Here is a 44521-nt window from a genome sequence, read left to right on the forward strand (position 1 = left end):
CCAAGCTTGTCGAGCCGCGCTTCGCGCTCCTGATCGGCCAACAGACTGATCTTGATCATCTCATGGCTCTCACAACGTCGGCATCAGCGACATCTTGCCAGCATCCAGCAGGTTTTTCGAGGTGCCCCGTAGCGGCCAAACGGGGTGCGGATGGCGTCGCAGAGATAGGTTTCTTCCATGATGGTCAGCTTGGGGAAAGTTGGAAAAGGCTGGTGGCTTCCAGGTCCAGGACTTCAGCACCGGCAGCGTTGAACATGCGCCAGCGCAGGATGCCAAGCAGGGTCTGGCCGCGCGAGCGGCGCGCCTCGATCACTTCGGCGCGCACGGTCAGGCTGTCACCCGGGCGCACCGGATTGGGCCACTTGACGTAGGACAGGCCGGGCGAGGCGAAGGATTCGGAATCGTGCAGCGCGGCGTCGACCAGCAGGCGCATGGCGATGGCGCAAGTGCGCCAGCCGCTGGCGATCAGGCCGCCGAAGCGGTGCCCGGTGGCTGCGGCGGGGTCGGTGTGGAACCACTGCGGATCGTAGGTGGATGCGAAGCCGACGATCTGGGCCTCGCTTACCGCGTAGGGGCGCGGGGGGACCTCGATGATCTGGCCGGCGTAAAAGTCGTCGAATTTCATGGCTGATCGGCCTATCTCAGGCGCGGGTGAAACGCGGCTGGCGTTTTTCGGCGAGCGCGGCCAGTCCTTCGCGCGCATCGGGCCCGGCAAATCCCAGGGTCTCGAGCGCTAGCGAATGCTCGAACGCTGGCCAGGTGGCGCGCAGCCAGTGGTTGAGACTGCGTTTGGTGAAGGCCAGCGCCTCGGGACTGGCGGCGGCCAGGGTCGCAGCGACCTCGCGCGCACGCCGGAGCAGTTCGGCGTCGGGCACGGCGAGGCTGACCAGACCAATGCGCTCGGCCTCCACCCCGTCGATCGCCGTGCACATCAGCAGGTGGTATTTGGCCTTGGCCATGCCGCACAACAGGGGCCAGACGATGGCGGCGTGGTCTCCGGCGGCTGCGCCTATCCTGGTGTGGCCATCGATGATCTTGGCGCGTTCGCCGGCGATCGAAATATCGGCCAGCAGCGCCACCGGCGCCGACCGCTGCGCCATTGATCGCCGAGACGATGGGCAGGTCGCAGTCCAGCGGCCAGTTCAATGCGTTCAGCCATCATGTTTTCTCACGCATTTAGCGCGCAGCGCTGGCGCAGCCAGGGGCTGACACGGTAGCGTTCGCCGCGATAGGCGAAGTCCAGGGCCTCGAGCAGGCCGACGACGCTTTCAGCGTCCCAGCCCCCGAGCCACTCGAAAGGGCCGGCCGGATAGTTGACGCCGAGCTTCATCGCGGCGTCGGCGCCGGCTCGCGTGCAGACGCCCTGCTGCACGGCGTCGGCGGCTTCGTTGATCAGCATGGCGATGGTGCGCGCAACCACCAGCCCCGGAGCGTCGCTCAGGCGAATCGGCGCGAATCCGAGCAGACCGAGCCATTGCGGCGCCGCGTCGACCCAAGCGGCCGAAGCGCTGGCCGAAGGCACCCAGGCCAGCGCAGAGCCTTCGGCGCCGAGCGGCAGATCGAATACCGCGATCTCCGCGCCGAGTTGGCTGGCCGGGCGGCCGTCGGTGAGGCGCAGGCGCGCGCCGCCGACCTCGAGCCCGCACCAGTCGACGCGGTCGTCGCGGGCGAAGTCCCTGCCCGCACTGCGCAAGGCGGCGGCGATGCGCTCTGCAATCCTGCCGCTGCCTGCCACGCGCAACGCCGCCGCTGCCGGAGCTGCAAGGGGTGGTGGCGCCGGCGCCGCGGGCGCCGGCAGGCTGTGGTCGTAGAAGCCGCGTCCGGACTTGCGTCCGAGCCAGCCGGCGTCGACCAGTTCGCGCTGCACCAGCGAAGGCACGTAACGCTTGTCGTAGAAGTTCGCCTCGTACACCGACTGCGTGACCGCGAAGTTGGTGTCGTGTCCGATCAGGTCCATGAGCTCGCAGGGCCCCATGCGAAACCCCGCCGCGCGCAAGCAGGAATCGAGTTGCTCGGGCGTGCCGACCCGCTCCTGCAGCAGGGCCAGGGTCTCGGCGTAATAGGGGCGGGCGATGCGGTTGACGATGAAGCCAGGGGTCGAGCGCGCGTGCACCGGGACCTTGTCCCAGTTGCCTGCGAGGTCGAAGATCGCCTGCGCGACCTCTGGCGCGGTGTGGAGCCCGGACACCACCTCGACCAGCTTCATCAGGGGAACCGGGTTGAAGAAATGCATGCCGACGAGTCGCTGCGGATGGGCCAGTCCTGCGGCCATCGCGGTGATCGACAACGACGAGGTATTGCTCGCCAGCACGCAGTCGGGCGAGACCAGGGCCTCGAGCTCGGCGAGCAGGGTGCGCTTGACTTGCAGGTTTTCGACGATGGCCTCGATCACCAGCGCGCAGTCTTGCCCCTGTTCCAGCGCATCGATGGCCCGGATGCGCTCCAGGGTCTGCGCCGCCGCGTTCGCGGCCAGCCGGCCCTTGCTGACCAGGCCCTTGAGGGTCGCGGCCAGTTTGTCCCTGGCCTGCGCCGCTGCGCCTGCGCGGGCGTCGAACAGCAACACGACATGCCCGGCCTGGGCAGCGACCTGGGCGATTCCGGCGCCCATGATGCCGGCGCCGATGACGAGGACGGGGGCGCCTCCGAGTCCGAGGTTCGCATCGGTCATGGCTGGGTCCAGTTTGGCGGCCGCTTGGCGAGGAAGGCGGCAAAGCCCTCGCGCGCCTCCTCGCTGCCGCGCACGCGGGCGATGGTCTGCGCGGTCAGCTCGCGCACCTCGGGGGTGACAGGGCCGACTTCGAGCGCGGCGAACAGTTGCTTGATTTCGCGCTGAGCCTGCGGGCCGCCGGCCAGCAGCTCGGTCACCGTCGCGTCGACCGCGGCGTCGAGCGCATCCAGTGCGACGACGCGGTGCACGAGGCCGATCGCGAGCGCCTCGGCGGCGTCGATGCGGGTCGTGGTCAGCGCCAGCCGGCGCGCCTGGCGGCGGCCGAGCGCGTTCGTCACATAGGGGCCGATGACCGAAGGCAGGATGCCGAACTTCGCTTCGCTGACTGCGAAGCTTGCGTTGTCTGCGGCGATCGCGACATCGCAGACACAGGCCAGTCCGACTCCTCCGCCAAGGGCCGCGCCCTGCACCCGCGCCACTGTCGGCTTGGGGCAGCTGTCGATGCGCCACAGCATTTCGGCGAAGCGGCGAGCATCGACCAGATTCCACTCCTGCGTGGCGTGGCTTGCGCGCTGCATCCACTGCAGGTCGGCGCCTGCGCTGAAATGCCTGCCGTCGCCTGCGAGCACGATGACCCGCACCACGGGGTCGTCGATGAGCTGGACGAAGGCCTGGTCGAGTTCGCCGATCATGGTTTCATCGAAGGCGTTGAACACGGCCTGGCGGCTCATGGTCAAGCGCGCGACGCCGCTTGCGCCCTGCGCGATCGACAGGGTTTGATAGCTCGTCATCAATAGGTCTCCAGATGCAGCCGGCCTTCGTTTTTCAGCGCCGGGGCGACGCGATCCCAGGACAGGCCAGACTGCTCGGAGATGTCGCGCAGCGCCAGCACCACGCCTTCTTCCATCGCCTTGAGGCCGCACACGTAGATATAAGTATTGGAGTCTGCCAGCAGCGCGGCCAGGTCGGCAGCGCGCTCGCGCATCGCGTCCTGCACATAGCGCTTTGGGCTGCCTGCTATGCGCGAGAACGCCAGATTGATGTCGATGAAGTCGCGGGGCAGGTTTTGCAGCGGACCGAAGTAGGGCAGTTCTTCCTTGGTGCGGGCGCCGAAAAACAGCATCAATTTGCCGCCGTCGAACTTGCCCGACTGGCGCAGGCGGCGCCGCCATTCGGTCATCGCCCGCATCGGCGCGCTGCCGGTGCCGGTGCAGATCATGACGATGTTCGAGCGCGGATGGTTGGGCATGAGGAAGCTGGCGCCGAAGGGTCCGATCACCTGCACCTTGTCGCCGACCTGCAGGTCGCACATATAGTTCGACGCCACTCCGTGCACGGGGTGGCCCTGGTGGTCCTCCAGGACCCGCTTGATGGTCAGCGACAGATTGTTGTAGCCCGGGCGCTCGCCGTTGCGCGGGCTGGCGATCGAGTATTGACGGGCATGGTGGGGCCGGCCTTGCGCGTCCTGGCCGGGCGGGATGATGCCGATCGACTGGCCTTCGAGCACGGGGAAGGGCAGGTTGCCGAAGTCGAGCACGATGTGGTGGGTGTCGTAGACCTTGCCGACTTCAGTCACGCGCACATTGCCGGCCACTGTGGCGCTGAGAAATTTCTCCGGAGATTTCGGGCCGAACAGATTGGTGTAGGCATGCGCCGCCGACCACGGCGGCAGGGTCGCGCCGAAGCTGGTGCTGTTGAACTGCTCCTGCTCCGCAGGCACGGCAGGCGGCTCTGCGAACTCTGTCTCGGTCGCTCCTGCGGCTGCCATTTGCTCGGGCCAGAGTTCAGGGGGCAGGGCATCCCAGGCGAACTGGTCGGCGATGCTCCAGGCCAGGCTAGCCGGTAGCGTGCGCCAGTTGTCGATCGATCCGGTCGGGCAGGGCGGGATGCAGGCCATGCAGGAGTTGCATTTGCTGGCGTCGACCACATAGTTGCGCGTATCGTGCGTGATCGCGCCCACCGGGCAGATGGCCTCGCAGGTGTTGCAGCGAATGCAGATTTCGGGATCGATCAGATGCTGGCGAATGATGCCGGCGGCGGCCATGTCCATGGCGGTCTCCAAGAGGGTGTTCGCATCGCCCCTGCAGGCCGACTTGCCGGAGCGGTGCTTGAGGCGCGCAATCAGGCGAAACGGACGTACTCGAAGTCGACCGGCTGACGGTTGATCCCCATCATGGGCGGCGCGATCCAGTTGGCGAACTTGCCCGGCGCGGTGACGCGGCCCATGAGCGAGGCGACGAACTTGCGATCGGACTCGCTGGGCAGCCATTGATCCACCTTGGCGTTCCACTCGGCGTCGCTGATGACCTGGCCCTCGGGCGAGACCTTGACCCCGGCCAGGCTGCCGATGCTGCGGTGGAAGGCCTTGTGCGGGGTCTTCAGGCGGAACGCGAGTCCGGCCTTCTCGATGACCTTGTTCCAGCGAGCAACGCCGCCGATGCTGTCCTTGATGTAATCGTCGCGCAGCACTTCGTTGAGCGCGTTGAGCATGGGAACGTCCTGCTCGGCCAGCGCCTGGTCGCGCACCTGAAGGATGGTGTAGCTGTCGTTTTTGAGTTGGTGGTCGTCGCTGCGCTTGCCTTCCTCGAAACGGCCCTTCAAACCCGTGGAGTAGAAGATCGCAGCATTGCTCGACTGGTCGGCGCCGAACAGGTCGATGGTGACGCTGAAGTGGAAGTTCAGGTAGCGCTGCAGTGTCGGCAAGTCGATCACGCCGGCGGCGCGCAGCTTGGCCGGGTCGTCGGTGCCAAGTTCGTTCATGATCTGGCAGGTGCGCTGGATCACGCGCGACACCCCCGATTCGCCCACGAACATATGGTGGGCCTCTTCGGTCAGCATGAATTTGGTCGTGCGCGCCAGCGGGTCGAAACTCGATTCGGCCAGGGCGCAGAGCTGGAACTTGCCGTCGCGGTCGGTGAAGTAGGTGAACATGAAGAAGGACAGCCAGTCCGGCGTTTCCTCGTTGAACGCCTGCAGGATCCGCGGGTTGTCCTGCTGGCCGCTGCGGCGCTCGAGCAGGGCTTCGCCTTCCTCTCGGCCGTCGCGTCCGAAATACTTGTGCAGCAGATAGACCATCGCCCACAAATGGCGGCCCTCTTCGACGTTGACCTGGAACAGATTGCGCAGGTCGTACAGGCTGGGTGCGGTCAATCCGAGGTGGCGTTGCTGCTCGACCGAGGCCGGCTCGGTGTCGCCCTGGGTGACGATGATGCGGCGCAGATTGGCACGATGTTCCCCGGGCACGTCCTGCCAGGCGGCCTCGCCCTTGTGGTCGCCAAAATGGATTTTGCGGTCGACCTCGGCGGGGTTGAGGAAGATGCCCCAGCGGTATTCGGGCATCTTGACATGGCCGAACTGGGCCCAGCCTTGGGGGTCGACGCTGATCGCCGTGCGTAGATAGACGTCGAAGTCCTGTGAGCCGTCCGGGCCCATGTCGGCCCACCAGCTCAGGTAGTTCGGTTGCCACTGCTCGAGCGCGCGCTGCAGGGTGCGGTCTTCGCTGAGGTTGACGTTGTTGGGGATTGTTTCGCTGTAGTCGATGTTGGACATGGTGAGCTCCGATAGATGTTTGGGGTCCGGTGGGCGATGGATCTTGCGGCAGCGTGTGCGCCGGAATCGCGCTGCACGGCACGGTTCTGGTTTAGACGCGATTCCAGTCAAAGGCGGCCTTGTCGCCCTTGCCATACAGCTTCAGCGCGCCCTTTTCGCCGACGGCGTTCGGGCGCTGGAAAATCCAGTTCTGCCAAGCGGTGAGGCGGCCGAACACGCGGGTGAACATGTTTTCCGGGCCGTTGAAGCGAAGGTTGGCTTCCATGCCGGTGAGCGCATCGGGCGACATCGCCACGCGTTCCTCGATGGCGATGCGAATTTCGTCGGCCCAGTCGATGTCGTCGGGGTTGCTGGTGACCAGGCCCAGGGCGAACGCCGCGTCGGCGTCGAGGGGCTGGCCAGCCTTGGCTCGCACGGCGTCGAGCGCCAGGGTTTCGGCGTAGAAGCGGCGCTCGAGCCGGCTCTGCCCGGTGATCATCGGGTAGAGGCCGAAGTTGGTGTCGGTGACGAGGATTCTCGGGCTGCGCGTGGCGTCGCCGGGCAACTGCAGTTGATAGATGCGGTCGCAGGCCAGCGCCAGTTCGAGCAAGGTGCCGGCAAAGCACGAGCCCGGATCGATCAGCGCGAACAGACTGCGCGACGACAGGTCGAGGCGGCTGAACGTGCGGCGCAGCAGGCCTATGGTCTCGCGCACCAGCCAATGCCCGCGGTGGGCGAGCAGGGTGGCGTCGAGCGCCTGCACGGCGGCGAGGTCGCCTTCGGTTTTGATCAGCCAGGTGCCGATCTCGGCCTCGTTCGTCCGCATGGACAGGATGGCGTCTTCGAGCTCGCGCGCCATCTGCAGCGGATACCAGGCGGCGCCGGCCGCCTCGATGGCAGCGCTCGTCGTTGGCGCAGGCGCGGCCGGACCCTTCACGGTCCAGGTGGCGCAACGCCTGGCGCGGTCGATCTCGACCTCGACATAGTCATAGCGCAGCGCGTCGGCCTCGGCCTTGCGGGCCAGCGCCGGCAGGGTGACGCCGCTGGCGGCGGCCGGGCGGTCGCTCAGCGCGGCCAGCGCCAAGGCGCGTTCGCGCACCTTGGCGGCAAACACAGCGGGCTTGGCGATGTCGTCGACGAGGCGCCATTCCTTGGCCTTCTGGCCGCGCACGCCTTCGGCGGTGGTGCAGAAGATGTCGGCCAGGTCGTGGCGCACATGGCGCTTGTCGGTCACGCGGGTGAGCCCGCCGGTGCCGGGGAGCACGCCGAGTAGGGGAACTTCGGGCAGGCTGACCGCGCTGGAGCGGTCGTCGACCAGGATGATCTCGTCGCAGGCCAGCGCGAGTTCGTAGCCGCCGCCGGCGCAGGCGCCGTTGACCGCGGCGAGGAATTTCAGGCCGCTGTGCTGCGACGAGTCTTCCATGCCGTTGCGGGTTTCATTGGTGAATTTGCAGAAATTGACCTTCCAGGCATGGCTGGACACGCCCAGCATGAAAATATTGGCGCCCGAGCAAAACACCTTTTCGCGGGCGCTGGTTACGATCACCGTGCGCACTTCTGGATGCTCGAAGCGGATGCGGTTGATGGCGTCGTTGAGTTCGATGTCGACGCCGAGGTCATAGCTGTTGAGCTTGAGCTTGTAGCCGGGGCGCAAGCCGCCGTTTTCGTCGAAATCGGCCGCCAGGGTCGCGATCAGGCCATCGAAGCTGAGCTTCCAATGCTTGTAGCGGGACGGGTCGGTCTGGTAGTCGACGTGGGTCGGTTGGGTCACGGGCTGCTCCTTGAATGTTTGGAAATGAAGTGCGCGGTGAAGCGAAAGAGCATCATAATGCACTTATTTCCAATAAACAAGCATTTTAATGCATACATTGCCGGGGGTTTACCCTTGCATGCCGAGCGCTTGGCGGACGAACTGACGCAATTCGAGGAAGGTCGCTGGCAAGTCCTGGGCGCTGGTGTCGAGGTTGAACTTGGCCTTCGAGTAGAAGGCTGCACGCCCGGCCAGGATGTTCTTGAGGTCCTGCATCGCCTCGCTGCTGGCGGCAATCGGCCGCAGGTCACCTTGGGCGACCACGCGCTTCATGTGGTCTTCGGCGCTGGCCTGGAGCCAGACCGTCGTGCAGTGCGCGAGCAGCAGGTTGAAGGTGGCCGGCTCCGAGACCAGGCCGCCGGGGGTGGCGATGACGGCTTCCGGGTAGATCTGGATGGTCTCCTCGAGGGCGCGGCGCTCGTAGCGGCGATACGCGTTCATGCCGTAGAGCGACTGGATCTCGGCCACGCCGCAACCTGCCAACTTCTCGATTTCGCGACTCAGTTCGACAAATGGAAAGTCAAGGTCTTCAGCCAGCATCTGGCCCAGGGTGGACTTGCCGGCGCCGCGCAGGCCGACCAAGGCGACGCGCGAACTGCACTGGGCATTGTCGCCCCCGGTGCCCAGCATTTCGCCGATCGCTGCGCGCACGCGGCGCAGCGTGGCTTCGTCGCGGTTTTCCAGCAGTTCGCGGATCAGCAGCCATTCGGGCGATGCCGTCGTGATGTCGCCGAGCAGTTCGGCCAGCGTGCATTGCAGTGCCAGCGAGACCTGCAGGAGGATCAGGATGGACGCGTTACCGACCCCGCTTTCGAGGTTGGCGAGGTGGCGCTCAGAGACGTCCGAGGCCAGCGCCACCGCCTTGCGGGTCAGGCCGCGGCGCGAGCGCAGGGCGCGCACACGCTCGCCGAGGGCGGTCAGGAAGGGGTTGCGCTCGGTCCCGTCGGCGACGTCGCGCAGCGAAGTCAGGCTGTTCAGGGGCGTGGATTCCTGGCTCGGGCCGGCATTTGTATGCAATATAGTGCTTGACATGAGTTGCTTGGGAATATAAAGTGCTAGGACGCAAAATACTTCATATCGCAGATCAAGACAAGCAAGGAGCAGTCACCATGTCGTCAGCTGATTTCCATCAACACCTCGCGCTTGTCACCGCGAGCATTGCGGGCCAAGCGGTGGGATCTGAACTCGAGGCCAGGTTGAACCGCGAGCATGGCGCCGGTAGCGCGACCTTCGCACAACTCAAGGAAGACTGTCTGCGAGGGCTGGCCGAGGGCTGGCTGTGCGAGCGCGAAGCCGGAGGCATCCGCTACGGGCGCGTGTTCAAGCCCAGTGCCGAACTGCACAATTTTTCGGTCGACGTGGTCGACATGAAGGACGTGGTTGGCCCCCATCACGCGCATCCGAACGGCGAAATCGACCTCATCATGCCCATCGATACCGACTCCGAGTTCGACGGGCGGGGCGCTGGCTGGCTTGTCTACGCGCCGGGCAGCGCGCACCATCCGACCGTCGCGCGGGGTCGCGCCCTCGTGCTCTACCTGCTGCCCGAAGGCCGCATTGAATTCACACGCTGATTCCGAAGATCACTTCATGAGCGAATTGCTGCCCAATTTCCTGGCTGGTCGCTGGCAGACCGGGAACGGTCCCGGCATCCCCCTGCGAGACCCCGTGCTCGGGGACGAACTTGTGCGGGTCGACTCAGGCGGGCTCGACTTGGCGGCAGGCTTTGCCTTCGCCCGCGAACGGGGCGGCGCCGCGCTGCGCGCCCTGAGCTACCGCGAGCGCGGCGCGTTGCTCATGGCGGTGGTCAAAGTCCTGCAGGCCAAACGCGACGGCTACGGCGAAATCTCCACGCGCAACAGCGGCACGGTCAAGGGCGACACCGCGGTCGACGTCGACGGCGCGATCTATACGGTGGGTGTGTACGCCAAGCTGGGCGCTGAACTCGGCGACCGCCATGCGCTGCTCGACGGCGAGGCCGAGCGCCTGGGCCACGGCGCGAGCTTTCAATCCCAACATGTACTGACTCCGACGCGCGGAGTCGCACTTTTCATCAATGCCTTTAACTTCCCCGCCTGGGGTCTGTGGGAGAAGGCCGCCCCGGCCCTGTTGTCGGGCGTGCCGGTCATCGTCAAACCGGCCACGGCGACCGCCTGGCTGACCCAGCGCATGGTGGCCGACGTGGTCGCCGCCGGGGTCCTGCCGGAAGGAGCCCTGTCCATCGTCTGCGGCTCGTCGAAGGGTCTGCTTGACCAGCTCCAGCCCTTCGACGTCGTCTCCTTCACCGGCTCGGCGCAGACCGCTGTGCTGATCCGCTCGCACGCGGCCGTCACCGAGCGCTCGGTGCGGGTGAATATCGAGGCCGACAGCCTGAATTCGGCACTGCTGCTGCCGGGCCAGGGCGAGGCGGCGCTGGACCTGCTGGCCAAGGAAGTGGCGCGCGAGATGACGGTCAAGTCTGGCCAGAAATGCACGGCGATACGCCGGGTTTTCGTTCCCGAGTCGCAGTACGCGCAGGCTGCCGCCGCAATCTCGGCGCGCCTGCAGAAAACCACGGTGGGTGACCCGCGCAACGAGGCGGTGCGCATGGGGGCGCTGGTCAATCGCGAGCAGAAGGACGCGGTGCTGGCCGGCCTGGCCGAGCTCAGGAAAGAGGCCGAAGTACTGTTCGACAGGTCGGCCCAATTCCTGCTCGACGCCGACCCCGCGCTGTCGTGCTGCGTCGCGCCGACCCTGCTCGGCGTGCGCACGGCGCAGGCCAGCGAACAGGCGCAACGTATCCACGATGTCGAGGTGTTCGGTCCGGTCGCCACCTTGCTGCCTTACCGTGATATGCCACAGGCGCTGGCGCTGGTGCGGCGCGGCCAGGGTTCGCTGGTGGTGTCGCTGTACGGCAGCGACGCCCCAGCGCTCGCTGCTGCCGCCGCCGAGCTGGCCGACAGCCATGGTCGGGTCCACGTCATCAGTCCGGACGTGGCCGCGGGGCAGACGGGGCACGGCAATGTGATGCCGCAATCCCTGCACGGCGGTCCTGGGCGCGCCGGCGGTGGTGAAGAGCTGGGCGGCAGGCGGGGCTTGAATTTCTATCACCGGCGCTGCGCCATACAGGCCTCGGCCGGCGTGCTCGACGCGCTGCAAGCGCACATCACAAAACCATGAGCGCGCAAAGCGCCACAGCTGTTGCATCAACGAGGAGACAAAATTGAACGCAGACACATGCAAGCCACCCTGGGACGCGCATTTCAACTTTGCCCAGTACCTTCTCGAATGCAATGCGGGCCGCGCCGGGAAGGCGGCCTATATCGACGATCTCGGCCGCCTCAGCTATGGCGAGCTGGCCCATGGCGTGCGCCAGATGGCCGCGGGTTTGCGCGGCCTCGGACTCAAGCGCGAGGAGAGGGTGCTGCTCGTGATGCAGGACTGCAACGACTGGCCCGTCGCTTTTCTCGGTGCGATGTATGCGGGCTTGGTGCCGGTCGCGGTCAACACCCTGCTGACCGCCGATGACTATGCCTACATGCTCGAGCATTCGCGGGCGCAGGCGGTGGTGGTGTCGGGTGCGGTGCTGCCGGCACTGACTGCGGCCATGATCAAGTCCGACCACGAAGTGCAAAAGGTCATCGTCTCGCGCCCGACAGCCTCCCTGCATCCGGCCGAAGTCGATTTCGAGGTGTTTGTCGGGTCCCAGGCGCCGGCGCTAAAACCGGCCCCCACCGGCCCCGACGACCCTGGCTTCTGGCTGTACTCGTCGGGCTCGACCGGGCGGCCCAAGGGCACGGTGCACTCCCATGCCAATCCCTACTGGACCATCGAGCTGTATGGCAAGGGCGTGCTCGCCCTGCGCGAAGGCGATGTGTGTTTCTCTGCCGCCAAGCTGTTCTTCGCCTATGGGCTGGGCAATGCGCTGACGTTCCCGCTCGGGGTCGGCGCCACCGTCATCCTGATGGCCGAGCGCCCGACCCCGGAGGCGACCTTCAGGCGCTGGGTGGGCGGCGTCGGCGCGATCCGTCCGACCGTCTTCTTCGGCGCACCGACGGGATACGCGGGCATGCTCGCATATGCCCAATTGCCGGGCCCCAAGGACGTCGCGCTGCGCATGGCGTCGAGCGCGGGCGAGGCGTTGCCGGCTGAGATTGGCGAGCGCTTCAAACGTCAATTCGGCATCGACATCGTCGACGGGATCGGCTCGACCGAGATGTTGCACATCTTCTTGTCGAACCGGCCCGGGGCGATCCGCTATGGCACCACCGGCTGGCCGGTGCCGGGCTATGACATCGCGTTGCGCGGCGACGGCGGCGGCGCGGTGGCCGATGGCGAGCCCGGTGATCTCTACATCCACGGCCCTTCCAGTGCGCTCATGTATTGGGGCAACCGTGCCAAGTCGGCTGAAACCTTCCAGGGCGAGTGGATCAAGAGCGGTGACAAATACATTCACAATGCGGACGGAACCTATACCTACGCCGGGCGCAGCGACGACATGCTCAAGGTCAGCGGCATCTACGTTTCCCCGTTCGAGGTCGAGGCCACCCTGATGCAACACCCGGGGGTGCTCGAAGCGGCGGTCGTGGGCGTCACCGACAGCGAAGGGTTGACTAAGACCAAGGCCTTCGTCGTCCTCAAAGGTGGCGAGCGGGTCACCGAGGCCGCGCTCAAGGCCTTCGTCAAGGACCGCCTGGCCCCTTACAAATACCCGCGCCTGATCGAATTCGTCGACAACCTGCCGAAAACCGCGACCGGCAAGATCCAGCGCTTCAAGCTGCGCCAGCGCGAGTCCGCCGCGCAGTGATCGTTCGATCTCCACCCCGTATGCCCATGCAAGCCAAGCTCAAGGCCCAGCCCAGCGCCGCGCAGTTCGCCGACATCGACTGGAGGGGGCGGTGCATCGAGGTCGAATATCAATGGATCGCGGGCGCGGCGGTGGCCCCGCTGCTGATCTTCCTGCACGAGGGACTGGGCTCGCTGTCAATGTGGAAGGACTTTCCGCAGCGCCTGTGCGAGGCGGCCGGCTGCCGCGGCTTGGTCTATTCGCGCCCGGGCTACGGCGCCTCCACGCCACGACACGACGGTGAGACATGGCTGCCTGATTTCATGCACCGCCAAGCCTACGAAGTGCTTCCCGCACTGCTCGCGGCCCTGGGCGTCGACCCGAAACGGGACCGCCCCTGGCTGTTCGGCCACAGCGACGGCGGCTCGATTGCCCTACTCTATGCCGCGCATTTTCCTGACCAGGTGGCAGGCGCCATCGTCCTCGCACCCCACATCATGGTCGAACAGCTTTCGGTCGACAGCATCGAGCAGGCACGCCTGGCCTACCTGGAAACTGACCTGCGCCGGCGCCTGGCCCGCTACCATGCCGACCCCGATTCGGCGTTTTGGGGCTGGAACCGCATCTGGCTCGATCCGCGGTTCCGCAACTGGTCGATCGAAGACGAGGTGCCCCAGATCCGTTGCCCCCTGCTCGCCATGCAGGGCCTGGACGACGAATACGGCACCCTAGAGCAAATCCACGGCATCGCCCGGCGCCTGCCGCAGGCACGGCTGCTCGAAATCCCCGACTGCGGGCATTCCCCGCACCGCGACCAGGCTGAGGTGGTGCTGGCTGCAGCCACTGCGTTCATCGCCGCGCCGCGCGGCTGAAAGCTGTAGCCGCGCGGCCTCGCGGACATTGCCAGTCGCGCCAAGCCCACTCTCGGGCTGCCAGTCGCTGGGCTCGTCAACAGAGGCATGTCGGCGCCACGGGCTCGGTCATGGCTCGCGCCCAAGCACGGCTTTGGGCAAGCTGGTTCAACGCCGCTTCAACCTTGCGCCGTCGACCCCAAAAGAAGCAATTTAATGCCTATGCTCTGGAGATTCTGGCATTCACTGGCGCTTACCAAGAAATCATGTTTCTTTATGTTTCGCGCCAAGTTGGCCCAGAGTGCGATTTGTTGATCTAGAGCAAATGCATACATTCCAGGCGAGCATAAACTGCATTTCATTGCATTGACATTCCGAGAAAAAGCAAGATAACGCATCTTTACTTGGTGGGTGGACCGCGGTGAAATCATCGGACAAAGAGGATTCCCAATGAGCGACGGATTGTTTGATCAGTTCAAAGGCTGGTACGACAAGCGCCACGACTATGCGCGCGACTGGAAAGCGCGCACAGGTGGTCAAGTGGTGGCGACAATGTGCACTTACACGGCAGAAGAACTGCTGATCGCGGCCGGCATGCTGCCGGTGCGCGTGCTGGGTGCGCACGAGCCGCAAAACGTGACCGAGCCGCATATCTTCGGCATGTTCTGTCCCTTCTGCCGCGATTCGCTGGCACAGGGGCTGCTGGGGCGTTTCGACTACTGCGACGGCGTCACCCTGACCCAGTCCTGTATCCAGTACCGCCAGACTTTCAGTTCCTGGCGCAGCAATGTCCCGAGCGTGCAGTGGGACTACTACGTTCCCATGCCGAACGAAGTGCAGTCGCCGCACGCGCGCCAGATGCACCACGCCGAGTTGCAATCGTTCCGCGTCTTCTTGCAGGCGCTGACCGGCCGGGAGTTGACGGACGCCATGCTCGGGGACGCGCTGACCGTGGTCGATGAGAACCGCCGTCTGCTGCGGGAGCTGTTCGAGTACCGCAAGGCGAAGGACCCGCAGGTCACCGGGGTCGAAGCGATCTACGCCTCGCTCACCGCCCAGTTCGTCGACAAGCGCGAGCACAACGAGCAGTTGAAGAAGGTTCTAGCAGCCCTGCCATCGAGGCAGTTGAACCGCCCGGAAGGCGTCAGGTTCATGACCATCGGCTCAGAGAACGACGACATCGCCTTCATGGCCATGGTCGAGTCGGTGGGCTCGACCATCGTCATCGACGACCAATGTTCGGGAACGCGCTATTTCTGGAACGAGTCCAAGCCCGACGCGGACGTCATCAAGGCGATCGCCGACCGCTATTGCGACCGCCCCGCCTGTCCGACCAAGGACTACCCGAGCCACACGCGTTTCGACCATGTGCTCGGCCTGGCCAGGGAATTCAACGTGCGCGCGGCGATCTTTCTGCAGCAAAAATTCTGCGACCCGCATGAGGGCGACTACCCCGACCTGAAGCGGCACCTCGAAGCGAACGGCATTCCGACGCTGTTCCTCGAGTTCGATATCACGAATCCGATTGGCCCCTTCCGCATTCGGGTCGAGGCATTCCTCGAGACGATGAGCGAAGAAGAGATGTTCTGAACAGACGGGAGACTGGCAATGCACGGGAAATATCCGACAGAACCGCTGAAGCTCTGGGCCAAGGCCAAGGAGTTGCGCGAGAACTACTACATGAATTATGCGAGGGCCAAGGAAAAAGGCGGCCTGCGCTGGTCGGGTTCGGCCTGGGCGCTGGATGCGCTGCCGGCGGGCCTCGGCAAGGACGTCTATTCGCTGACCGGCGAACCCTATGCGGCATCGGTCGCGCATGACCGCAAGTTCGCCAAGGAATGCATGGATGCTGCCGAGGCCTACGGCTTCGCGCGTGACCTGTGCTCGTATATGAGGATCTACTGGGGCGGCATGCATCTGAATAAATACCTGTTCGGTGGCGAGTTTCCCAAGCCCGACTTCATTTTTCAGACACAGATCTGTTGTTCGCACTCGAAGTGGTACCAGCATGTCGCCAAGGAGGAGAAGGTTCCCCAGTTCTATGTCGACGTCGGCGTCGGTCCCTACAAGGACATGAACGAACAGCGCCTCGACTACGTGACCAATCAGCTGCACGACGGTATTGAGTTCCTCGAGAAGTCCACCGGCCGCAAGTTTGACGACGAACTGTTCATCAATGCGGTGAAGAACGAGATGCGTTCGACAAGCCGCTGGGCCGACATCTGTGCGCTCAACAAGGCCAAGCCGGCTCCGCTGGACGAAAAGACCATGTACTCGCTCTACGTGCTGGCAACCCTGTCCAAGTCATCGCAGTGGTGTGCAGACTTCTATGACGAGCTGTACGAGGAAGTGAAGGACCGCGTGGCGCGCGGCATCGCCGCGGTGCCGAACGAGACCGTGCGCATGATGTCCGATACCCAGCCGCCCTGGTCCTTCCTGAAGATCTTCCGTTACCTGGAAACGTTTGGCGCGGTGTCGGTCGGTTCGCTCTACACCTTTGCCCTCGAAGGCATCTGGGAGGACAAGCTCGACGGCAGTTGGGGCGGGCGCATCCTGCCCTGGGACAAGGGGGTCGACATCAAGGATCGCGACACGGCGCTGCGCCTTTATGCGGACTGGAATCTCTCGAAGCCGCAGTGGCAGCATTTCTTCGATCCGAGTCTGAAGACCGCAATGATGCTGCGCATCATCAAGGAATGGCAGGTCGACGGAGTCATGTTGCACCTGAACCGCGGCTGCGAAGGACTCTCGCTCGGGATCATGGAAAACCGCATGGGCATCTCCAAGGCGGGAGTGCCCATCATGACCTTCGAGGGAAATATGGGCGACGAGCGCGAGTTCGACGAGGTGAGAACCCAGGCGCGCGTCGATGCATTCATGGAACAGCTTGGCCTTCGCCGCCAGCCAGCCTGACGAGGAACCGGAGACAGACATGATTACTGCAGGAATCGATATGGGTTCGCGCAGCGTGAAAGTGCTGCTGCTCGAGGAAATCGAGGTCGATGGCGCGCCGCAGCTCAAGTACGCGGTGAAGAAAACGCACATCATGATGCCGGGCGACCTCGACCCGGACCAGGCGGCCGAGAAGGTGTATGACGATGTTCTCGCCGCTGCTGGCCTGACCCGCGACCAGATCTCGGCCGTGTTCGTCACCGGGGCCGGGCGCAAGCAGGTCGCCTTCGCCACGGAAGGCCTCACCGAGATGACGGCTGGCGCCAAGGGCGCGACCTATATGTACCCATCGGCGCGCACCGTGGTCGACGTCGGCGCAGAAGAGGGGCGGGGCATGAAGACCGATGCCGAGGGACGCGCGGTCGACTTTGCCGGAAACGAGAAATGCGCCGCCGGTGCGGGGTCCTTTGCCGAGGCCATGTCGCGCGCCTTGCAGATGAGCCTCAAGGAGTTCGGCGAGGCCAGCCTGCTGTCGGACAAGACGATTCCAATGAACGCACAGTGCACGGTGTTCGCCGAGTCCGAAGTGGTTTCGCTGATTCACTCGGCGACCCCCAAGAACGACATCGCCAAGGCCGTGCTCGACGCAGTGGCCAGCCGCGTCTGCGCCATGGTGCGTCGGGTTGGCATCGAGGGCGAAGTCGTCCTCATCGGCGGCATGGTGCATAACGCCGGCTTTGTTCAGTCGCTGAAGAACGCGATGGGAGTCGAGCAGATTTCCCTGCCAGCCATGCCCGAGTACATCAGCGCTCTGGGCTGCGCCCTGATCGCCGCCGAGCGCCAGCACTGATCCACCAAGACACAGGAGTGAGAAATGAGCTCAACGCAGAGCGAAGTGGTGGCCGAAACGGCCCCCGAGAAAAAGGAATTCTGGCGCTGGCAGGAAAACGTCTGGATCGACGAGACGAAGGACTGGAAGAGCGCCAAAATTCTCACCTGCGGCATCGACGTGGGTTCGGTGTCCTCGCAGGCCGTGCTGGTGACCGACGGGGAACTGTACGGCTACAACAGCATGCGCACCGGCAACAACTCGCCCGACTCGGCCAAGAACGCCCTGCAGGGCGTGATGGACAAATGTGGCATGAAGCTCGAGGACATCCACTATGTGGTCGGGACCGGCTACGGCCGGGTCAACGTGCCGTTCTCGCACAAGGCGATCACCGAGATCGCCTGTCATGCACGCGGCGCCAACTACATGGGCGGCAACGGCGTTCGCACCATCCTCGACATGGGCGGCCAGGACTGCAAGGCGATTCACTGCGATGAAAAAGGCAAGGTCACCAACTTCCTGATGAATGACAAATGCGCGGCCGGCACCGGGCGCGGCATGGAAGTGATCTCCGACCTGATGCAGATTCCGATCGCCGAACTCGGGCCGCGTTCCTTCGAGGTCGACGTCGAGCCCGAGGCCGTGTCGTCGGTGTGCGTCGTGTTCGCCAAGTCCGAGGCCCTCGCCCTGCTCAAGGCCGGCTACACGAAGAACAAGGTGATCGCCGCCTACTGCCAGGCCATGGCCGAGCGCGTCGTTTCGCTGCTGCAGCGCATTGGCGTCGAGGAAGGCTTTTTCATCACGGGGGGGATTGCCAAGAATCCCGGGGTCGTCAAGCGCATCGAAAAACTTCTCGGCATCAAGGCGCTCGACACCAAGATCGACAGCCAGATCGCTGGCGCACTCGGGGCTGCCCTGTTTGGCTACACCTTGATGCAAAAACAGATGGCTGCCAAGGCAGCGTGACCACACTGGGGCAGACGGCCGAATGCCGCCTGCCCGGGGCTCGACCGAGGGGGAAACATGATCGCCAACTACGGCTACAAGGACGGCTCAGGTGAGTACTACATCAGCATCGACACCGACCGCTGCATCGACTGCTCTGCAGGTCGCGCCTGTCTCACCGCATGTCCCAAGCAGATGTTCGAAATGATCACCGACGACTACGACGACGAGGTCGCCAGGGTCAAGCAGCCGAACTGCCGCACCCTGGCCTACGACTGCGCCGAATGCAAGCCCAGCGGCGGTCACGTCAGCCTTCCCTGTATGCAGGCTTGCTCGCCAGGCGCGATCAAGCATTCGTGGTGAGGGAGATGGAGATGCGCAAAAGCGAATTCAGAATTCCTGTCGTGCCGGCCGGGCCGGCGCAGTCCACCTGTGCGCCGTCTGCGGTCGGGGGGGGATGCCAGTCCGCTGCGTCATGCGGATCCGGGGAGTCCTGTTCGGCAGGGTCGTCGGCCCATGCCGACGACCCTGCCTTCAAGCTCACGCAGGATGGCTGGATCCTGCGCACCACGATCGGCGAGCCGAGGCTTTCCGAAGTGGTCGAGAACTACCGGGCGATGGGCTTCGAGGTGCATGTGGAGCGCTTCGCCACCAGCCGCGCAGGGAGCACCGACGCCGAGTCGTCCTGCACGGTCTGTTACGACGCCGCCAGTGCGAGTCAGGCCTGGGGCTCGGTCTATGTCCGCCAGGGGCGCAGCGCAGGTCCGGGCCTCGAGCCGACCTGAGCTGAAACGAAATCAGACACCGTGAATGTCGGAACCCAAGGAGAACAACATGTTGAACGAAAGGCGTGTTTTGCGGGTCCTGAAGATGGAGGATCTCGACGCCATCGTGGCCATCGACGAAATCGCGACCAAGCAGTCCAGGCACGACTACTACGCGCGCAAGATCTCGGCCATCCTGAACCGGCAAACCGGTATCAACTGCTCGATCGTCTGCGAGGTCGAAGGCAAGGTGGTCGGGTTCGTCATGGGCTATCTGTTTTTCGGCGAATTCGGCATCGTCGATTCGACCGCGACCATCGACACCATCGGCGTCCATCCCCAGTTTCAGAAGTTTGGCGTGGCCAGCGAAATGCTCGACCAGTTCATGATGAACATGAAGGCCGCAGGGGTGAAGAAAGTCTATACCCTGGTCAATTGGGACGACTTTGCCCTCGAGAAGTTCTTCGCGCGGCAGAAATTCGTGCCGTCGAAGCGCGTCAACCTCGAGTGCGTGCTGCCCTGAAGCGCACTGCCGGACTGCGCATCATGTGGATCGACATGCACTGTCATACAAAGCATTCGTATGACAACTGGCTCGAACCGCTGGACCTGATCCGGCGCGCCAAGACGCTCGGCCTCGACGGCGTCTGCATCACCGAACATTACTCGTATATGGCGTCGGAACCGGTCGAGGCGATCGCCCGTGACGAAGGTTTTCTGCTGCTGCGCGGCGTGGAGATCTCGACCGACCATGGGCATTTGCTCGCCTACGGTGTGCAGGACGATTGCTGGAATACCTGGGGTCAGGACAACTACCTCCCGTTGCTCGACGTCATCGCCCGCATCAACGGCCTGGGTGGAATCTGCGTGCCGGCCCATCCCTACCGCGCGACGGGGCTGGGCGGCATGCTCGACGCCATGTTCGATCTGCAGGGTCTCGCCGGTGTCGAGACGCATAACGGCGGCAATGTGGACGGCGACAACGACCGCGCCATCCAGACTGCCGTGCGGATGAAGCTGCCAACCCTGGGCGGCAGCGATTGCCACAAGGTCAGCGCGGTGGGGCGCTGCGCCACCGAGTTCGACGACCCGGTGCGCGATATGGCGGGTCTGATCGATGCGGTGAGACGCGGACGTTGCCGCGGCGCTTATTTCGAGGCCTACACAAGAGCCGGGTCGAATTCCATGGGCAGTCGGGGGACGCCGTGATGGATGCCGTAGTCACATCTGAAATCAGGTGGTGGAAGCAGAGTCTCACGGCGGGGGTGGAGGACTTTGGCGAGACCATCGCACTGACCATCGACGGCCAGCGCGTGCAAGCGCCTGTCGGCGCCACGGTGCTGAACGCGGCGACCGCGGCCGGGATCTACATCCCGGCGCTGTGCGCGCACCCCGATCTGCCGCCAGCGGCGCAACGTAGCTGCAGGGGCGAACCCGGGCCGGGCAGCGGCTGCAATCTCTGCCTGGTCGAAATCGAAGGCCAGCCGGGTCAGCGTAATGCTTGTTCCCTGCCGGTGGCGGCTGGCATGGTCGTGGTCAGCCAGGGCAAGGAGATTGCGGCAGCACGCCAGGCGAATCTGGCCAAGATCCTCGGCATCCATCCCCATGTCTGCCTGACCTGTCCGCAAAGGGATGGGTGTTCGCGCTCGCAATGCTCGTATGGAAACCCGCCCGAGACGCGCTGCTGCACGATTTTTGCGAGCTGCGAGCTGCGCCGGGTGGCGGACTACATCGGCATCCCGAACTCGACCCCGCCGTACAAGCCGGCGGCCCTGCCCGTCATCAAGGACGAGCCTTTTTTCGACCGCGACTACAACCTGTGCATCGACTGCCGCCGTTGCCTGGTCGCCTGCAACGTGGTGCGCGGCGTGGGCTGTCTGGAGGTCAAGGAGGTGCAGACGCCCCTGGGTCTGCGCCATTATGTGGGCACGATCGCGCCGACCCTGATCGAGTCCGGCTGCAGCTTCTGCCAGGCCTGCGTGACCGTTTGCCCGACCGGCGCCCTGATCGACCGCACCCTCGACCCGGCGCGACGCGAGGAATCGATGGTGCCGTGCAAGAGCGCCTGTCCGGCCGGCATCGACGTGCCGCGCTACGTGCAACTGGCGGCCGAAGGGAAATTCGGCGAGGCCACCGCCGTGGTGCGCGAAAAGCTGCCCTTCCCGGGTATCCTCGGCCGCGCCTGCTTTGCCATGTGCGAGTCGGCCTGCCGGCGCGGCCAGCTCGACGACCCCCTGTCGATACGCGGACTCAAGCGCATCGCTTCCGACAACGACACCGGAATCTGGCGCCAGTACGCCAAGCAGCTGCCGCCTAGCGGCAAGCGCGCTGCCGTGGTCGGCGCCGGCCCGGCAGGCCTGACGGTGGCGTTCTATCTGGCCAAGCAGGGCCACGGCGTCACGGTGTTCGAGGGCGAGCGCGCTGCAGGCGGCATGGCGCGCTATGGCATTCCCTCCTATCGTGTGCCCACCCAGGTCATCGACGGCGAAGTCGCCGAAGTCGAGCGCCTCGGCGTCGAGTTTCGCCATGGCAGGCAGATCGACGAGCTCGACTGCCTGTTCGCCGAAGGCTTCGACGCGGTCTTTGTCGGCATCGGTTGCCAGGGTGGCGACAAGCTTGGAATTCCGGGCGACGACCTGCCTGGGGTGGTCGACAGTGTCAGCTATCTGCGCGCCGCCACCATGGGCCTGGTCAACCAGCCCGACTCCATCCAGACCGGCGCGCGCGTGGCCGTGATCGGCGGCGGCAACGTCGCTACCGACAGCGCGCGCACCTCGCGCCGCTACGGCGCTGCGGTTGACATGGTCTATCGGCGCAGTCGCGAGGAAATGCCGGCGCGCTCCGAGGAGTTTGAGGGCTGTGTCGACGAAGGTGTGAACATGCGCTACCTGCTGGCCCCCAAACGCATCGAAGCCGGAACTGGCAAGAGCCGCCTGAACATCGCCTATGCCCAGATGACACTGGGCGAGGCCGACGCTTCCGGGCGGCGCCGTCCGATAGCTACTGGGGCCGAGGTCGAGGAGAGCGTTGACCTGGTGGTCGCTGCGATCGGCCAGCATCCCAAGCGATTTGGCGGATTCGGCGTCGTCACCGACGACAAGGGCCGCATCACGGTGCGCGCCGACTCCATGCTGACCAGCCGGCCGCGCGTGTTCGCCGGCGGCGACTGCGTGCTGGGTCCGTCCACCCTGATCGAGTCGGTGGCCCAGGGCCGCGTGGCAGCGCAGGCGATGGACATCCTGCTCGGTGGGGACGGCGACATCTCCGAGCGCTTGTTGCGGGATGGCTGGGAAACTTCGCCGCACATCGGCCGCGACCCAGGCTTCAACCAGCGCCGGAAATTCCATCCCATCATGCTCGAGCCGCAAGCGCGCACGGGCTGGGACGAAGTCGAGGCGGGTTTTGACGAAGCGAGCGCACGCGCCGAAGCTTCGCGCTGCCTCAAATGCAATCTGGCGCCACTCATCGCCGACGCCGTGCTCCCGCCCGAGTCCTGGCTGGAGTTCTCCGAGGCGGTGGTGCAGGCGGTGAGCACCGAGCCCGGGGTCTTTCAACTGCTGGACACGGACAAGAACGTGCTGTGCATCAAGGGCGTGGAGAACCTGCGCGAAGGGTTGCTGAGCCAGCTCGCGCGCGGGGCTAGCGCCGCCTATTTCATCGTCGAAGAGTCCGCCATGTTCACCTCGCGCGAGAGCCAGATGATCCAGGCCTACCTGCAGCAGTACGGAAAGATGCCGGGCGGCGGGGACGATGAAATGGACGACCTGTTCTAGGCGGCGGCATGAAGCCAGGATGCCATCCGACGCCCAAGCCGGGCGAAACGTGCAGGTGCCTGAACTGCGGCGCCGATGTCTGGCAGATCGAGGCAAGCGGCCAGCTGCGCTGCGCGGATTGTGATGCGGGCAGCCAGTTCTGCCTGCCGTTGAAACAGCTCAGGCGCGTTGCACAGGACAAACTCAAAGGGGACACCATGACAGACGCACAATTCCAGTTCATACGCTACGAGGTCGTCCGGGGCCTGGCCACGATCACCATCGACCGGCCGCCCTACAACGTGCTCGACATCCCGACCATGGAGGAGATCTGCGTCGCACTCGAGCGCTGCCAAGCCGCCACGGACGCCAAGCTGCTGGTTGTGACGGGGGCCGGAAACAAGGCGTTCTCCGCCGGAGTCGAAGTGGCGGACCACACCCCTGACAAGGTCGATCGCATGATCGACGTCTTTCACGGCATCTTTCGCCTGTTGCAGGAGATGCCGATGCCGACGCTGGCTGCCGTCAATGGAGCTGCGCTTGGAGGAGGCATGGAACTCGCGCTCGGCTGCGACATGATCGTGGCAGCGGCGGGCTCGAAATTCGGCCAACCGGAAATCAAGCTCGGGGTGTTTCCCCCGGTTGCCGCAGTCCTCCTGCCGCGCCTGATCCCCCCTGCACGTGCCATGGAGATCCTGCTGGGCGGCGACACCATCCTGGCCGACGAGGCTCTGCGCATCGGCCTGCTCAACCGGGTGTTCCCCAAGGAGAGCTTCGAGACCGATCTGGCGGCCTTCGTCGAGCCCTATCTGGCGCTGAGCCGCACGGCTCTGCTCAGCGCGCGCCGTGCGATACGCGTGGCCGCTGACAAACCCTTCGCAGTGGCCCTCGACGCCGCCGAGACCGTCTATCTCGAAGAGCTGATGAGCACCAGCGACGCGCAGGAGGGACTCGCGGCCTTTCTCGAAAAGCGCAAACCCGTCTGGCGCAACCAATAGCCAAAGTCAACACAGGAGCACAGCATGATTCCAGAGTTCATCGATACATGGCAGATGTCCGAGCCGGGAAAGCTCAAGCAGACCCGGGTTCCCATGCCGGCGCTCCTTGCGGGCGACGTGGTGGTGCAGATCAAGGGCTGCGGCGTGTGCCACACCGACCTGTCGTATTTCTACATGGGCGTGCCGACCGTGCAGCCTCCGCCGCTGTCCCTCGGGCATGAGATCAGCGGCGTGGTGGTCGGCGGCGAGGCCTCGCTGATCGGCAGGGAAGTGATCGTGCCTGCAGTCATTCCGTGCGGCACATGCGAGCTGTGCCTGGCCGGGCGTGGCAACCGCTGCCTGGCGCAAAAAATGCCGGGCAACTCGATGGGAATCTATGGAGGGTTTTCCAGCCACATCGTCTGCCAGTCCAAGTTCCTGTGCGTGGTCGGTGAGCGCGGGGACATCCCGGTCGAGCATCTCGCGGTGATCGCCGATGCCGTCACGACTCCGTATCAGGCCGCAGTGCGCGCAGGGCTCGCCCCGGGCGACCGGGTCATCGTCATCGGCGCCGCCGGCGGCGTGGGCAGCTTCATGGTGCAGGTGGCCAAGGGCATGGGCGCGGCGGCCGTGGTCGGCATCGACATCAACGGCGACAAGCTCAAGCTGATGGAGAACTATGGCGCCGACTTCACGATCGACCCGAAGGGCCTGGACGCCAAGGCCCTGAAGGCGGTCTTCAAGGGCTTTTGCAAGGCAAAGGGCCTGCCGTCCAACACCGGCTGGAAGATCTTCGAATGCACGGGCAGCAAGCCAGGACAGGAGACCGCACTGTCGCTGTTGTCCTTCGTCGGTACCCTGGTCATCGTCGGCTACGGCACCGACGAGACCAGTTACATGCTGTCCAAGCTGATGGCATTCGATGCCGAAATCATCGGCACCTGGGGCTGCACGCCCGACAAGTATCGGGCCGTACTCGAGATGTGCCTCGACGGGCGCATTCAGCTCGCACCCTTTGTCGAGACCAGGCCGATGAGCCAGATCGAGCAGGTGTTCGACGAGGCTCACCACGGCCTGCTCAAGCGGCGCGTCATTCTGACCCCCGATTTCTAAAACCACGTTTAGCAACTTCAGGAGATATCTCATGGCACTCGAATGGCTGCGTCGCGACGACAAACTCAAGGATCACGCGCTGTTTGGCGATGAACATTACGGTGAGCAGGCGCCGTCCGTCATCTACGAGAAGCGCCCGGTGATCGACCCGCATGGCAAGCCGGTGGACAAGCTGTTTGCATCCTGGATCATCCTCAACAACCCGAGCCAGTACAACTCCTACACGACCGAAATGGTCAAGGCCGTCATCGCTGGGTTCCAGCGCGCATCCAGCGATCGCAGCGTGGTGGCCGTCGTCTTCACAGGGATCGGTGAAAAGGCCTTCTGCACGGGAGGCAACACGGCTGAGTACTCCGCCTACTACTCCAAGCGGCCGAACGAGTACGGCGAGTACATGGATCTTTTCAATGCCATGGTGGATGGCATTCTCAACTGCAAGAAGCCGACGATTTGCCGCGTTAATGGCATGCGTGTGGCCGGCGGTCAGGAAATCGGAATGGCCACAGACCTGACCGTGACGTCCGATCTTGCCGTGTTTGGCCAAGCGGGCCCTCGGCACGGCAGTGCGCCCGATGGGGGTTCGACAGATTTCTTGCCGTGGATGCTGAACATGGAAGATGCGATGTACAACTGCATCTCATGCGAGACCTGGAGCGCTTACAAAATGAAAGCGAAGAATCTCGTGACCAAGGTTGTGCCGGTGCTCAAGCGCGATGGCCAGTGGGTGAGAAATCCCCTGGTGCGTACCGATGCCTATGTGGACGACGGCGAGCTTGTGTATGGAGAACCGGTCGCTGCGGACCAAGTCAAGGCCGCCAAGGATCTAATGGCGCAATGCACGACGGATTTCAGCAGACTCGACGCGGCGGTTCAGGATTTGCTCTGGAAGTTCACCAACCTGTTCCCCCATTGCCTGATGAAGTCGATCGATGGGATTCGCGGCAAGAAAAAGTTCTTCTGGGATCAGTTCAAGCTCCCCAACCGTCATTGGCTGGCTGCCAATATGAACCACGAAGCCTGGCTTGGCTTTAATGCCTTCGATGCCAAGAAGGCGACCGGGCAGGACCAGATCGACTTCATCAAGTACCGTCAGTTGGTCGCCCAAGGGGCGTTGTTCGACGACAAGTTTGCCGAACAGGTCCTGGCCAAACCGAAGGACTAAGCCCATGCAACTCAAGGATCGCGTAGCCATCGTCACCGGTGCGGGGCAGGGCATCGGTGCGAGCGTGGCCAAAGCTTATGCTAGAGAAGGTGCTCGCGTGGCGGTCATCGACATGAACTTCGACGCCGCCAACTGCGTGGTGCATGACATTCAGGCCGCAGCAGGGCAGGCCATGGCTGTGCCCTGTGACGTGGCCGAGCGTGAGCAGGTCCAAGCGATGGTGGATCGAGTCACGGCCGCGTGGGGGCGCGTCGATATCCTGGTGAACAATGCCGGTATCACGCGCACGGCCATGCTGCACAAGATGACTGTGGAGCAATGGAACCAAGTGCTTGCGGTGCACCTCACAGGCAGTTTCAACTGCCTGCAGGCGGTGGTGGACGGAATGATGGCGCGCTGCTACGGGCGAATCATCTATGTCACGTCTGCCGCCGGGGTCCTCGGGACCATTGGTCAGATCAACTACAGCGCTGCCAAAGCGGGCATTCTTGGAATGACCAAGAGCACGGCCAAGGAGCTTGCGCGGTACAACATCACCGCCAACGCCATTGCCCCGGGAGCAGCCACGCCCATGACGCAAACGATCCGAACCGACGAACGATTTAAGGAGAAATACCTGGAACGCATTCCGTTGGGCCGTTGGGCTGAACCTGAGGAGATCGCCCCGGTGTTTGTATTTTTTGCGTCCGATGCATCGGCTTACGTTACGGGGCAAATCCTCGCAGCGGATGGCGGCATGACCATCCACTAGGAGGACGCGATGGCGCACATTTATTCCTACGACGGTGTCATTCCGGCGATCGATCCCACAGCTTTCGTGCACCCGAGCGCGGTGATCATCGGAGACGTCATCATCGGGCCCGGTGTCTACGTGGCCCCTTGTGCTTCGCTGCGCGGAGATCTGGGCAGAATCATCGTGGGTGGGGGGGCCAACATCCAGGATACTGTTGTGGTTCACGGTTTCCCGCGCACCGACACGGTGATCGAGGAGCAAGGGCATATTGGTCACGGCGCGATCATCCATGCCTGCACCTTGCGACGCAACGTCCTGGTCGGGATGAATGCTGTCGTGATGGATTTCGCCGTGGTCGGCGAGTCGGCGATCATTGGGGCTTCGGCGTTCGTTCCTGCAAATAGCGAGATTCCTCCGCGAAGCTTGGCCATGGGAGTGCCAGCCAAGGTGATTCGCCTGCTTTCGTCCGAGGAGCAGGCATGGAAGCTGGAGGCCACCGCCACATACCAGCGACTGTGCCTGGATTCTCGCCGTTCCATGGTGCCGTGCGTGCCCCTAACAGCGCCTGAGGCGGATCGCCGCCGTTGTGCGGAACCCGATGTACTCCCTCTGTCGGAATTCAAGCGCCGCATCGGTGCCGAGTAGTAGCCAACACAACCCTACCGGAGCCCGGGCCCTTTATGCCCGGGCCCCAACACAATTTATAGACAATTTTCTTCGGGAGACGGGCGATGAGCAGCAATCAGCGAGTGACGTTCAATTGGGAAGATCCTTTTGACTTGGACGCGCAGCTCAGTGAGGATGAGCGCATGGTGCGCGAGAGCGCCTTCAATTTCGCCCAAGATCGGCTCGTGCCTCGTGTGCAAAACGCATTTCGCAACGAAACGACCGACCGCGACATTTTCAACGAAATGGGCGCATTGGGGCTTCTGGGCCCCACCATTCCGGAACAATATGGCGGAGCCGGCTTGAACGCCGTTGCTTACGGGCTGATCGCGCGAGAAGTCGAGCGCGTTGACTCTGGATACCGTTCCATGATGAGTGTGCAGTCATCCTTGGTGATGGTGCCCATTTATGAATTCGGGTCCGAGGAGCAGAAAACCAAATACCTGCCCAAACTAGCGACTGGGGAATGGGTCGGATGTTTCGGGCTGACCGAACCGAACCATGGCTCCGACCCCGGCTCGATGGCAACGCGCGCTCGAAAAGTCGACGGTGGCTACGTGCTGTCGGGGTCGAAGACGTGGATTACCAATTCGCCTATTGCCGATGTCTTTGTCGTTTGGGCCAAGACGGACGACGGTGAGATCCGTGGGTTTGTTCTGGAAAAGGGAGCCAAGGGCCTGTCGGCACCGGCCATTCATGGCAAGGTGAGTCTTCGAACATCGATCACCGGTGAAATTGTGGTGGACGAGGTCTTTGTCCCCGAGGAGCAACTGCTGCCGGGTGTGCGAGGACTCAAAGGGCCGTTCACCTGCTTGAATTCGGCCCGCTTTGGCATTGCCTGGGGTGCCCTGGGAGCCGCTGAGTTTTGCTTTCACGCGGCGCGCCAGTATGTGCTCGATCGTCACCAGTTTGGGCGTCCACTCGCGGCGAATCAGTTGATTCAGAAAAAACTTGCCGACATGCTCACCGAGATCGCACTGGGTCTGCAGGCCTGTTTACGACTCGGCCGCCTGAAGGATGCCGGCAAAGCACCGGTTGAGTTGGCCTCCATCGTGAAACGCAATTCCTGTGGCAAAGCCCTGGATATCGCCCGAATGGCCAGGGACATGCTGGGCGGCAATGGCATTTCCGACGAGTTCGGGGTCATTCGCCACATGGTCAATCTGGAAGCAGTGAATACCTATGAAGGCACTCACGATATTCATGCGCTGATCTTGGGGCGAGCCATTACCGGCATCGCTGCCTTTGCCAACTGAAATCGATTTGAGGCTGCCTGGCCGAACGAGGCAGGATTCAAGTGCAACCCCCGTAGGAGATCGATCATGCAAAGTGTCACCCAACTCCTGTCCGAACACCACAAGCATTGCGACCATCTCCTGGTTGCAGTGGAGAGTGCGGCGTTGGACGAAAACTGGGACGAAGCCGCCCGTCTGCACGCGGATTTGTCTCGGGACCTCGAGTCGCATATTCGTGCCGAAGAATCGATCCTTTTCCCGGCCTTTGAAGCGTTCACCGGAACCGCCGACGGACCAACCCAAGTCATGCGCTTGGAGCACGCGCAAATCCTTCAACTGCTTTCTGCGATGGTTGACGCCATTGACCGCCGAAGCTCCGAGGATTTTGGCGGTCAAGCTGAAACCTTCGTCATCCTGATGCAGCAACACAATTTGAAGGAAGAAAACATCCTTTATCCGATGTGCGACACATCCCTGTCAGCAAGGTCTAGCGAGATTGTCGAGCGCTTGCGGCATGTGATCCAGGCGGCGTCCTGACCGCAAAAATCCACCCGACATGCGAGTTGCACGATGCACATGATGTCGTTTGAGCAAGCGCCACCGATTTCTGTTCCGATGCGCTTTTTCCTCACGGCCCCCGTTTTCGGCATGCTCGCTGGATTTGTGCTGCTCTGGGTGGGGCCCGATGCGCTCATCGTGCGGTGGGCGCCGCCGACGCTGGCCATCGCCCATCTGATGACTGTTGGCGTGATGCTGCAGATCATGTGCGGGGCTTTGCTGCAATTCATCCCTGTTGCGACAGGCGGCAATATTTGGCGTCCAAACTGGATCGCCCACGTCGTCCACCCGATCTCAAGCCTTGCTGCAATCGTGCTTGCAGCCGGGTTCTTCAACAGCAATCCTGTTCTGCTCGAAGTCGGAGCTTCCCTGTTCGTGGTGTCGCTAGGCGTCTACGGTCTTGCCGTGGGCTTCGCCGTGTTTCGCACGCCGGCGAAGAACCCGACCATCGTTGCGCTGCGCTTGGCCATTGTTGGACTCGCGGCCACGGTGGGGTCGGGAGCGATCCTGGTGGAAACCCTCCAGGGGCGAACCCGCATTTCTGTGCCCCAACTGGCCGGCGTGCATGCAGCGTGGGGATTGGTTGGCTGGGCGCTGATGCTCCTCATGGGCGTATCCTTTTTTGTCGTCCCCATGCTCCAGATGACGCCCCCTTATCCAAAGCGGCTGCAGCAAAGCGTGCCGCCGCTGTTGTTCGTCCTCCTGGCCCTGTGTTCGGCACAGCTTGGTTGGGACACGCCGAGGTTGTGGACATCGCTGGAGTTTGCCGCCGTCGTGCTCGCTGCCGCTGCCTACGCCCTGACAACACTGTGGCTTCGGAAGCAACGTCAGCGCAAAGCGCGCGATCCGACCCAGCAGTTCTTCCGCTTGGCGATGGCTTGCATCCTGTTGGCTGGTGCGTCCTGGGCGCTGCTTGCGTGGCGTGGACCATCTGCGCAGACTTCCCCTGCCGCGCTCTGGCTTGGCGCGCTGATTCTTCAGGGCGTGTTTGCTTCGGCGCTCTGCGGCATGCTTTACAAGATCGCCCCTTTCGCAACCTGGATGCGCCTGCAAAAGCTTGATTCCACCATGTCAACCAAGCTGAACACACGCACCTTGCTGCCCGAAAGCCAGATCACCCTGCAGTTGCGCCTTCATGGCCTCGCGTTGCTCGCCCTGCTGGCGGCAACGGTGTTTCCCGATTTGACGCGACTCGCCGGAGTGTTGACGATCGCGTCCTATGCGTGGTTGGGTTGGAATCTCATCACGGTCTTACGGGTCTACTTGCGCTACCGGCCACACGATCGAATCAACCCTCAGATCACCCCAGTAGTGTCCGATTAAATTCCGAGAACAAATTCAATTGGTTAGCGAATGGGGCAAGCTCGGATCCAGAGCGATCGGGCTGCAAGGCGCATGAAAGCTGGGTTTTCTCGAAGACGGAGACTGACAAAATCTGCCTCTCTTGAATTCCGAGTGGGTAATCTTGGGGCATGTTGAACATCGGAATGAGGATCTGAGATGACGGCGGCCATCACCTGTGCAAACAGCGTCTTGCCCACGTTCATGCATCACTTCGGGTCGTGCAAACCCGGGAGCATCGCAAACTGGCAATCCGAAATTCAAATCGCGGGACACCCATGAATCTCTCGAAACCCGCGTTAGCATTGGCTTGGCGCGTTGCCGGCTTCAAATAAACCGGACACTACTGGGATGGCGCAGCGATTAAGGCCCCATGGTCACTAAAAATCAAGCCGAACGGATTTGCGAGTTCACAGGTGCAGATCACCTTCGGTCGATGGTTGACATCCACGCGCCTGCCAACCGCGTCAGCCATGGTCCGTTGGCTGAAAAAAGTATTTTCTTTATTTATTAGGGCGGACGCCTTACTTTCCGGCCTTGGCCGCCTTGGCCGCCTTGGCCGCCACTTTGGCGCGCAGTTTCTCAACATCTACAACAAAGCGGTTGTGGTTGCCGCGGCTAATCTCTTCGACGCCGTCCTTTGCGACTAGGTCGAAAGTAATCAAGCGCCCGTCAACCTTAGCGATGACAACAGTCATTTCCACGATCATACCGCACAGCGTTGCACCGCTATGGGTTATGCTGACCCCGATGCCGACAGAGTCTTCACCGCTGTCCAGATGTTCGAGCAACAGCTCTCGGCAGACGACTTCGAAGTCGTACAGGAGCGACGGAGTATTGTAGACGCGCAATTCTTCGCCGAGAAAATCGATGGTGCGCGACGTGTTAATCTCAATATGTCGAGTGGCGGACAAGCCCACTGTCAAAGTATCTTTCACTTGCGTTCCTTGCGGTGTATTATAGATGAATTATTAGTTGATATGAGTTAAGATATCTCGATTTATCTCATTATTTCGATCTTTTGAAGGGGGTAAAAATTGCGCATTTTTTGCATTTAATTATTAAATAAATAATTATTTTTTGCGAAACGCTGTGCTACGAGCCTTAGACATGGCCGCCGCAGGCGGCCATGTCTAAGGCCAAGCATGAGGTGGGCGCGTTGACGACGACACTGGGAAGCAAGATTCTCGCGCCGGGATGGGTCGGAGAACCTCGAATGCAGCTTCCTCGCCCTGAACAAGCTCGCCGCCGCCATCATCCCTATCCTCGAAGGGCCTCTGAGCGCCCCCAGGGTCGGCTCGCCGGCCCGCCCCCCGTGGGGGTCAAGGAAGCTTGGGGCGGCCCTGCGTTTCCTTGAGGGGGGCTAGGGATTGGTTTTTCGCGTTGCCGGGAGGCTAGTTGTTCTACAAAGGCACGATTCTCCTCAACTTTGGCCTGGATGTGTTGCACCTGCTCCGTGGCTAGGTGGCGGAAACGCCCCATGACTTTCAGGTATTCAGTCACCGGAACGGGGTCATCCACCGAGCGAGTGAGGTGCAGCCCCTGCGCTGGCGTGTATTCCCAAAGCATGACGAAATTGGATTCCACAGCCATGCGCGCCACTTCCATGTTCTTTTCGGAGGGAAAGCGCCAACCCGTGGTGCAGGGTGAGTAGACGTGAAGATAGGCGAAACCAGACTTGGATGCCTCAATGGCTTTGTCCAGCTTCTCGTAAAGATCCTCCATGTACGCCGTTGAGGCCGTGGCCACATAAGCGCAGCGATGTTGAACCATCAATAGTGGCATGTTCTTGGCATCCTGGGTCTTTCCCCTTGACTCGAGCCCCACCGGCGTCGTTGAGGTCCAGGCGCCGTAAGGCGTACAGCTCGAACGCTGCATGCCAGTGTTCATGTAACCTTCGTTATCCACGACCATAAATAGGATTTGCTCGCCCCGTTCCGCCGCGCCTGACAGCGATTGAAAGCCCACATCGGAAGCGCCGCCATCGCCGGCAATCGCCAACGCGGTCACCTCACGGCCGACTCGCTTGTACTGGCGCTTGATGCCGGTGAGCATGGCTGCCGTGTTGGTCAACAGTGGGTGGAACACCGGCACCTTGGTGCCGGCCAGGCCGTTGTAGCCGACCGCTCCCATCCCCGGAACGCAGCCTGGTGGAGTCGCTAGTATCGTCTCCGGACCGACGCGGCGTAATGTGTGCCGCATTAACAATTCGGTATTGCAGCCTTGGCAGCCTGCCAGACCAGGCGCAAACAGATCCTCCCAGTCGCCCACCTCGTTGTAGAGGCGCGCAGTCGTGATGTAGCGCAAGGCACCCGTAGGACAAGCCGGGACGCAGGCCGGCTGGCCCGCGCACATATCGCACTTGACGACATTGCCAGTGGACGTGTCTAGCGCGATGCCGGCATAGGCGCAGCCGGCTGTGCACAACAGGCAGGCCACGCACTTGCTACCATCCCAGCGGACAACGCCATCCACCGGGTCCTTCCCCAACGCACCTGCCGGACACACTGAAACACACTTGGGATCGCCGCACTGACGACAAATGACCAGTTCGAAATTTTCTCCCGCGGGCATAACCTGAATCCGCGAACGCGGGGTGTCGTCGGTGCCGGTCTTGGCCTGGGTGCAAGCCAGCATGCATTTGCCGCAGCCGTTACACTTGGCGGCATCGAAGGCAATCGTGTTGTAGCCCTGTCCCATGCTTATCTCCAGAGGCGAGACATAAATTCCCGCCCGACTGTGAGCGGATCGGCGACCAGTCGCTCGATGCTGTCCGTCAGGTCGGCGCGGCGCAAGATCAGCTGCCACATGACGCCGCTGTCAAAGAATTCGCCAATACCGAAAATTCCTAGCAGACGGCCATCCTGGAAAATCACACGTAGGTAGCGCCCGGCTGCTTCATCGACGCGCAGTCGCTCAATACCCCCGGTCGGTACAACGCCGGTACCGACAGAGATCGCATGGCGACCGAAGAAGTGGTAGGTATTGAGAGGCACACCGCCCAGATAATCCTTGCGGCTGGGATCGCCAGCCATGGCCATCCCAGCGATGCGACCCTGTTCGGTGGCGTCCGGCAGGATAGCGTTCATGGTGGTGCCTTCTTTGTAGAAATCCTTGGCTTGGGCGCAGTCGCCTGCCGCCCAGATGTTGCCGATGTTGGTGCCCATATCGTTATTCACGATGATGCCCGCAGCACAATTGATGCCGCTGTCGGCGAGATAGCCCAAGTCGGGCTTGACGCCGGTGGCCACCAGCAACAGGTCAGTTTCGAGACTGCCGCCGCCTTCCAGACTGACAGTGGCTCCCTGCGCCGACGGTGCGAGGCCGACGACGCGACGGCCGGTGAAGATGCGCGCGCCATGTTCGATGAAGGCGCGCCCGATGAAGTCGGCGGCTTGACGGTCGAAGTAGGCACCCAGCAGCTGATCCTGCATTTCGATGATCGTGACCTTTGCGCCGGACATCACCAGATTTTCTGCGGCATGCATGCCGACCAGTCCACCGCCCAGCACAACCGCCTGGCGCGATGCGCCGATGGCCGCCTTCAGTTTTAGCGCGTCGTCGAGAGTACGCAGCACGTGATACTGCACCTTGTCGAGGCCGGGAATGGGCGGAATCGCGGGCGCCGCGCCTGTGGCGAGCAGTAGCTTTTCGTAGCGCACCTCGCTGCCGTCAGCGAGCAGCGCGGTATTGCGCTGCGGATGCAGCCTAACCAAGGTCTGGCCCGGACGGTAGACGACATGTCGCTCAGCAAAGAATTCTTCGTTGCGCAGGAAGATGCGGTCCGGCGCTGAGCGCCCCGAAACAACATAGGGCAGAACAGTCGGTGAATAAGGAAGATGGCCGTCGCGCGTGATCAAGGCGAGGCTGCCGTCGGGGTCATGCATGCGAATGGCAGCCACCGCTTCGAGTGCCGCGTGGCTGCTTCCCACCACCAAATAGCGTGCATCTTCCATCGTTGCCTCAGTCATTTTCGTTGAGCCAGATTGGCTCGGTGGGAGCGAAGCCATAAAGCAGGGATTCCGTTTGCTCGATGACACGGTGGAAATGCTCAACGGTGATATCGGCGCCGGCCAGCCCGCCGATGAAACTCGCCACTGGCAGATGCCGGCCAAGCAGGTAAAGCGCGCCCAGAGTCTCTTGGTACATGGGGCCGCAGTTCCAGCGGAACCCGACCGAGCGGTCCACTACACCGAGCGCTTTGACCTTATTCAGCGCGGACACCAGCTTCGCCACAGGGAAGGGGCTGAAGGTCTTGAGCTTGAGGATGCCCACTCTCTTGCCGGCATCGCGTGCCTCGTCCACAGCATCCTTGGCGGCGCCGCTCATGCTGCCTAGCGTCATCAGCGCGATCTCGGCATCGTGCATACGGTATTCCTCAACCAGCGGTGCGTAATGACGGCCGAAGCGCCGGCCGTATTCCTCGTGGACATCACTGATCACACGCAATGCGTTCTGCATGCCGCGGCACTGGCTCTTGCGGTAACGCACGAAGGTGGCTGGCCCCTTGCCGCCCGAGCCACCGGTGAGCGGGTCGACCGCCATTGGTCGCAACGGATCCAGTGCGGCATGCCAGTTGACATCTTTCGCTCCCATGAATGCGTCGACCTCATCCTGCTCAGGAACGGTCACGCGCGAGGCGCCGTAGGAGAGGTAATTGCCGTCGAGGCAGACATTCACTGGCAGCATCACATCGTGATGCTCGGCGATTCTGAAGGCCATGATCGTGGTATCAAGCACTTCCTGCACCGACTCGCAATAGATCTGTACCCAACCCACCTCACGCACCGTCATTGCGTCCTGGTGGCCGCCCCATACCGACTGCGGCGTGATGCCGTCGCGGGTGACAATGGACATGACGATGGGCAGGCGCATGCCGGGAGTGCGGAAGTAGGGCTCGAACATGAAAGCCAAACCCGGCCCGCTAGTGGCGGTGAAGGTGCGACCGCCCGCCAAGGCTGCGCCTTGCAGCACCGAGAGCACCGAGTGCTCGCCTTCGGCGTCCACGATTTCAGCATCCATGCGCCCGTCGGCGACCAGCTTGGCAAGATGCTCCACCAGGCTCGACTGCGGCGTAATCGGATACACCGAAACCATGTCGGGGCGCACCAGCGCCACTGCCAGCGCAGCCGCTTCGTTGCCTTCGCAGACAATAAACTTCTGCTTCGCTGCCAGCGTTTCCTGGACCGCCGCGTTCATGCCCCAACCTCCGCGATCATGGTGATGGCGCGCTGCGGACACTCGTTAGCGCAGATGCCGCACCCCTTGCATGTGGCCAGATTGACGTCGAACCAGGCCGGCCGTTCGACGATGCACTGCACCGGACAGTAGAGCCAGCAAACGGCGCATTTGACACACTTGTCGCGGTCAACCACGGGCCGCATGCTGCGCCAGTCGCCCGGCAGCATCGGGTTGATGTCGACGGCGATCGGACAGAGATCGTCAGGCACTCCGGCCTTGGCGGGATCGAACATCGGATACGCAGTATGTTGGCTCATGCCGTAGCCCTTTGATTGATGTGATGCACCTCGGTTTCGTCGTAGCCGCGCTGCAACGCGCGCAGGTTCTGCTCCAGCCCAGCATCACGGAATTCCGAATCCAGCAGCGCCTGCTTCAGGGCGTCGAGCGAGATGATGCCGGTGGTACGTGCGAAGGCGCCCAACATCAAGGTGTTGGTGATCGGACGGCGAAAGATTTCAATCGCGATACGCACCGCATTGCACAGGCCGACGGTGGCGACGCCCTCGGGAATTACCAGTTCAGCCAAAGGTTTCCCTGTGGCTTGAACTAAGGCGCCGCCGGGCTTCAACCCGTCAAAGATGTTCACAGAATTGCCCATGGTGGGGTCAATGCAGATGAGACAATCTGGGCTCGTGATATTGGTCATGCGCCTGATTTCTTTGTCGCTGATGCGCAGGAAGGCCACCACCGGTGCGCCGCGGCGCTCGAAGCCGAACGAGGGAATCGCCACAGCGTATTTCCCGGCTTCGACCACGCCAGCCGCGAGAATGCCCGATGCGAGCACCGCCCCCTGCCCACCCCGTCCATGTAGACGGATTTCGTACATTTCGCCTCCTCGTTGTCATGTCTTCGTCGCTGACGATCATGATTACCGGCCTCTTAGCCGTAAATGGCTTCTTAAACTTTTACCCTACGGGCCGTCCCTGACCGCTTTCGCGTTTTGGCCCAATGGCACGTCCACGTACCGGTCGCTTGGGCAAAGTAAAACCCTGCGTAAAAGCTGCCCGGCATATCAGGGTGTATTTAAAGCGCCATCCCATCACCGCTGCCAGCGCGCCAGCCACGACTGCTGGTGCGGCCGCTCCAGTCATCCCGGCCAGCAACGCAAGCATGGCGGGTATAGCGCTGCCGACCCAGAGGAACTCCGCATCGATTTTTCTCAGTGCTTTGATTGAGCCTGCAGGTGCGCCGTCTTTCACCAACGCTGAGAGATAACGCCGCCAAGCGATAAGGCGTAGTCCGGCGAACAGCGCTAGCAGGTAGTCCGCGGACAGCGGTTGCGGATAGAGCCAGTCTGCGCACACCAGCAGGCTTAGGCCTTCGGTGAGCCCAGTTACCACCATCAGCTGCAGACAGCGTGAATGGCGCCAAGCCGGTATTCCCTTGTTGGCGGCGAGAATACGCGCCTGCGCATAAAGAAAAGCCAGCCCAAGCAGGCCCGTCGTTCCGGTGAGGACGCTTCGTCCGCTCCACAGGGCCAGGAACCCCGAGACGAACAGCAAAGCTGCCACCGAGGCTTCGCGTGCCATCCAGGAAGAACTGAAATGCCGAAAAGTGTTGAGGGCTCGCCAGGGCCGGCCGATCTCGAACCAGACGCATGCAAGGCCGAAGCCGATCAGCGCTAGGCCAGCACCGATGAGGGGACGCACATCGCCTCCATGCAGCGCATCAAGTGCTACCCACAGCAGTAGGCTCCCGCCAGTGCCTCCGGCGATGAAATTGCAGGCGGCACGCCAGTCCCAGTTGGCCTGCTGACGCGGCAAGACACGATCTGGATATTGCGGTAGGGCCGTCATTTTTCGTTCCACACGTAATACACCGATGGATCGGTGCCCAGTTCCTCGTGCAGGCGGAAATGCTGGGTCTGCGCGAGGAGTTGCGAGACGTTGCTATTCTTGTCGCCGATATCGCCGAAATGCATGGCACCGGAAATGCAAGAATTAACGCAGGCGGGCGTCACTTCCGGGTCGCGGCCCGGCACCTGCCCAGTACGTTCGGCCAAATCGATACGATCCCTACAAAACGTGCATTTGGTGGCAACGCCCAATCGTTCTGGATCGAAACGTGCTGCCTCGGATGCGATTGGCTTGGCGCCGTAGGCATAGCGCGGCTCATGCACGATTGAGCGCGCCTCGTACGGACAGGCCATGATGCAATTGGCGCAGCCGATGCAGATGTCATAATCAATGGTCACCAGGCCGTCGTTGCGCTTCTTCGTCGCCGATGTAGGGCAGACGTCTTCACAAGGCGGGTTGGCGCAATGCATGCACGCCACCGGCAAAAAACTGCGCTGTACGTCCGGGAATTCACCGCTTTCGAGATCGAGTACACGCCGCCATTGCACGCCAGGAGGGGTTGCGTTGGCGGTTTTACATGCGGCGGTACAGGTCTGGCAGCCGACGCAGCGTCGCAAATCTATGGCCATGACGTAGCGCTTCATGCCATCGCCTCCACGCGGCGCACCGCCACACGCACGATATCTGAGCCGGAACCAGTGGCGTCGGTCAGATCCAGCGACATGGGCGCGATGGTGTTGAGGCTGGGTAGCTCTAAGTCCTTGGCAAAGGGCGTCGCCCAGTGGTCGAACTGACCAATCATGACGAGGGTGTCGGGGCGCACCCCATGCGTCAGTGCGGCCTTGCCGTAAGTCGTGCCAATATGGGAACGGATCTCGACGCGGTCGCCATCGGCAATGCCAAGGCCGGCCGCTGTCTTTGTGTTCATGATGACACCGCCGTGGCCACGCACGTTCTGCGCGATTTCGTTCATCATCGCGATGCCGGCGTTGCCGCCAGCGTGGTATTGCATGCTCTTGGTGGACAGCAACCAGAACGGGAAGTCCGCGGCCTTAGCGCCAGATCTTTCTAGATTGCGCAACCAGCGCGCGGGGACGTCGTGCCACTCCGGTAGCGCTGCGTATTCCGAAAGCTGCTCGTCCCACCAGGCCATGCGCTTCTCGTGCAAGCGATTACCGAGTTCGCGCCCTAGCCGCAGCAAGCGCTCCTGGTAGGGCAGTTCGTAACGTAGGCCATGCCTCTGCAAGGTCGGTGTCAAATACCAGTCAAGGCGCGACATCGGGACCGCGTAGAAGCCATGCTCTTTGAACCAGCTGAAACCGTGCTCCTCCTTGCCTCCAGAGAGCGTCACCGACGCGGCGCGACAGACCGCATCCCAGATCTTGTCCGGTGCGGGTTCCTGCGCCGGATCAAGGCGGTAGTCGTAGCCCTCGCCCTTGAGGGGCGAGACGCCAGAGACGCCACGGTTGATCGCTTCGACGTAGGGGATGAGCAGGCCGGTGCGCTTGGCAAGTTCAGTGCTGATCCAGGTAAAGTCGCGGGCGTTGCCCTGAGGTTCCACCGCGCTTTGGCGCAACACCACTCCCTTATAGTCCCAGAACTGCTCCATGTACTTGGTGCCCCCCATGCGAATCATCTGGGTCGATTCGAGATCGGTCGCCTCTGGCAACAGCAGGTCAGCCATGTAGTTGGTCTCGTCTATCGTGTAGGCAAAGCAGACCATGAAAGGGAAGCGAGCAACAATTTCTGCCAGTTTTTTGGTGTCCCAAAAAGAGATGACTGGATTGGAGCGATAGACGATCCACAGTTCCGGGAGGGTCGGCATCGGCATATTCCAGTCCGCGGGCCGTTCCTGTTGGAACATCCAGGCCAACTGCGTTGGGCCGAGAGCCTGGCTCCAAGCGCCATTGTGGCCAACGATAGGCACCAGCGTCTGGTGCAGGTTCCGGGTGGCGGGCTCAGCCTGCCAACTTTCTGCGTCGGTTGGATTAAACGACTGCGCCATGAAGCCATCTTCTCCCGGCGTGACACTGAGATGCCGGTTGTCTTGGTGGCGGTTCAGTCGCACCGTGGTGCCAACGAGTCCGCCGGGATTTTCGAGTGCGCCCACCAACACAGCTAATACAGTGCGGGCCCAGCAGCACTCGTAAGCGCCCCAACCATTGTTCACCGACTTACCTAGAGTCACCGCCACCGGTCGCAGCGGCAGGGTCTCGCCGTCGATTATGATGGTGGCGCCGATGCTCGCGCTTTCCAAATACTCATTGGCGATGCGGCGTATCGTGGCAGCTGGCACGTCGCAGATCGTCTCGGCCCATTCCGGCGTGTATTTGGCGATGTGATTCGACAGCATCTCGTAGGCGGTCTTGCCTTCGACGTCCGAATATTCGCGGCGCGCCTTGTCGGCGTCGACAACCGCGGCGCGGGCAACCCGATAACGCCCAGCCACGGCCGGCTTTGTTCCCGGTGTGTCGAAGGCGACGGCGCAACAAGTCTCATCGTCCCAGACCAGCGGTTTGTCATTGTCCGCATCACGCAGATAAAGACCGTCGGGCGCCACTAAGTAGGGCGAGCAAGTCCGGTCGCGCAGGAAGGGAATGTCCAGTTTGGCCAAACCATGCTCGTGCACGAGGACATGGATCAGCGCGAACAGGAAAGCGGGGTCGGTCTTGGGTCGAATCGGCACCCATTCCGAGGAGCAGGCCCCGGTAACCGTGAGATGTGGCTCGACCTGCACGCGCTTGTAACCACGCAGGCGCGCGTCAGCATGGCGAATCACGGCGCAGGGGCCGCCTGTGATTTCTACGTTAGCGCCGACTGCGATAACGTAGAGTGCATTGGGCGTGTCGGAAGTGACGGTAAAGGCGCGATGCCAGAACTCTCCGTAGAGATGCTCGGAGTGAACGCACTTGACACCCTGACCCGAACCGAAGCTGTAATCGATTGGCCCCCAGGCCGAGAGCAGGGCGGGAAAGGTGCCCATGTAGTTGGCGGGCGTACCGCCATGGCCGAAGCTCACGGCGACACGCGGCAGCCCTGATTCGTCGCGCAAGCCGTTGGCGCGGATGGCGTTCATCTTCGCCGCCACGATGTTCAGCGCCTCATCCCAGGAAATCGGCTCGAAGCCTGGATCTTCGTTCCGCCCTTTTTTGGGGTTGGTCCGCTTCATCGGACTCAAGACACGATTCGGGTTGTAAGTTTTTTGGATCAGCCCGTAGGCCTTGACGCAGACCCGGCCACGAGCCGGATGCACGGCCTCGGCGTCGAAGTTGGGCTCAATCTCGGTAGCGATGCCGTCCTCGACCTTGACCTTCATGAAGTCGGGACCCGAGACGCAGTTGTAGCAAAAGGTCGGGACATGCTTGACCGTCTTCGCTTTGCTCATGCTTTGACCTCTTTTCTCAGGTAGACATGCGCTCGGGATGCGCGTAGACAGTGAAACGGGGCCCACGCAGAAAGCAGATCAATGTCAGCCCCGCCCTTTCGGCGACCCGGACCGCCATGCCAGTTGGTGCTGATAACGCGGCTACACAACCGATGCCAACGGAGACCGCCTTGCATACGATCTCGTAACTGGCGCGGCTGGTCATCAACACAAAGCCTTCATCCAGGGATGCGCGCGTTACCACCAACGCGCCGATCAGCTTGTCAAGTGCGTTATGGCGACCGACATCCTCGCGCACGCAGACTACTTGGCCGTCCCTACGACACCATGCCGCTGCATGCATGGCGCCGGTGTAGCCGTGCAGATGCTGGTACTGGGCCAAGCTGGCCGCAGCGCGCGTTAAGGCCGATGGCATCAGAAGCGCATTGGAGACTGGCACACGCAAGGGCCGGCACTGCACCTGCTCCAGACTTTCGACTCCACATAGACCGCAACCCGTGCGCCCAGCCAGGGTACGGCGATGTGCACGCAATGCCATGGCACAAGAAGCCGCGATGTGCATTTCGAGCGAGATACCTTTGCTGCTTTCGCGGACCTCAATGTCGAAGATGTCGCCCCGGGCGCCGACTATGTCTTCGCTTAGGCTGAAACCTAAGGCGAAATCCTCCAGATCCTGAGGGGTGGCTAGCATCACCGCATGGGAGATTCCGTTGTAAACGAAGGCAACCGGAACCTCTTCGGCAACGCATTCAGTGCGTTGCTCAAGTTTCTCATGCTCCCACAATCCGACGTGGCAAGGACCATGCGGCTCCCAGGACTGTGTTTCAACTGTTTCTTGCATGCTATTTTTGCCTTCAAATTGGCTGAGGCGGGAGTGTTGTTCTGACTAAATCGCCTGATGGCCTCCGCTATCAGCCTCGCAAAACGAGAAAACGAGCGAGACACAAATATGTAGAGCAGATTCTGTACTGACAAGGCAACGAATGTAAGGTGGCTTCACCTCTCAATATTGATCCAAGTCAACATGATACAAAATACACCGACCGGTCGGTCTATAAATTTCCGTGCTGACTTGCGGTGATCGCCGGCGCAGCTCCCTTGCCGCGCACCGAAGTCATCAAGAAGGTCTGGGAGCACATCAAGAAGCGTGGCCTGCAGGACGCCGCCAACAAACGCATGATCAATGCCGACGCCAAGCTCAAGCCGATCTTCGGCAAGCCGCAGGTCAGCATGTTCGAGATGACCAAGCTGCTCAATGCGCACCTGAAGTAAACCCGCCTCAAACCTTCCGCCACCGCGCATGAGCAACCCCAAGTCCAAACCTGGCGCGAGTGATGCCGAGGTCATCGCCATGCTCCAGCGGTACCACTGCCCCACGCCGTTTCATGAGGTCCGCACCCGGTTCCTGGGCAACATCGCCACGCCCCTGACGGCATCGCCCCTTGAGGTGGTCAAAGGACTATGGGGCGGCGAGTTGCCGGAGTTCGACAAGATGGATGATGTCAATGCCTTGTTCGGCGTCCTGGTCGCCGGACTCTGGAATCGGCTCACCACACACCAGGACGGCCGCAACCCCTTTCGACTCCTGCGCTTTGAAGTCGCCCCGACTCGCGAGGGTACCCTTCGCCTGGCGCAGACGCGTCTGGACGAGTTGGATGGTTTTGTGGAAGGCCTCTTTGGATCGGCATCCGAGATCCATCTGCCCGAGTCCGCCCATGAAGCCCTGGTCATCCTGGGCGAGTTGCGGGGGATGTTTGCCGGATCCCTGCCGCTGCTGCAGGATGAAGCCAAGCCGGCGAGTGCGGCCGACCTGAAAGATCTGATCCAGAACTTTCAGAAACTCTCCATCATTGCCGAGGCCGAGATGCACAAGATCGTGCCGGCTTGCAAGCATGCTCGGGCTGGCCATGTCGCCGCAATGGCTGTGACCCGGCCAACCCTGCACTGAGGGCCGCGTTCACCCAGCAACTGCAGTCGCATGCACGCACAGCAGCCCCCCCCAGCCGGCCAGCCACGGCGGCTACATCCTGTGGGTCATGCTGGGCGTTCTGGCTTTCCTGGCCGTGTTGGGCGGTCTCTATCGTGCCCAGACCCGCCGCCCCATGGTTTTTGCACCAGGGGCCTGGTTGACGACAATGACCTTGGCCGGCGTGTTGCCTCACGAAGGAATGTCGCTGGCCATCGCGGGGGATCTGTCCGCGCCGATCGGTGCCCCGCGAGCGCGGCAGACGCTTGGCATGACCCTGGCGCAGGCAGGCGATGAGTCCCGGCGCAACTCCCCCTTGGGATGGGCGTAGATGGCGTTGTAGATCGTCTCGTGCGGCACGTGGGCGGCTGGGGTCGGAGAGGAAGGTGCGCTTGAGCGTGTAGCGGCACTATAGCCGGAGCAATAGTCCTAAGAGATCTGTTACTCGGTTCTCATGAAACCGCCCCTTCTCGCAAAAATCCTGCAATTCAAGGGAGTGGGCGGCTAATCACGACAGCCCCGCGAAGATCGCCGATTTTGTAGCCGGTTGCTTGGTCGTGCGGATACAACGCTTTGATTCTTGCGGCAACTGGCACCGGGATGTTCTGGGCGTCGCCATGGCAGGTCATGCATTGAGCCTGCAGTACGATGGCTTTGGCGTAATGCAGCGTGGTCTTGCCGTTTTCGGTCACGGCCTCGTGCCATTCGAGGGTCTTTGGATCTGCCCCGTTGTGCAGGTCGCTGGTGAAATCTTCCAGCGCCTTGCGCTGCCATCCAGTGGGCGTACCTAGATCGACATTGCGCACCCGCGTGCCGACACGCGTGATTTCCCAGCCAGTCTTCTCGGCGAGATTCAACGCAATTGCTGGCCCGATCTTGTGACACACGTTAATCGAGTTCACAGGGCCGCTGTCTTGCATGCTTTTTTGCAGTTTTCCCGACAAGGTTTTGAGCAAATCAACGGCAACCGCGCGTGTGCTTGCTAGCGTGCTGGCGTCTACATGTGGAGTCTCTGAAGACTCTGCGCGCGCTGTTGTGAGAAGCAGGCTGAGCGCAAGTGTTGTCAAAGCGAATGGAGTGAATTTCATGGGCAATTTTTAGGAGGCAAGATTGAAGTGGAGCAAAGTGGTTATTTTCACGCGAAGGTATCGCTCATCAGCGACCCGTACCAAGTTTCCATGTCCTTGAAGTTATCACTGCTCCATCCTGTGGATTCACCGGCTACCGAGGGCTGCATCGCCATGCTGCTGGCGTTGTACTGGAACACATCCGTTAGCCAGGACGCCTGCTGCATCGTGATGGTTGAAAAGCACGCCGAATTGGTGACAGGGGCCGGGTCCGGTTGTTGTCCGATAAGGATGCGACTGATGGCGTCGGCACAGACTTTGCCTTCCTGATTGGCAATATGCCCCGACTTGGGCTGAGTAACCGTGTTGAAAGTCAAGCAGTGAGAGGCTGATTTTGAGCGTTCAGGTGGTCCCGGGTGATGGCATTGAGGTGGGTGATCAGCTTGCGCATGCAGGCGATCAAGGCCACCTTCTTGA

At 62.4% G+C, this 44521-nt stretch carries 43 protein-coding genes and 3 pseudogenes; 24 read left to right on the forward strand and 22 right to left on the reverse strand.

The annotated features are described in order from the left end of the window. Positions 1 to 184: 184 nt before the first annotated feature. From ACYCUK_RS10820 to ACYCUK_RS10855, 8 genes and pseudogenes are all read right to left on the reverse strand, one after another. The gene (locus ACYCUK_RS10820; RefSeq protein WP_461594776.1) at positions 185 to 625 is read right to left on the reverse strand and encodes a MaoC family dehydratase; all 441 of its coding nucleotides are present in this window, start codon (positions 623 to 625) and stop codon (positions 185 to 187) included. A gap of 16 nt (positions 626 to 641) precedes the next feature. After that, a pseudogene (locus ACYCUK_RS10825) lies at positions 642 to 1134 on the reverse strand (enoyl-CoA hydratase-related protein); the annotation flags it as partial. Between the two features lie 34 nt (positions 1135 to 1168). Continuing rightward, on the reverse strand, positions 1169 to 2668 hold the full coding sequence (locus tag ACYCUK_RS10830; protein ID WP_461594777.1) for a 3-hydroxyacyl-CoA dehydrogenase: 1500 nt from the start codon (positions 2666 to 2668) through the stop codon (positions 1169 to 1171). After that, a complete protein-coding gene (locus tag ACYCUK_RS10835; RefSeq protein WP_461594778.1) occupies positions 2665 to 3459 on the reverse strand; it encodes an enoyl-CoA hydratase-related protein in 795 nt (264 codons plus the stop codon). Before ACYCUK_RS10835 ends, ACYCUK_RS10830 begins: the two co-directional genes overlap by 4 nt. Continuing rightward, positions 3459 to 4718: a benzoyl-CoA 2,3-epoxidase subunit BoxA gene (boxA, locus tag ACYCUK_RS10840; protein WP_461594779.1), complete on the reverse strand. Its 1260-nt coding sequence runs from the start codon at positions 4716 to 4718 to the stop codon at positions 3459 to 3461. The genes ACYCUK_RS10835 and boxA overlap by 1 nt, the downstream gene beginning before the upstream one ends. Before the next feature lie 71 nt (positions 4719 to 4789). Beyond that, the gene (gene boxB / locus ACYCUK_RS10845) at positions 4790 to 6217 is read right to left on the reverse strand and encodes a benzoyl-CoA 2,3-epoxidase subunit BoxB (protein WP_461594780.1); all 1428 of its coding nucleotides are present in this window, start codon (positions 6215 to 6217) and stop codon (positions 4790 to 4792) included. A 91-nt stretch (positions 6218 to 6308) separates the two neighbouring features. Then, positions 6309 to 7967 carry a 2,3-epoxybenzoyl-CoA dihydrolase gene (gene boxC, locus ACYCUK_RS10850; RefSeq protein WP_461594781.1) on the reverse strand — a complete coding sequence of 553 codons (1659 nt, stop codon included), beginning with the start codon at positions 7965 to 7967 and terminating at the stop codon, positions 6309 to 6311. A 108-nt stretch (positions 7968 to 8075) separates the two neighbouring features. Then, the gene (locus ACYCUK_RS10855; RefSeq protein ID WP_461594782.1) at positions 8076 to 9038 is read right to left on the reverse strand and encodes a helix-turn-helix transcriptional regulator; all 963 of its coding nucleotides are present in this window, start codon (positions 9036 to 9038) and stop codon (positions 8076 to 8078) included. 77 nt (positions 9039 to 9115) lie between these two features. Between ACYCUK_RS10855 and ACYCUK_RS10860 the strand changes: the two genes are divergently transcribed. From ACYCUK_RS10860 to ACYCUK_RS10965, 22 genes are all read left to right on the forward strand, one after another. Next, entirely contained in the window at positions 9116 to 9580 is a 465-nt protein-coding gene (locus ACYCUK_RS10860) for a 4-hydroxylaminobenzoate lyase (RefSeq protein ID WP_461594783.1), read from the forward strand. Between the two features lie 16 nt (positions 9581 to 9596). Beyond that, positions 9597 to 11165: a 3,4-dehydroadipyl-CoA semialdehyde dehydrogenase gene (locus tag ACYCUK_RS10865; RefSeq protein ID WP_461594784.1), complete on the forward strand. Its 1569-nt coding sequence runs from the start codon at positions 9597 to 9599 to the stop codon at positions 11163 to 11165. A 43-nt stretch (positions 11166 to 11208) separates the two neighbouring features. Continuing rightward, entirely contained in the window at positions 11209 to 12792 is a 1584-nt protein-coding gene (locus tag ACYCUK_RS10870) for a benzoate-CoA ligase family protein (protein WP_461594785.1), read from the forward strand. Between the two features lie 26 nt (positions 12793 to 12818). Further along, the gene (locus tag ACYCUK_RS10875; protein ID WP_461594786.1) at positions 12819 to 13643 is read left to right on the forward strand and encodes an alpha/beta fold hydrolase; all 825 of its coding nucleotides are present in this window, start codon (positions 12819 to 12821) and stop codon (positions 13641 to 13643) included. Positions 13644 to 13753: 110 nt separating this feature from the next. Then, the gene (locus ACYCUK_RS10880; protein WP_461594787.1) at positions 13754 to 13942 is read left to right on the forward strand and encodes a hypothetical protein; all 189 of its coding nucleotides are present in this window, start codon (positions 13754 to 13756) and stop codon (positions 13940 to 13942) included. A gap of 130 nt (positions 13943 to 14072) precedes the next feature. Further along, positions 14073 to 15212 (forward strand): benzoyl-CoA reductase, bzd-type, subunit N, encoded by a 1140-nt coding sequence (gene bzdN / locus ACYCUK_RS10885; protein ID WP_461594788.1) that lies wholly within the window; start codon positions 14073 to 14075, stop codon positions 15210 to 15212. A gap of 18 nt (positions 15213 to 15230) precedes the next feature. Beyond that, on the forward strand, positions 15231 to 16535 hold the full coding sequence (gene bzdO, locus ACYCUK_RS10890; protein ID WP_461594789.1) for a benzoyl-CoA reductase, bzd-type, subunit O: 1305 nt from the start codon (positions 15231 to 15233) through the stop codon (positions 16533 to 16535). Positions 16536 to 16554: 19 nt separating this feature from the next. Then, a complete protein-coding gene (locus ACYCUK_RS10895; protein WP_461594790.1) occupies positions 16555 to 17364 on the forward strand; it encodes an acyl-CoA dehydratase activase in 810 nt (269 codons plus the stop codon). 24 nt (positions 17365 to 17388) lie between these two features. Beyond that, complete coding sequence (bzdQ, locus tag ACYCUK_RS10900; protein ID WP_461594791.1) at positions 17389 to 18309, forward strand: benzoyl-CoA reductase, bzd-type, subunit Q; 921 nt, start codon at positions 17389 to 17391, stop codon at positions 18307 to 18309. A 57-nt stretch (positions 18310 to 18366) separates the two neighbouring features. Next, positions 18367 to 18651, forward strand: a complete 285-nt coding sequence (locus tag ACYCUK_RS10905) for a hypothetical protein (protein WP_461594792.1) — start codon at positions 18367 to 18369, stop codon at positions 18649 to 18651. An 11-nt stretch (positions 18652 to 18662) separates the two neighbouring features. After that, the gene (locus tag ACYCUK_RS10910) at positions 18663 to 19073 is read left to right on the forward strand and encodes a hypothetical protein (RefSeq protein WP_461594793.1); all 411 of its coding nucleotides are present in this window, start codon (positions 18663 to 18665) and stop codon (positions 19071 to 19073) included. A 49-nt stretch (positions 19074 to 19122) separates the two neighbouring features. After that, entirely contained in the window at positions 19123 to 19575 is a 453-nt protein-coding gene (locus tag ACYCUK_RS10915; protein ID WP_461594794.1) for a GNAT family N-acetyltransferase, read from the forward strand. 23 nt (positions 19576 to 19598) lie between these two features. Then, positions 19599 to 20261, forward strand: coding sequence for a CehA/McbA family metallohydrolase (locus ACYCUK_RS10920; RefSeq protein WP_461594795.1), 663 nt, complete (start codon positions 19599 to 19601; stop codon positions 20259 to 20261). Further along, positions 20261 to 22825: an FAD-dependent oxidoreductase gene (locus ACYCUK_RS10925; protein WP_461594796.1), complete on the forward strand. Its 2565-nt coding sequence runs from the start codon at positions 20261 to 20263 to the stop codon at positions 22823 to 22825. Before ACYCUK_RS10920 ends, ACYCUK_RS10925 begins: the two co-directional genes overlap by 1 nt. Before the next feature lie 197 nt (positions 22826 to 23022). Next, positions 23023 to 23802: an enoyl-CoA hydratase/isomerase family protein gene (locus ACYCUK_RS10930; RefSeq protein ID WP_461594797.1), complete on the forward strand. Its 780-nt coding sequence runs from the start codon at positions 23023 to 23025 to the stop codon at positions 23800 to 23802. Between the two features lie 24 nt (positions 23803 to 23826). Further along, positions 23827 to 24894, forward strand: coding sequence for a 6-hydroxycyclohex-1-ene-1-carbonyl-CoA dehydrogenase (gene had / locus ACYCUK_RS10935; RefSeq protein ID WP_461594798.1), 1068 nt, complete (start codon positions 23827 to 23829; stop codon positions 24892 to 24894). 31 nt (positions 24895 to 24925) lie between these two features. Next, positions 24926 to 26056 carry a 6-oxocyclohex-1-ene-1-carbonyl-CoA hydratase gene (oah, locus tag ACYCUK_RS10940; protein ID WP_461594799.1) on the forward strand — a complete coding sequence of 377 codons (1131 nt, stop codon included), beginning with the start codon at positions 24926 to 24928 and terminating at the stop codon, positions 26054 to 26056. Between the two features lie 4 nt (positions 26057 to 26060). After that, complete coding sequence (locus ACYCUK_RS10945; protein ID WP_461594800.1) at positions 26061 to 26807, forward strand: SDR family NAD(P)-dependent oxidoreductase; 747 nt, start codon at positions 26061 to 26063, stop codon at positions 26805 to 26807. 9 nt (positions 26808 to 26816) lie between these two features. Next, positions 26817 to 27434, forward strand: coding sequence for a phenylacetic acid degradation protein PaaY (locus ACYCUK_RS10950; RefSeq protein WP_461594801.1), 618 nt, complete (start codon positions 26817 to 26819; stop codon positions 27432 to 27434). A gap of 86 nt (positions 27435 to 27520) precedes the next feature. Continuing rightward, a complete protein-coding gene (locus ACYCUK_RS10955; RefSeq protein WP_461594802.1) occupies positions 27521 to 28711 on the forward strand; it encodes an acyl-CoA dehydrogenase in 1191 nt (396 codons plus the stop codon). A gap of 66 nt (positions 28712 to 28777) precedes the next feature. Continuing rightward, the gene (locus tag ACYCUK_RS10960) at positions 28778 to 29227 is read left to right on the forward strand and encodes a hemerythrin domain-containing protein (RefSeq protein WP_461594803.1); all 450 of its coding nucleotides are present in this window, start codon (positions 28778 to 28780) and stop codon (positions 29225 to 29227) included. Between the two features lie 213 nt (positions 29228 to 29440). Next, positions 29441 to 30571 carry a hypothetical protein gene (locus ACYCUK_RS10965; protein WP_461594804.1) on the forward strand — a complete coding sequence of 377 codons (1131 nt, stop codon included), beginning with the start codon at positions 29441 to 29443 and terminating at the stop codon, positions 30569 to 30571. Between the two features lie 542 nt (positions 30572 to 31113). Here the strand turns inward: ACYCUK_RS10965 and ACYCUK_RS10970 are convergent. From ACYCUK_RS10970 to fdhD, 10 genes are all read right to left on the reverse strand, one after another. Then, positions 31114 to 31527 (reverse strand): thioesterase family protein, encoded by a 414-nt coding sequence (locus ACYCUK_RS10970; protein ID WP_461594805.1) that lies wholly within the window; start codon positions 31525 to 31527, stop codon positions 31114 to 31116. A 322-nt stretch (positions 31528 to 31849) separates the two neighbouring features. Further along, positions 31850 to 33289, reverse strand: a complete 1440-nt coding sequence (gene padI / locus ACYCUK_RS10975) for an NADH-dependent phenylglyoxylate dehydrogenase subunit beta (protein ID WP_461594806.1) — start codon at positions 33287 to 33289, stop codon at positions 31850 to 31852. A gap of 2 nt (positions 33290 to 33291) precedes the next feature. Further along, positions 33292 to 34545, reverse strand: coding sequence for an NADH-dependent phenylglyoxylate dehydrogenase subunit epsilon (gene padH, locus ACYCUK_RS10980; protein ID WP_461594807.1), 1254 nt, complete (start codon positions 34543 to 34545; stop codon positions 33292 to 33294). A 7-nt stretch (positions 34546 to 34552) separates the two neighbouring features. Further along, complete coding sequence (padG, locus tag ACYCUK_RS10985) at positions 34553 to 35788, reverse strand: NADH-dependent phenylglyoxylate dehydrogenase subunit alpha (protein ID WP_461594808.1); 1236 nt, start codon at positions 35786 to 35788, stop codon at positions 34553 to 34555. Continuing rightward, entirely contained in the window at positions 35785 to 36063 is a 279-nt protein-coding gene (gene padF / locus ACYCUK_RS10990; protein ID WP_461594809.1) for an NADH-dependent phenylglyoxylate dehydrogenase subunit delta, read from the reverse strand. The genes padG and padF overlap by 4 nt, the downstream gene beginning before the upstream one ends. Positions 36064 to 36083: 20 nt before the next feature. After that, on the reverse strand, positions 36084 to 36656 hold the full coding sequence (padE, locus tag ACYCUK_RS10995) for an NADH-dependent phenylglyoxylate dehydrogenase subunit gamma (RefSeq protein WP_461594810.1): 573 nt from the start codon (positions 36654 to 36656) through the stop codon (positions 36084 to 36086). 79 nt (positions 36657 to 36735) lie between these two features. After that, the gene (locus tag ACYCUK_RS11000; RefSeq protein ID WP_461594811.1) at positions 36736 to 37626 is read right to left on the reverse strand and encodes a DmsC/YnfH family molybdoenzyme membrane anchor subunit; all 891 of its coding nucleotides are present in this window, start codon (positions 37624 to 37626) and stop codon (positions 36736 to 36738) included. Beyond that, a complete protein-coding gene (locus ACYCUK_RS11005; protein ID WP_461594812.1) occupies positions 37623 to 38270 on the reverse strand; it encodes a 4Fe-4S dicluster domain-containing protein in 648 nt (215 codons plus the stop codon). Before ACYCUK_RS11005 ends, ACYCUK_RS11000 begins: the two co-directional genes overlap by 4 nt. After that, positions 38267 to 41011 carry a molybdopterin-dependent oxidoreductase gene (locus ACYCUK_RS11010; protein WP_461594813.1) on the reverse strand — a complete coding sequence of 915 codons (2745 nt, stop codon included), beginning with the start codon at positions 41009 to 41011 and terminating at the stop codon, positions 38267 to 38269. The genes ACYCUK_RS11005 and ACYCUK_RS11010 overlap by 4 nt, the downstream gene beginning before the upstream one ends. Positions 41012 to 41027: 16 nt before the next feature. Further along, the gene (fdhD, locus tag ACYCUK_RS11015) at positions 41028 to 41852 is read right to left on the reverse strand and encodes a formate dehydrogenase accessory sulfurtransferase FdhD (RefSeq protein ID WP_461594814.1); all 825 of its coding nucleotides are present in this window, start codon (positions 41850 to 41852) and stop codon (positions 41028 to 41030) included. Positions 41853 to 42088: 236 nt separating this feature from the next. Between fdhD and ACYCUK_RS11020 the strand changes: the two genes are divergently transcribed. Continuing rightward, complete coding sequence (locus ACYCUK_RS11020) at positions 42089 to 42283, forward strand: SWIB/MDM2 domain-containing protein (protein WP_461594815.1); 195 nt, start codon at positions 42089 to 42091, stop codon at positions 42281 to 42283. Between the two features lie 28 nt (positions 42284 to 42311). Further along, entirely contained in the window at positions 42312 to 42959 is a 648-nt protein-coding gene (locus ACYCUK_RS11025) for a hypothetical protein (protein WP_461594816.1), read from the forward strand. Positions 42960 to 43197: 238 nt separating this feature from the next. Here ACYCUK_RS11025 and ACYCUK_RS11030 read toward each other — a convergent pair. From ACYCUK_RS11030 to ACYCUK_RS11045, 4 genes and pseudogenes are all read right to left on the reverse strand, one after another. Further along, positions 43198 to 43343, reverse strand: a pseudogene (locus ACYCUK_RS11030) (IS30 family transposase); the annotation flags it as partial. A gap of 122 nt (positions 43344 to 43465) precedes the next feature. Further along, complete coding sequence (locus ACYCUK_RS11035) at positions 43466 to 44065, reverse strand: Tll0287-like domain-containing protein (protein ID WP_461594817.1); 600 nt, start codon at positions 44063 to 44065, stop codon at positions 43466 to 43468. A gap of 47 nt (positions 44066 to 44112) precedes the next feature. Then, positions 44113 to 44421: an FCSD flavin-binding domain-containing protein gene (locus ACYCUK_RS11040; protein WP_461594818.1), complete on the reverse strand. Its 309-nt coding sequence runs from the start codon at positions 44419 to 44421 to the stop codon at positions 44113 to 44115. Then, a pseudogene (locus tag ACYCUK_RS11045) lies at positions 44418 to 44521 on the reverse strand (IS110-like element ISCARN26 family transposase); the annotation flags it as partial. The pseudogene ACYCUK_RS11045 and the gene ACYCUK_RS11040, both read right to left, overlap by 4 nt.

The sequence above is a fragment of the Thiomonas sp. genome (genome assembly GCF_054608695.1).

What these genes read in the sequence shown, in the direction of transcription:
- padE (WP_461594810.1), bottom strand. Translation starts at nt 36,656, where the DNA reads ATGTACGAAATCCGTCTACATGGACGGGGTGGGCAGGGGGCGGTGCTC.
- ACYCUK_RS10880 (WP_461594787.1), top strand. Translation starts at nt 13,754, where the DNA reads ATGGCTCGCGCCCAAGCACGGCTTTGGGCAAGCTGGTTCAACGCCGCT.
- bzdQ (WP_461594791.1), top strand. Translation starts at nt 17,389, where the DNA reads ATGAGCTCAACGCAGAGCGAAGTGGTGGCCGAAACGGCCCCCGAGAAA.
- ACYCUK_RS11000 (WP_461594811.1), bottom strand. Translation starts at nt 37,626, where the DNA reads ATGACGGCCCTACCGCAATATCCAGATCGTGTCTTGCCGCGTCAGCAG.
- ACYCUK_RS10925 (WP_461594796.1), top strand. Translation starts at nt 20,261, where the DNA reads ATGGATGCCGTAGTCACATCTGAAATCAGGTGGTGGAAGCAGAGTCTC.
- ACYCUK_RS10830 (WP_461594777.1), bottom strand. Translation starts at nt 2,668, where the DNA reads ATGACCGATGCGAACCTCGGACTCGGAGGCGCCCCCGTCCTCGTCATC.
- padF (WP_461594809.1), bottom strand. Translation starts at nt 36,063, where the DNA reads ATGTTCGATCCCGCCAAGGCCGGAGTGCCTGACGATCTCTGTCCGATC.
- padH (WP_461594807.1), bottom strand. Translation starts at nt 34,545, where the DNA reads ATGGAAGATGCACGCTATTTGGTGGTGGGAAGCAGCCACGCGGCACTC.
- boxB (WP_461594780.1), bottom strand. Translation starts at nt 6,217, where the DNA reads ATGTCCAACATCGACTACAGCGAAACAATCCCCAACAACGTCAACCTC.
- had (WP_461594798.1), top strand. Translation starts at nt 23,827, where the DNA reads ATGATTCCAGAGTTCATCGATACATGGCAGATGTCCGAGCCGGGAAAG.
- ACYCUK_RS10915 (WP_461594794.1), top strand. Translation starts at nt 19,123, where the DNA reads ATGTTGAACGAAAGGCGTGTTTTGCGGGTCCTGAAGATGGAGGATCTC.
- ACYCUK_RS11010 (WP_461594813.1), bottom strand. Translation starts at nt 41,011, where the DNA reads ATGAGCAAAGCGAAGACGGTCAAGCATGTCCCGACCTTTTGCTACAAC.
- ACYCUK_RS11025 (WP_461594816.1), top strand. Translation starts at nt 42,312, where the DNA reads ATGAGCAACCCCAAGTCCAAACCTGGCGCGAGTGATGCCGAGGTCATC.
- ACYCUK_RS10945 (WP_461594800.1), top strand. Translation starts at nt 26,061, where the DNA reads ATGCAACTCAAGGATCGCGTAGCCATCGTCACCGGTGCGGGGCAGGGC.
- ACYCUK_RS11005 (WP_461594812.1), bottom strand. Translation starts at nt 38,270, where the DNA reads ATGAAGCGCTACGTCATGGCCATAGATTTGCGACGCTGCGTCGGCTGC.
- ACYCUK_RS10895 (WP_461594790.1), top strand. Translation starts at nt 16,555, where the DNA reads ATGATTACTGCAGGAATCGATATGGGTTCGCGCAGCGTGAAAGTGCTG.
- ACYCUK_RS10960 (WP_461594803.1), top strand. Translation starts at nt 28,778, where the DNA reads ATGCAAAGTGTCACCCAACTCCTGTCCGAACACCACAAGCATTGCGAC.
- ACYCUK_RS11035 (WP_461594817.1), bottom strand. Translation starts at nt 44,065, where the DNA reads ATGAAATTCACTCCATTCGCTTTGACAACACTTGCGCTCAGCCTGCTT.
- bzdN (WP_461594788.1), top strand. Translation starts at nt 14,073, where the DNA reads ATGAGCGACGGATTGTTTGATCAGTTCAAAGGCTGGTACGACAAGCGC.
- ACYCUK_RS10965 (WP_461594804.1), top strand. Translation starts at nt 29,441, where the DNA reads ATGCTGCAGATCATGTGCGGGGCTTTGCTGCAATTCATCCCTGTTGCG.
- oah (WP_461594799.1), top strand. Translation starts at nt 24,926, where the DNA reads ATGGCACTCGAATGGCTGCGTCGCGACGACAAACTCAAGGATCACGCG.
- ACYCUK_RS10865 (WP_461594784.1), top strand. Translation starts at nt 9,597, where the DNA reads ATGAGCGAATTGCTGCCCAATTTCCTGGCTGGTCGCTGGCAGACCGGG.
- padG (WP_461594808.1), bottom strand. Translation starts at nt 35,788, where the DNA reads ATGAACGCGGCGGTCCAGGAAACGCTGGCAGCGAAGCAGAAGTTTATT.
- ACYCUK_RS10855 (WP_461594782.1), bottom strand. Translation starts at nt 9,038, where the DNA reads ATGTCAAGCACTATATTGCATACAAATGCCGGCCCGAGCCAGGAATCC.
- boxA (WP_461594779.1), bottom strand. Translation starts at nt 4,718, where the DNA reads ATGGACATGGCCGCCGCCGGCATCATTCGCCAGCATCTGATCGATCCC.
- ACYCUK_RS10950 (WP_461594801.1), top strand. Translation starts at nt 26,817, where the DNA reads ATGGCGCACATTTATTCCTACGACGGTGTCATTCCGGCGATCGATCCC.
- ACYCUK_RS10905 (WP_461594792.1), top strand. Translation starts at nt 18,367, where the DNA reads ATGATCGCCAACTACGGCTACAAGGACGGCTCAGGTGAGTACTACATC.
- ACYCUK_RS10920 (WP_461594795.1), top strand. Translation starts at nt 19,599, where the DNA reads ATGTGGATCGACATGCACTGTCATACAAAGCATTCGTATGACAACTGG.
- ACYCUK_RS10820 (WP_461594776.1), bottom strand. Translation starts at nt 625, where the DNA reads ATGAAATTCGACGACTTTTACGCCGGCCAGATCATCGAGGTCCCCCCG.
- ACYCUK_RS10910 (WP_461594793.1), top strand. Translation starts at nt 18,663, where the DNA reads ATGCGCAAAAGCGAATTCAGAATTCCTGTCGTGCCGGCCGGGCCGGCG.
- bzdO (WP_461594789.1), top strand. Translation starts at nt 15,231, where the DNA reads ATGCACGGGAAATATCCGACAGAACCGCTGAAGCTCTGGGCCAAGGCC.
- ACYCUK_RS10955 (WP_461594802.1), top strand. Translation starts at nt 27,521, where the DNA reads ATGAGCAGCAATCAGCGAGTGACGTTCAATTGGGAAGATCCTTTTGAC.
- ACYCUK_RS10930 (WP_461594797.1), top strand. Translation starts at nt 23,023, where the DNA reads ATGACAGACGCACAATTCCAGTTCATACGCTACGAGGTCGTCCGGGGC.
- fdhD (WP_461594814.1), bottom strand. Translation starts at nt 41,852, where the DNA reads ATGCAAGAAACAGTTGAAACACAGTCCTGGGAGCCGCATGGTCCTTGC.
- ACYCUK_RS10860 (WP_461594783.1), top strand. Translation starts at nt 9,116, where the DNA reads ATGTCGTCAGCTGATTTCCATCAACACCTCGCGCTTGTCACCGCGAGC.
- ACYCUK_RS10875 (WP_461594786.1), top strand. Translation starts at nt 12,819, where the DNA reads ATGCAAGCCAAGCTCAAGGCCCAGCCCAGCGCCGCGCAGTTCGCCGAC.
- padI (WP_461594806.1), bottom strand. Translation starts at nt 33,289, where the DNA reads ATGGGACAGGGCTACAACACGATTGCCTTCGATGCCGCCAAGTGTAAC.
- ACYCUK_RS10835 (WP_461594778.1), bottom strand. Translation starts at nt 3,459, where the DNA reads ATGACGAGCTATCAAACCCTGTCGATCGCGCAGGGCGCAAGCGGCGTC.